This window comes from Zestomonas ipomoeae (genome assembly GCF_057128665.1).
This window is the reverse complement of record NZ_JBSKHQ010000029.1, coordinates 1-51,083: the sequence shown is the minus strand read 5'-3', so window position 1 is coordinate 51,083 and position 51,083 is coordinate 1. Positions and strand designations below refer to the sequence as shown.

Annotated in this window: 47 protein-coding genes and 3 pseudogenes; 21 read left to right on the top strand and 29 right to left on the bottom strand. The window is 62.8% G+C overall.

The genetic code is table 11. From position 1 onward, the window contains the following. Positions 1–79: 79 nt before the first annotated feature. The 3 genes and pseudogenes from ACWKV7_RS22635 to ACWKV7_RS22625 form a co-directional block, all read right to left on the bottom strand. Positions 80–241: pseudogene (locus ACWKV7_RS22635) on the bottom strand (NUDIX domain-containing protein); the annotation flags it as partial. Positions 242–278: 37 nt separating this feature from the next. Continuing rightward, positions 279–512 carry a hypothetical protein gene (locus ACWKV7_RS22630; RefSeq protein ID WP_483859963.1) on the bottom strand — a complete coding sequence of 78 codons (234 nt, stop codon included), beginning with the start codon at positions 510–512 and terminating at the stop codon, positions 279–281. Between the two features lie 76 nt (positions 513–588). Further along, entirely contained in the window at positions 589–870 is a 282-nt protein-coding gene (locus tag ACWKV7_RS22625) for a peptidylprolyl isomerase (RefSeq protein WP_483859962.1), read from the bottom strand. A 273-nt stretch (positions 871–1,143) separates the two neighbouring features. On the opposite strand from ACWKV7_RS22625, the gene ACWKV7_RS22620 reads away from it, so the two are divergent. From ACWKV7_RS22620 to ACWKV7_RS22605, 4 genes are all read left to right on the top strand, one after another. Then, a complete protein-coding gene (locus ACWKV7_RS22620) occupies positions 1,144–2,667 on the top strand; it encodes an ATPase domain-containing protein (RefSeq protein ID WP_483859961.1) in 1,524 nt (507 codons plus the stop codon). Then, the gene (locus tag ACWKV7_RS22615; protein ID WP_483859960.1) at positions 2,654–4,378 is read left to right on the top strand and encodes a response regulator; all 1,725 of its coding nucleotides are present in this window, start codon (positions 2,654–2,656) and stop codon (positions 4,376–4,378) included. The genes ACWKV7_RS22620 and ACWKV7_RS22615 overlap by 14 nt, the downstream gene beginning before the upstream one ends. A gap of 277 nt (positions 4,379–4,655) precedes the next feature. Then, the gene (locus ACWKV7_RS22610; RefSeq protein WP_483859959.1) at positions 4,656–5,216 is read left to right on the top strand and encodes a GNAT family N-acetyltransferase; all 561 of its coding nucleotides are present in this window, start codon (positions 4,656–4,658) and stop codon (positions 5,214–5,216) included. Beyond that, positions 5,213–5,569 carry a DUF7079 family protein gene (locus ACWKV7_RS22605; RefSeq protein ID WP_483859958.1) on the top strand — a complete coding sequence of 119 codons (357 nt, stop codon included), beginning with the start codon at positions 5,213–5,215 and terminating at the stop codon, positions 5,567–5,569. The genes ACWKV7_RS22610 and ACWKV7_RS22605 overlap by 4 nt, the downstream gene beginning before the upstream one ends. Positions 5,570–5,596: 27 nt before the next feature. On the opposite strand, the gene ACWKV7_RS22600 is transcribed toward ACWKV7_RS22605, so the two are convergent. The 6 genes from ACWKV7_RS22600 to ACWKV7_RS22575 all read right to left on the bottom strand — a co-directional run bounded on the left by ACWKV7_RS22600 (position 5,597) and on the right by ACWKV7_RS22575 (position 11,043). Then, on the bottom strand, positions 5,597–6,946 hold the full coding sequence (locus tag ACWKV7_RS22600) for a choice-of-anchor Q domain-containing protein (protein WP_483859957.1): 1,350 nt from the start codon (positions 6,944–6,946) through the stop codon (positions 5,597–5,599). A gap of 113 nt (positions 6,947–7,059) precedes the next feature. Next, positions 7,060–8,379: a choice-of-anchor Q domain-containing protein gene (locus tag ACWKV7_RS22595; RefSeq protein ID WP_483859956.1), complete on the bottom strand. Its 1,320-nt coding sequence runs from the start codon at positions 8,377–8,379 to the stop codon at positions 7,060–7,062. Between the two features lie 157 nt (positions 8,380–8,536). After that, positions 8,537–9,121: a hypothetical protein gene (locus ACWKV7_RS22590; RefSeq protein WP_483859955.1), complete on the bottom strand. Its 585-nt coding sequence runs from the start codon at positions 9,119–9,121 to the stop codon at positions 8,537–8,539. Between the two features lie 13 nt (positions 9,122–9,134). Continuing rightward, entirely contained in the window at positions 9,135–9,740 is a 606-nt protein-coding gene (locus ACWKV7_RS22585) for a hypothetical protein (protein WP_483859954.1), read from the bottom strand. Positions 9,741–9,917: 177 nt separating this feature from the next. Next, on the bottom strand, positions 9,918–10,505 hold the full coding sequence (locus ACWKV7_RS22580; protein ID WP_483859953.1) for an LURP-one-related family protein: 588 nt from the start codon (positions 10,503–10,505) through the stop codon (positions 9,918–9,920). Positions 10,506–10,641: 136 nt separating this feature from the next. Beyond that, positions 10,642–11,043 carry a hypothetical protein gene (locus tag ACWKV7_RS22575; protein WP_483859952.1) on the bottom strand — a complete coding sequence of 134 codons (402 nt, stop codon included), beginning with the start codon at positions 11,041–11,043 and terminating at the stop codon, positions 10,642–10,644. A gap of 120 nt (positions 11,044–11,163) precedes the next feature. On the opposite strand from ACWKV7_RS22575, the gene ACWKV7_RS22570 reads away from it, so the two are divergent. After that, a complete protein-coding gene (locus tag ACWKV7_RS22570; protein ID WP_483859951.1) occupies positions 11,164–12,012 on the top strand; it encodes a CAP domain-containing protein in 849 nt (282 codons plus the stop codon). Between the two features lie 26 nt (positions 12,013–12,038). Here ACWKV7_RS22570 and ACWKV7_RS22565 read toward each other — a convergent pair whose 3' ends face one another. After that, entirely contained in the window at positions 12,039–12,473 is a 435-nt protein-coding gene (locus ACWKV7_RS22565; protein WP_483859950.1) for a helix-turn-helix domain-containing protein, read from the bottom strand. A gap of 63 nt (positions 12,474–12,536) precedes the next feature. Between ACWKV7_RS22565 and ACWKV7_RS22560 the strand changes: the two genes are divergently transcribed. Continuing rightward, entirely contained in the window at positions 12,537–13,043 is a 507-nt protein-coding gene (locus tag ACWKV7_RS22560; protein ID WP_483859949.1) for a DUF2938 domain-containing protein, read from the top strand. On the opposite strand, the gene ACWKV7_RS22555 is transcribed toward ACWKV7_RS22560, so the two are convergent. Together ACWKV7_RS22555 and ACWKV7_RS22550 are read right to left on the bottom strand one after the other, a co-directional pair. Continuing rightward, positions 13,040–15,058, bottom strand: a complete 2,019-nt coding sequence (locus ACWKV7_RS22555; protein WP_483859948.1) for a peptidase U32 family protein — start codon at positions 15,056–15,058, stop codon at positions 13,040–13,042. The genes ACWKV7_RS22560 and ACWKV7_RS22555 overlap by 4 nt on opposite strands. A 396-nt stretch (positions 15,059–15,454) precedes the next feature. Continuing rightward, positions 15,455–16,798: a choice-of-anchor Q domain-containing protein gene (locus ACWKV7_RS22550; protein ID WP_483859947.1), complete on the bottom strand. Its 1,344-nt coding sequence runs from the start codon at positions 16,796–16,798 to the stop codon at positions 15,455–15,457. A 247-nt stretch (positions 16,799–17,045) separates the two neighbouring features. On the opposite strand from ACWKV7_RS22550, the gene ACWKV7_RS22545 reads away from it, so the two are divergent. Continuing rightward, positions 17,046–17,237, top strand: coding sequence for a CsbD family protein (locus ACWKV7_RS22545; RefSeq protein WP_483859946.1), 192 nt, complete (start codon positions 17,046–17,048; stop codon positions 17,235–17,237). A 306-nt stretch (positions 17,238–17,543) separates the two neighbouring features. Here the strand turns inward: ACWKV7_RS22545 and ACWKV7_RS22540 are convergent, their stop codons facing one another. After that, positions 17,544–17,792 (bottom strand): hypothetical protein, encoded by a 249-nt coding sequence (locus tag ACWKV7_RS22540; protein WP_483859945.1) that lies wholly within the window; start codon positions 17,790–17,792, stop codon positions 17,544–17,546. Positions 17,793–18,227: 435 nt separating this feature from the next. Here ACWKV7_RS22540 and ACWKV7_RS22535 point away from each other — a divergent pair, with 435 nt between their 5' ends. Beyond that, a complete protein-coding gene (locus ACWKV7_RS22535) occupies positions 18,228–18,641 on the top strand; it encodes a DUF4124 domain-containing protein (RefSeq protein WP_483859944.1) in 414 nt (137 codons plus the stop codon). A gap of 74 nt (positions 18,642–18,715) precedes the next feature. Here ACWKV7_RS22535 and ACWKV7_RS23785 read toward each other — a convergent pair whose 3' ends face one another. Further along, positions 18,716–20,353, bottom strand: a complete 1,638-nt coding sequence (locus tag ACWKV7_RS23785; protein ID WP_487249234.1) for a methyl-accepting chemotaxis protein — start codon at positions 20,351–20,353, stop codon at positions 18,716–18,718. Between the two features lie 431 nt (positions 20,354–20,784). On the opposite strand from ACWKV7_RS23785, the gene ACWKV7_RS22520 reads away from it, so the two are divergent. After that, the gene (locus ACWKV7_RS22520) at positions 20,785–21,528 is read left to right on the top strand and encodes a class I SAM-dependent DNA methyltransferase (protein ID WP_483859943.1); all 744 of its coding nucleotides are present in this window, start codon (positions 20,785–20,787) and stop codon (positions 21,526–21,528) included. Between the two features lie 319 nt (positions 21,529–21,847). Then, the gene (locus ACWKV7_RS22515) at positions 21,848–22,471 is read left to right on the top strand and encodes a hypothetical protein (RefSeq protein WP_483859942.1); all 624 of its coding nucleotides are present in this window, start codon (positions 21,848–21,850) and stop codon (positions 22,469–22,471) included. Between the two features lie 65 nt (positions 22,472–22,536). Here ACWKV7_RS22515 and ACWKV7_RS22510 read toward each other — a convergent pair whose 3' ends face one another. Further along, on the bottom strand, positions 22,537–23,238 hold the full coding sequence (locus ACWKV7_RS22510; protein ID WP_483859941.1) for an FMN-dependent NADH-azoreductase: 702 nt from the start codon (positions 23,236–23,238) through the stop codon (positions 22,537–22,539). A 118-nt stretch (positions 23,239–23,356) separates the two neighbouring features. On the opposite strand from ACWKV7_RS22510, the gene ACWKV7_RS22505 reads away from it, so the two are divergent. Then, positions 23,357–24,256, top strand: a complete 900-nt coding sequence (locus ACWKV7_RS22505) for a LysR substrate-binding domain-containing protein (RefSeq protein WP_483859940.1) — start codon at positions 23,357–23,359, stop codon at positions 24,254–24,256. Positions 24,257–24,462: 206 nt separating this feature from the next. Here the strand turns inward: ACWKV7_RS22505 and ACWKV7_RS22500 are convergent, their stop codons facing one another. From ACWKV7_RS22500 to ACWKV7_RS22490, 3 genes are all read right to left on the bottom strand, one after another. Continuing rightward, positions 24,463–25,149, bottom strand: a complete 687-nt coding sequence (locus ACWKV7_RS22500; RefSeq protein ID WP_483859939.1) for a GNAT family N-acetyltransferase — start codon at positions 25,147–25,149, stop codon at positions 24,463–24,465. Positions 25,150–25,427: 278 nt separating this feature from the next. Beyond that, a complete protein-coding gene (locus ACWKV7_RS22495) occupies positions 25,428–26,258 on the bottom strand; it encodes an enoyl-CoA hydratase/isomerase family protein (protein ID WP_483859938.1) in 831 nt (276 codons plus the stop codon). A 32-nt stretch (positions 26,259–26,290) separates the two neighbouring features. Continuing rightward, positions 26,291–27,052: an SDR family oxidoreductase gene (locus ACWKV7_RS22490; protein ID WP_483859937.1), complete on the bottom strand. Its 762-nt coding sequence runs from the start codon at positions 27,050–27,052 to the stop codon at positions 26,291–26,293. Positions 27,053–27,201: 149 nt separating this feature from the next. Here ACWKV7_RS22490 and ACWKV7_RS22485 point away from each other — a divergent pair, with 149 nt between their 5' ends. The 3 genes from ACWKV7_RS22485 to ACWKV7_RS22475 all read left to right on the top strand — a co-directional run bounded on the left by ACWKV7_RS22485 (position 27,202) and on the right by ACWKV7_RS22475 (position 31,702). Further along, positions 27,202–28,113 (top strand): LysR family transcriptional regulator, encoded by a 912-nt coding sequence (locus ACWKV7_RS22485; protein ID WP_483859936.1) that lies wholly within the window; start codon positions 27,202–27,204, stop codon positions 28,111–28,113. Between the two features lie 370 nt (positions 28,114–28,483). Next, on the top strand, positions 28,484–28,864 hold the full coding sequence (locus ACWKV7_RS22480) for a hypothetical protein (RefSeq protein ID WP_483859964.1): 381 nt from the start codon (positions 28,484–28,486) through the stop codon (positions 28,862–28,864). Positions 28,865–29,119: 255 nt separating this feature from the next. Next, a complete protein-coding gene (locus ACWKV7_RS22475) occupies positions 29,120–31,702 on the top strand; it encodes an EAL domain-containing protein (protein WP_483859935.1) in 2,583 nt (860 codons plus the stop codon). 201 nt (positions 31,703–31,903) lie between these two features. Here ACWKV7_RS22475 and ACWKV7_RS22470 read toward each other — a convergent pair whose 3' ends face one another. The 11 genes and pseudogenes from ACWKV7_RS22470 to ACWKV7_RS22420 all read right to left on the bottom strand — a co-directional run bounded on the left by ACWKV7_RS22470 (position 31,904) and on the right by ACWKV7_RS22420 (position 42,680). Beyond that, complete coding sequence (locus ACWKV7_RS22470) at positions 31,904–32,440, bottom strand: REP-associated tyrosine transposase (protein WP_483859934.1); 537 nt, start codon at positions 32,438–32,440, stop codon at positions 31,904–31,906. 90 nt (positions 32,441–32,530) lie between these two features. Continuing rightward, complete coding sequence (locus ACWKV7_RS22465) at positions 32,531–33,160, bottom strand: hypothetical protein (protein WP_483859933.1); 630 nt, start codon at positions 33,158–33,160, stop codon at positions 32,531–32,533. 61 nt (positions 33,161–33,221) lie between these two features. Further along, positions 33,222–33,698 (bottom strand): hypothetical protein, encoded by a 477-nt coding sequence (locus ACWKV7_RS22460; RefSeq protein WP_483859932.1) that lies wholly within the window; start codon positions 33,696–33,698, stop codon positions 33,222–33,224. A 76-nt stretch (positions 33,699–33,774) separates the two neighbouring features. Then, positions 33,775–34,467 (bottom strand): hypothetical protein, encoded by a 693-nt coding sequence (locus ACWKV7_RS22455; RefSeq protein ID WP_483859931.1) that lies wholly within the window; start codon positions 34,465–34,467, stop codon positions 33,775–33,777. 231 nt (positions 34,468–34,698) lie between these two features. After that, positions 34,699–34,833 (bottom strand): annotated as a pseudogene (locus tag ACWKV7_RS22450) (REP-associated tyrosine transposase); the annotation flags it as partial. A 52-nt stretch (positions 34,834–34,885) separates the two neighbouring features. Further along, the gene (locus ACWKV7_RS22445) at positions 34,886–35,647 is read right to left on the bottom strand and encodes a hypothetical protein (protein WP_483859930.1); all 762 of its coding nucleotides are present in this window, start codon (positions 35,645–35,647) and stop codon (positions 34,886–34,888) included. 305 nt (positions 35,648–35,952) lie between these two features. Further along, a complete protein-coding gene (locus ACWKV7_RS22440) occupies positions 35,953–36,345 on the bottom strand; it encodes a hypothetical protein (protein WP_483859929.1) in 393 nt (130 codons plus the stop codon). Between the two features lie 43 nt (positions 36,346–36,388). After that, positions 36,389–36,463: pseudogene (locus ACWKV7_RS22435) on the bottom strand (REP-associated tyrosine transposase); the annotation flags it as partial. A 169-nt stretch (positions 36,464–36,632) separates the two neighbouring features. Beyond that, a complete protein-coding gene (locus ACWKV7_RS22430) occupies positions 36,633–38,057 on the bottom strand; it encodes a hypothetical protein (protein ID WP_483859928.1) in 1,425 nt (474 codons plus the stop codon). 107 nt (positions 38,058–38,164) lie between these two features. After that, a complete protein-coding gene (locus ACWKV7_RS22425) occupies positions 38,165–39,415 on the bottom strand; it encodes a ribonucleotide-diphosphate reductase subunit beta (RefSeq protein WP_483859927.1) in 1,251 nt (416 codons plus the stop codon). Positions 39,416–39,776: 361 nt separating this feature from the next. Further along, positions 39,777–42,680, bottom strand: coding sequence for a ribonucleoside-diphosphate reductase subunit alpha (locus tag ACWKV7_RS22420; RefSeq protein ID WP_483859926.1), 2,904 nt, complete (start codon positions 42,678–42,680; stop codon positions 39,777–39,779). A 912-nt stretch (positions 42,681–43,592) separates the two neighbouring features. Here ACWKV7_RS22420 and ACWKV7_RS22415 point away from each other — a divergent pair. From ACWKV7_RS22415 to ACWKV7_RS22385, 7 genes are all read left to right on the top strand, one after another. Next, a complete protein-coding gene (locus tag ACWKV7_RS22415; RefSeq protein ID WP_483859925.1) occupies positions 43,593–44,309 on the top strand; it encodes a response regulator in 717 nt (238 codons plus the stop codon). A gap of 67 nt (positions 44,310–44,376) precedes the next feature. Continuing rightward, complete coding sequence (locus tag ACWKV7_RS22410) at positions 44,377–45,990, top strand: ATP-binding protein (RefSeq protein WP_483859924.1); 1,614 nt, start codon at positions 44,377–44,379, stop codon at positions 45,988–45,990. A 110-nt stretch (positions 45,991–46,100) separates the two neighbouring features. Further along, positions 46,101–46,667: a sigma-70 family RNA polymerase sigma factor gene (locus tag ACWKV7_RS22405; RefSeq protein WP_483859923.1), complete on the top strand. Its 567-nt coding sequence runs from the start codon at positions 46,101–46,103 to the stop codon at positions 46,665–46,667. Between the two features lie 46 nt (positions 46,668–46,713). Beyond that, positions 46,714–48,381, top strand: coding sequence for a multidrug ABC transporter permease/ATP-binding protein (locus ACWKV7_RS22400; RefSeq protein ID WP_483859922.1), 1,668 nt, complete (start codon positions 46,714–46,716; stop codon positions 48,379–48,381). A gap of 130 nt (positions 48,382–48,511) precedes the next feature. Next, positions 48,512–48,715 carry an MbtH family protein gene (locus ACWKV7_RS22395; RefSeq protein WP_483859921.1) on the top strand — a complete coding sequence of 68 codons (204 nt, stop codon included), beginning with the start codon at positions 48,512–48,514 and terminating at the stop codon, positions 48,713–48,715. After that, a complete protein-coding gene (locus tag ACWKV7_RS22390) occupies positions 48,715–49,440 on the top strand; it encodes a thioesterase II family protein (RefSeq protein WP_483859920.1) in 726 nt (241 codons plus the stop codon). The genes ACWKV7_RS22395 and ACWKV7_RS22390 overlap by 1 nt, the downstream gene beginning before the upstream one ends. 24 nt (positions 49,441–49,464) lie before the next feature. Further along, positions 49,465–51,083, top strand: a 1,619-nt coding sequence (locus tag ACWKV7_RS22385) for a condensation domain-containing protein (RefSeq protein ID WP_483859919.1), incomplete at its 3' end; no start/stop codon positions are given.

Sequence of the window (51,083 nt, the reverse complement as noted above, 5' to 3'; positions counted from 1 at the left end):
GGTTGCTGGTCTTGCCATGGTTCACCTCGTTAGAGTTTATCGCTTAACGGGGTGTCCACGATTGCTGGGCAAGATCATTCAATTCTTCCTGCAGTTCCCGTCGCAGCGCCGCCAGGGCGTCTTCGCCCGGTTCGGGCTTGCCGCCTGGCAGCATGAAGGCGTGGGTGCCGCGCTTGCGCACCAGCAGCAGGCGCCCAGCTGCGTCGAACAGGCAGGCGGCGGAAATGGTCAAGGTGATCATTGCGGGCTCCTGGGGACGAGCGGCGAGAGGGCCCGCGTCAGTTGGCGATGAGCATGCCGACGGTCATGAGCGTCATGCCCAGCAGATAAGGGGTGAGGATCTGCCAGTAGATCCCGTGGCGCCGGGCGATGAAGAAGGCGAATCCGGGAATGACCAGGGCCAGGAAGGCGATCTCTCCGGATTTCCTGAGCAGAAGAGCGAAGCTGTAGAGCTGCCCGAGAATGGCACAGGCCAATCCCGACATAAGGAAGACGACGGCGGTAATTTCCATGTTTCGTTGGGCGAGGTAGCGGGGATGGGCGAAGGTGGAGCGCTCCGAGGCGATGCCTGGGAGCGCTGGGCGGGTATCAGTCCTGGCGGCTGGTCACTTCCAGCAGGTGGTAGCCGAACTGGGTCTTGACCGGGCCTTGCACCACGTTGACCGGGGCGCTGAAGACCACGGTGTCGAATTCCTTGACCATCTGGCCCGGGCCGAAGGAGCCGAGGTTGCCGCCGTCGCGGCTGGAGGGGCAGGTGGAATGTTCCTTGGCGACCTGGGCGAAGTCGGCGCCGGCTTCGATGGCGGCTTTCAGTTCGTTGCACTTGGCTTCGCTGGCAACCAGGATGTGACGGGCAGTGGCTTTGGCCATGGGGTGTACTCCTTTCAATGAGGCTGCCGAGCCTACCCGAATCGCGGCGCGTTTCAAGCATTGGCGTCGCTTGTCGCCGGCACAGCCGGAACGGCCGGCGGCGGCATGAGTCTGATCTAACGGCTGCACGCTGGCAGCAGCCACTTTTCGGCAGTCGTTTCGCTCCAAAGCGGGCCTGCCTGAGCCCTTTCGAGCGCGTCGCGGTGTCGACCCGAGAGCGCCCAGCGATATTCCCATTGCCGGCGAAGAAAATCGCTCTTCAGGAGTAGGCAAATGCCCGAACCAACGTCCCTTCCCCCGGGCCTCATCGAGGAAGCCAATCGCATTTCGACGGGTAGCGAAGGCCTGGATGACATCCTCGGCGGTGGCCTGGACCCCAATCGCATGTACCTCTACGAGGGCAGTCCGGGCACTGGCAAGACCACCATTGCCCTGCAGTTCCTGCTCGAGGGGGTGCGCCAGGGCGAGCGGGTGCTGTACGTCACGCTCTCGGAGACCAAGCGCGAGTTGGAACTGGTCGCCCAGCGGCACGGCTGGAGGCTGGACAATATCGATGTGTTCGAGCTGGTGTCGCCCGAAGCGACGCTCGATCCGGACCTCGAACTGACCGTGCTGCACCCCGCCGAAATGGAGCTGAGCGAGACCACCAAGCAGGTGTTCGACCGGGTCAGTGAAACCAATCCCAGCCGCGTGGTGTTCGACAGCCTCTCGGAGATGCGCCTGCTGGCGCAGAGCCCGCTGCGCTATCGTCGGCAGGTCCTGGCGCTCAAGCATTTCTTTACCAGCCGGCAGTGCACGGTGATCCTGCTCGACGACCTCACCTCGCAGGTCGGCGACCTGCAGCTGCATTCGCTGTCCCACGGCGTGGTGCTGCTGGAACAGCTGGCCATCGACTATGGGGCCGAGCGCCGCCGCCTGCGGGTTATCAAGATGCGCGGCATTCAGTTTCGCGGCGGCTATCACGACTTCTCCATCCGCAAGGGTGGGCTGGCCATCTATCCCCGCCTGGTGGCCTCGGAGCACCACAGCGCGTTCGTCGGCGAACGGCTTTCCAGTGGCAGCCGGGAACTCGACCAGTTGCTGGGCGGCGGGCTGGAGCGTGGCACCAACGCACTGCTGATCGGTGGCGCGGGGGTCGGCAAGTCGTCCCTGGCGTTGTGCTACGCCATCGCCGCCTGCCAGCGCGGCGAGCGTGTTTCTGCGTTCATCTTCGACGAGGGCGTCGGTACGCTGAAGGCCCGGGCGCGGGCCCTTGGCCTGGACGTCGAGCCCTGGCTGGAGCGCGGTCTGCTGCGCCTGCAGCAGATCGACCCGGCCGAGCTGTCGCCCGGCGAGTTCGCCGCCGCGGTGCGCCGCAGCGTTGAGGTGGATGGTGCGCGCATGGTCATCATCGATAGCCTCAATGGCTATCTCAATGCCATGCCCGACGAGCGCTTCCTGATCCTGCAGATGCACGAGCTACTGAGCTACCTGGGCCAGAAGGGCGTGCTGAGCATTCTGGTGCTGGCGCAGCATGGGCTGGTCGGGCCTATGGAGTCACCCGTGGACATCAGCTACCTAAGCGACGCGGTGATCATGCTGCGCTATTTCGAGCACGCCGGTACCGTGCGCCGCGCGCTGTCGGTGGTGAAGAAGCGCAGCGGCCGGCACGAGCAGACCATTCGCGAATTTCGCCTGGGTGCGCGAGGGCTCACGGTCGGCGAACCGCTGAGGGATTTCAACGGCATCTTCAGCGGGACCCCGCAATACATCGGCGATGCCGCTCCACTCATGAAAGACGAGCATGACGATTTCTGAGACGGAAGGCCCGCAAGTCCTGGTTTTCGCGCCCATCGGGCGGGATGGCCCGGCCACGGCGGACCTGCTGCGGCGCAGCGGTTTGTCCGCCGCGGTCTGTGGCAGCCTGGACGAGCTGCTCGAGCGGGCACAGCAGGGCGCCGATGCGGTGTTCATCGCCGAGGAAGGCTTGTTCGGCGAAGGCATGAAGGCCGTCTCCCACTGGGTGGAAAGCCAGCCGGCCTGGTCGGACTTCCCCTTCGTGGTATTGACCAGTCGCCACCAGCAGCCCGCCGTGGCGCGTTGGCGGCAGCGGCTGGTGGATACCCTGCGCAATGTTTCTCTGCTGGAGCGGCCGGTGCAGGGCATCACCCTCACCAGTGCGGTGCAGGCAGCGGTACGCGGTCGCTTGCGCCAGTACCAGGTGCGTGCCCTGCTGGAGGCGCGCGAGCGCGCTTCCCAGGAACTCGAAGCGCTGGTGGTGGAGCGTACCGGAGAGCTGGAGCAAGCCAACCGCGAGTTGCGGCGGCAGATGGCCGAGCGCGCGGAAATCGAGGAAACCCTGCGGCAGACGCAGAAGATCGAGGCGGTGGGCCAGTTGACCGGGGGCATCGCCCATGATTTCAACAATCTGCTGATGGTCATCAGCGGCGGGCTGGACATGCTCGACCGCCGTACCGACCCGGCTCGTCGCCAGTTATTGGTGGATGGCATGCGCCAGGCAGCCCAGCGCGGCGCCGCCCTGACCCGGCAGTTGCTGGCGTTTTCGCGCCGCCAGCCGCTGGCCCCCGAGCCGGTCGACCTGGCGCATCGCATCGGCAAGATGCGTGAGCTGCTCGATCGCAGCCTGCGTGGCGATGTACACGTCGAGGTGCAGTTCGCCGCCGATCTATGGCCGGTCGAAGTGGATCCCGGCGAGCTCGAACTGGCGATTCTCAACCTGGCGGTCAACGCCCGCGATGCGATGCCCAAGGGCGGCTCGATCCTGCTGCATGCCACCAATGCGCCGAACGAACGGATCGCCGGACGCAACGGCGACTTCGTGAGGCTGGCGGTGATCGACTCCGGCACCGGCATTCCCGAGCACGTGCAGAGCCGCGTGTTCGAGCCGTTCTTCACCACCAAGGAAGTCGGTGAGGGCTCGGGGCTGGGGCTCGCTCAGGTCTATGGGTTCGCCCAGCAATCCGGCGGCAAGGTGTGGATCGACACGGTGCCGGGACAGGGCACCAGCGTGGTATTGCTTCTGCCGCGCTCGACCCGGCTGCCCGCCGCCCGCGGCCCGGCGAGCGACGTGCAGGCGGACCTTGCCAATGGCCAGAGCGCCGGCAACGTGCTGTTGGTGGACGATGATGAGGAGGTCGCCACCCTGGTGGCGGAAATGCTCAGCCAGCTGGGCTACGAGGTGACCCGCGCCTCCAGCGGTATCGCCGCCCTGGGCGCCCTGGCCAACGGGCGGCGGGTGGACCTGGTGTTCTCCGACATCATGATGCCGGGCGGCATGGATGGCGTGGAATTGGCGCGAAACATCCGCCAGCGCCAGCACCGCGTGCCGATCCTGCTCACCAGCGGCTACGCCGATGCCGCCCGTCAGGCAGCCGAGGCGGTGGGGGTGAAGGTGCTGCCCAAGCCCTATCGCCTCGAAGAACTCGACGCGGCGCTGAAGGGGGTGCTCGGCGAGTCTTCCTGCGCTGCGGTGAAGCCCCTCGTCGCCCGGGGTTCCGCCGGCTCGTAGTGCACTCGCTCGGGCAGCGCCGTGGCCAGGCAGGGCTTGCCGCTGGTCCGGACATCGCCCAAGCTCTCCGGCGCTGACCAGGGTGCAAGGAGCTTTCCGCAGTGCTGCACAAAACGATTCCCCTCTTATTGCTGAGCGTGGCCGCACAGGCAGCCACTGAGCCGGTGCCCAGTTGGCGCTTCGATGGCCAGCGCTTCCAGGCCGCGTCCCCCCGCCCGATGGGGCGCTGCTCCGGCGGCGGTCCGGGAGAGTGGCCGGTGTTATGGCGGGTGGCCGAATGAGCCGGTGCCCGCTCATTCGCCCGTTGGCGGGTGAGGACATTCCCGCGCTGCTGCAACTCGATGGCGCCTTCGCCGTGACCCAGGTGCTGCACCCGGTGCTTGCCGACGGGCAACTGACCTATCGTCTCGAAGCGGTCGAGCCGTACATCAAGACCTACGATGAAGAGGGGCGGGAGCAAGCGCTGCTCGACCATCTGGCCGACGATGACCTGGCGGGTTTCGTGGCCTGCGTCGGCGAGCGGCCGCAGGGCATGGTGCTGCTGGCACAGAACTGGAACGGCTTCGCCCTGGTCGATGACATCCTGGTCGATGACGGCAGTCGCGGCCAGGGTATCGGCCAGGCGCTGGTTTGCCAGGCCATCGACTGGGCCCGGCAGCGCCAGCTCGCTGGCGTGATGTTGGAAACCCAGAACAACAATGTCGCGGCTTGCCGGCTCTACGAGCGCTGTGGTTTTTCCCTCGGCGGCTTCGACCGCTGCTTGTACCAGGGACTGGGCCTGGATCGGCCGGAGATCGCCTTGTACTGGTACTTGCCGTTCGCTGGAGAAGGCTCGTGAAGGAAAACCTGCACGCCGCGCTATCCGAACTGTTCGTCGACAACGCGGTGGATTATGCGGCCATGGCCCGTGCCCTCGACGGTCAGCCGTTGTCCGTGGTGGAACGGGCGCTCTTCGAGGAGGTGGCGCCGGTGTGCCATGCCAACCTGCTGGCGCCCATTCCACCTGTCTGGGCCGGCTTCGACAGCCAATGGCTGGCCGAGGAAATCGAGCGCCGTCGGGCGGTGCGTGCCGGCAGCGCGCGGCGGCGTTTGCAGCACCGCCTGCTGGTGGCCTGGTTGCGCTGGGCGTTCCGCCGGGAGTGGGCCAGGCTCGTAGGCGAGCTGCAGGCGCGCGAGGGCCGGTCGGCCTGACCCGGCGCTCCCCTTGCCAGGCGGGGCTCAGGGTGCAGCCAGCTCGTATGCGCCCAGGTCGCATAGCGCCACGCCGTCGTCATCGCCGTCCTGCGGGCGGCGCCGCAGGCGCTGGTCCAGCCGGGGGCAGTTGCCGACGGCTGCGTCGATCGCCGGGCTACCCGGCAGCAACGGATGCACCGGCGACATGCCCGGCTCGATCTCCAGAGGCCCCAGCACCTCGGTGAAGGTGAGCGCATCGTCGATCGGCCTGTCTGCCTGGCAACTGTCGTGGTGCTGGCTGTGGCCGAGCAGCAGGCCGCTCGCCACCAGGGTGCCCTGGTCTTCGCAGTTGTAGGGTAGGCGCCAACCGGACTCCGGCTCGAAGTAGTTGCCGGCGACGATGCTGTTGCGCACCTCGGCCGAGGCATGGTTGAGCAGGCCACCGTTGTAGTTGTTGGCGAGGGTGACGTTTTCCAGCCACAGCCTGACCGGCTGGACGGTCGGCGGCGGGAAGTGCTCGGGCCAGCCCGGTTCGGGGCCGTTGACCAGCGCGACCCCGCGTTCGAAGGAGTAGCTCTCGCTGATCGTGCTGTTGGTCAGCCGCAGCGCGCCCAGGTTGAGGACTGTCGAACCGAATCCCCAGACCACGATCCGGTTGTCGACGAAGGCGCTGCGGGTGATGTCGGCGTAACCCTCGTTGTACAGGGCGCCCCCCCAGCCTTCCTCGGCACCCGCACTGGTGGCAGTGTTGCCGATGAACGTCGTGTTGCGCGCCAGCAAGCGGGCGTTGTCGGCGTTGTGCAGGGCCCCGCCGCGTGCCGCCGGCGAGCGGTTCGAGGCATAGGCGCCGTTGTTGTCGAGGTGTACCGACAGCAGGGCCAGTTCGCCCCGGTTGGCGATCGCTCCGCCCATGGCGATGACCTCGTCGGCCGCCTCGGCCGGTACCTGGACCTGGTTGTCGCGCAGGTCCACGCGATCCAGCACTGCCTTGCCCTGGTTGAGCAGGGCACCTCCCGCCGTCGGGCTGCGACCATTGATCAGGCTCAATTGCTCCAGCTGCAAGCGCCCGGAGGCTTCGACCCGGAACAGGCGGCTGCGCTGCTGGCCATCCAGCCGCGTCTGCTCGGGTCCGCTACCGACGATGCTGATCTCGCCGCGGATCGGCAATCCCTCGGCGAAAACGGCGGGGATCGCGTAAGTGCCTGGCGGCAGTTGAATGCGGTGGGCTCCCGGCTGTGCGTTGGCGAACCGCAGCGCCTCGCGCAGCGAGCAATCGCTATCGCACAGGCCATCGTCGCCGTCGCCGGTCTTGCTGACCTGCAGTTCGGCGGCCAGGGCGAGCGGAGCGACGCAGAGCAGGGTGACCAGGGGTAGGGGGGAAGGGAATCGAGGCATGGCGGCTGTCCTTGGCTGAGGGTCTCCATCGGACCTGGCGGCGGGGCCCCGGGTGCCTGCGAGCCGACGAGCTGCGCCAATGCCGGGAAGCTCCGGTTCCCGCCGGGCGGCTTTCATGGTTGCAGTTCGTAGGCGCCCAGGTCGCATAGCGCCACGCCGTCACCGTCGCCATCCTGCGGGCGGGGCTGGCGGCGTTGGTCCTGCTCGGGACAGGAACCGATGCCGGCGTCCAGTGCCGGGCTGTTCGGGCGCAGCGCGTGGGTGAAGCTACGTTCGTCGAAAGGCTGGACGAGGTGCGTCAGGGTCTGACTGTCCTCGATGTAGAGGTCGGCAGGGCAGGTGCCGGAGTCCGTGCCGAGCAGCAGGCCCGTCGCTTCGAAGCGGTAGCCGCTCCCGACGTTCCAGCAGGCGCCGGCATATTCGCCGTCTTCGTCCCAGTTGCCGGCCATGATGCTGTTGCGCACGCGCAGCCAGCCGCCGTTCTCCACGGCGGGGCCGAGGTTGTCGACGAGGGTCACCTGGCTCAGTTCCATGCGTGGCGTGCCGGCCGGGTTCGGCGCCTGGTTGAGCAATACCGGGGATAGCGAGACGTTGTCGCTGAAGGTGGAGTTGCTCACCTTGAGCACCCCCGCGCCCTCATTGAGGATGCCGCTGGCGCGGCCGGCCTCGGGCACCCAGTGGCCGAGGAAGGCGCTACGGGCGATGTCCGCCTGGCCCACGTTGTACAGCGCTCCGCCGAGCCCGGCATCTCCCCAGCTATAGGCGAGGTTGTCCTTGAGCCAGCTGTCGCGCATCAGCAGCCGACCCTGGTTGTACAGGGCGCCGCCGTAGGCCGATTGGTTGCGCCCCATGGCCTCGTTGCCGGCCAGCTTCGCGTAGTGCAGCACCAGCACGCCGAAATTGGCGATGGCGCCGCCGCCGCTCGGGTCATCGTCGTGCCTGGCGACTGCCCGGTTGCCGGAGAGGGTCACGCGCGTGAGCACGGCATCGCCGTGGTTCTCCAGCGCGCCGCCATAGCCGGGCGCCACGCCGCCGCTGAGGGTCAGGCGGTCGAGGATCAACCGGGCACCGGGTCGCACCTCGAGAAGGCGGTCGTTCAACCCTTCGCCATTGATGACGGTGCTATCCGTTTCCCGCCCGGTAATGGCCAGCACGTCGCGGATGTCCAGGTCGCCGCTCTGGTTGTCGTCTTCGTCGGTCTCGCCAGCGTTGGCCAGGGTCAGTCGGTAGGTGCCGTCCGGCAGGATGATGCGGTCGGCACCGGGGTGCATGTTGGCTGCCTGTACCGCATCGCGCAGCGAGCAGTGCGCATTGCAGAGGCCGTCGAATTCGTCCGCCTGGGTGGTGACCGTCAGCTCAATGGCCTGCGCCGGGACGCTCGACGCGCCCAGCAACGCGAGCATGACCAGGGGCCTGAGAGGGAAAGGGGGCATGGTGCATCTCCTTGTGCATGGCTGCAGGGGATGCGGAGACTGCGGAATTCCGCTGATTCGACAGGCTTAGAGCGAGGCGTTGGGAAAACATTCCCTGCCGAGGAGGGGCAGCCCGCCGGGCTGCCGAGGACGCCGGGCTGCCGGAATGACCGGGACGTCAGATCAGCTTCTGCTTAGCGGCTTCTTCCAGGTTGCTCTGGATCAGCTCGCTCAACAGCTTGTCGCCGGACTCGTTGAACGGCAGCGCGAAGATCAGGAACAGGTGCATCCAGGTGGTCAGCTTTTCCTGCTTCGCCACGCTGCCCAGCTTCTGGCCGGTGCCGTCGCGGAACACCATGTCCAGGGTGAAGGTGTTGTCGTAGGTGCCGGGAACGAGGAAGAGGGTGAAGCCGGTGACGAAGGCCAACCCGAGATTGCCCTGCTCATGGTTGCGCAGGGTGGCGGTCACATAGAGGTCCGCTTCTTCCTGGGTGGTGGTGACGCGAGAGAAACGACCGCTGTCGACGAACTCCTGGCGCAGCTTGCTCTCCAGCTGCGCGATGTTGGCGTTGTTCGCGCTCGGGTTGTCATTGAGCAGGTACTCGAACTGTACCTTCAGGTAGACGCTCGGCTTCTCGGCCTGCGGTTGGCTCTCTGCCAGCGGCCACTGTTGCACGGGCGACAACTGGTGATGCGAATAGGTCATGCAGCCTTGCAGGCTCAGGGAGGCGACGACGGCCAGCAGGGTGATCAGTTTTTTCATGGGATGTCCTTATTCAGTGGGTGATTTGACGGGTACCGTCCTGCAGCAGCTGTTCGACCAGTTGGGTCAGCTGGCGGGCGCCGAGGGAGGTGTTGAAGTAGTCGCTGTCCCAGAGGCCGGTGTTCTGGTTCAGCACCAGGGCCTTGCGCGACTGCGCCAGTTGTTTGCCGGAGCTGTCGAGAATGGTCAGTTCGCCAGCCAGGTCGTATTTGTCGACATAGATCGGGCCGTTCACCCAGATCCACATGGTCAACGTCAACAGGGCTCCGGGGATGTAGCCCGGATGGGCTGTGCGCTTACCCTTGAGCGAGGAAAAGGCGAAGCGCAGCTCCACGTCCTGCTCGTCCAGTTTCGCCGGGAAGCTGATCATGCGCTGGAAGTACTCGCCGCGCTCGACATGCTGGGCGATCTGGCTGGTCAGCTGGTTGCCGATGTTGCGGCGCTGGGTTTCATTGATGCGCTCATCGGTGATCTGCACGTCTTTGACCGTGGCGCCCCTGGGCAGGGTCTGGTCGGCTATCTGCGACGGCGGGCCGATGGGGCCGGTTGGCGTGAAGGAGATACAACCGGTGAGCGTCAGGCTCAGCAGGCCGGCGGCAAGGTACTGCAACATGTTCATCTGAACGTCCTTGAATGACTGCGGAAGCGCCTGTCGATAACCGGCGTTCGAGCCCATTCAAAAACGAACCCGCCGGCTACCCTGCGGCGCGGCGCGATTCTAGCGGCATATGGCCATTACCGGGAGGGGGAGCTGGGAGGTTGCGCTCCCATGCCGTTGCACGGGAGCGCCGAGGGGTTATTCCTTCAGCACCATGTCGATGCACATGACGGCGGCGAGGATCAGGATGCGCACATTGTCGTCCGCCGGAACCGCGTCCTTGATCTCCAGCATGTAGTTGTCCGCCGTGGTGAACAGCTCCTTGCCCAGGCCGGCCCACTTCTTCGAGACGCTGGCCAGCTCCTGCTCCCCGGACATGAAGCGGAAGTCCCAGCTGGTCCACTTGCCGCGCAGGGTACAGACCACAGCGTCGTTCGCATCCAGCACATCGAACTTGCCGCCGATGGAGAACAATTTCTGCGCGAAGGAGCCGACCACCTTGCCGGTTTCATCCAGCACCTGCACCTTGGACAGGAACAGCGAGAAACCGCGCTTGACCATCAGTACGGGTTGGCCGTCGGCGGTGCGAACCTGGACCTCGAACGGCGTCATGCGCTTGTAGTCGGTGAAGCGGAACAGCTTGGTCAGCAACCCGAGGTTCGGCTCGCGACACTCGAAGACTTTCTCATTGGTTTGCGGATTGAAAATGTCGTAGTTGTTGGCTGCCTTGAACATGCCGACTTGTTCTTTGACGAAGAACAGATTGCTGCGCAGTGAGGGATGCATGGAATTCCTTGGCGTGTGGAGCGCTGTGGGGCGTTCCGGTTATTGGCGCGGCGATTGTGCATGGCCGGAGACGGATGAGCGAGTGGCGGCTGCGTCCGGTTGTGATCGAATCGCCTGCTGCGCGTGTCGCGAGGGTTCAGGCGTCACGCAGCAGATCGTGGGCATCGAGCAGCCGATAGGCGATTTCCGGGTGCCGCTCCAGGCCTCGGCGAATCGCCGCCGGGATCGCCTGGCGGGTCTTGCGGCACAGGCCAGGCTGCTGCTCGATGCGAATGGCGATGCCGCGCATGCTGCGCACCTCGTTGTGGCCGGGGGCGATGTCCAGGCGAATGCCGAGTTGGTCGTACATACGCTGTTGCAGGCGTTCCAGGTCTTCCAGGCTGCTCAGGTTCTCCAGCCGTTCGAGCAGGCGCTTTTCTTCCTTGCGGGTAAGCAGCAGGATGCGCCGGTCGCCGCCGGGCTGTTCCAGCAACTGGTCGAGCCCGCAGTCGCAGAGGCCGGGCGGGCAGGATTGGCGGATGGTTGGGGAGGCAATCATGGCCAATGATCATAGCCAGCCGGCCGCGTACTTGCCCATTGAGGCACGACAAACGCGCGGCCTGGACGCAGCATCGCTCGAAATCGCGCATCATGGCGCATCCGCTCAAGGGAGGTTTGTATGTGCGTGCTTTCGTTTTCCCGTTTCGCTGCTGTGTTCCTGGGGCTGTTGTGCTCCGCCGTCGCCACTGCTGCCGAGGAGGCGGCGCTGATCGAAGCGATCAATACCTATCGCGGCGAGATACAGCGCTGTGGTGACCAGGCGTTCGACGCTCTGCCGCCGCTGGCGCCGGATGCGCGGCTGGTGCTGCCGGTCGAGAGCTCCGGTGACTTGCAGGAGGCCCTGGCCAGCAAGGCCTATCCGATGGTCAGTGTGCAGGCAATCACCCTGTCCGGGCCGCGCGACGCCCAGGCGGCCATGACCGCGCTGCGGGAAAGCTTCTGCCGCATCGTGCTCGATCCGCAGTTCGTCGATGTCGGCGTGAATCGGTCGGGTCGCGACTGGCGCATCGTATTGGCCCGGCCGCTGCTCGGTGGGCGCCTGGGCGACTGGCAGGCGGAAGGGCAGAAGCTGCTGGAACGCATCAACAGTGCCCGCGGCCAGGCTCGCCAATGCGGCGGCCAGCCCTTTGCCGCCGCGCCACCGTTGGCTTGGAACGCCGCGCTGGCCAGCGCCGCCGAGAGCCACAGCCGAGCCATGGCCAATGGCAACTTCTTCTCCCACAAGGGCCGCGACGGCTACACCCCGAGCGACCGGGCGGAACTGGCCGGCTATAGCGGCCGGCAGATCGGCGAGAACATCGCCGCGGCCATGGACACTCCGGAGCGCGTGGTCGACGGCTGGCTGGCCAGCCCCGGCCATTGCGCCAACCTGATGAACCCGCAGTTCAGCGAACTGGGCGCCGCCTATGCCGCCGACCCGAAGAGCAATGCGGGCATCTACTGGACGGCCCTGTTCGGCGCGCCCTGAGCACGCCAACCCAGGGGCAGGCATACCTAACCCGCGTGACGACCGTGCGGCTGGCCTCTCTCTCGGGTGGCGCTTTTTGCGGCCAGGCTCATCAGGCGCTGGAACCTGGGGCATCCGAGGTGGTTGTCTGCCGGGCAGTCGGCGGCGTGGCGCAGGCCGTCGCGCACTGCGGAAAGTCGCTTGATGGTGCGATCCAGTTGGTCGGCCTGGTCGCGCAGTCGCTGCCGGTCGATGACCGGCTGGGTGCCGGTTGCCAGCATGGCGGCGATGTCGTCGAGGGAAAAACCGGCCGCCCGGCCCAGTGCGATCAGCGACAGGCGCTCGATCACCGATTCGTTGAACACCCGCTTCAGCCCGTTGCGGCCGATGGCGCGGATCAGGCCCTTTTCCTCGTAATAGCGCAGCGTCGACGCGGGCAACCCGGACCCGCGCGAGACTTTGCCGATATCCAACTCCTTCATGCTTGACCTCAAGTCGACTTGAACTGGCAGGCTGATGAAACAGCGTTGCAGAGGAGTTCAAGCATGACAAGCGCGATAGTGTTGAACGCGGTACTGGTGGGTGTCGGTGCGACCCTGGTGATGGATCTCTGGGCGCTGCTGCGCCTGCGGGTATTCGGGGTCGCTTCGCTGGACTATGCCCTGCTCGGGCGTTGGCTCGGCCATATGCGCCACGGCCGCTTCCGCCATGCGGCGATCGGCAAGGCGGCGCCGGTGCGCGGCGAGCGGTTGCTCGGCTGGAGCTGCCACTACCTGATCGGCGTGGCGTTCTCCGGGGCGTTGCTGGCCGCAACGGGCAACCAATGGCTGTGCCGACCGACGCTGTTGCCGGCGCTAGCGGTGGGGTTATCGAGCGTCGCCGCGCCGTTGCTGCTGATGCAGCCGGCATTCGGCATGGGTCTGGCCGCTTCGCGCACGCCGCATCCATGGCGGCTCAGGGCGCGCACGCTGACCACCCACCTGGCGTTCGGCGTGGGCTTGTTCCTCGCGGGCTGGCTGCTGGCGCTGACAGGCGACCGTTGCGCGGGCTAGGCGCGTCCCGGCCGGTTGCGGATGGTCTTGAGCAGGTCTTCCGGGGTGATCTGGCCGACCACCTGGGTGGCTGCGCTGCCGGGTTGCGGCAGGCCGAGGATGTTGCCCTTGATCTTGCCGATCACGTGCATCTCGCACGGTTTGCAGTCGAACTTCAGGGTCAGTACCTCGTCGCCATGCACCAGTTGCATCGGCGCGACCTTGGTGCGCACGCCGGTGACGCCCTTGGCCTGCTTCGGACAAAGGTTGAAGGAGAAGCGCAGGCAGTGCTTGGTGATCATCACCGGCACCTCGCCGGTTTCCTCGTGGGCCTCGTAGGCCGCGTCGATCAGCTGCACGCCGTGGCGATGGTAGAAGTCGCGGGCCTTCTGGTTGTAGACGTTGTAGAGGAACGACAGGTGCGCCTCCGGGTATACCGGCGGCGGACTGGTCTCGGCCTTGCGGCCGCCACGCGGATGGGCTGCCACGCGAGCGGTGGTGAGTGCCTCGACGGCTTCGCGGCGTAGCGCCTTGAGCTGCGAGGCGGGGATGAAAAACGCCTGCGGTGCGTCCAGCTCGACGGCATCGGCGTGGTAGATCGTGGTGCCCAACTGGGTCAGCAGGTCGCGCAACTGCTCCAGCGCCTGTTCCGGCTTGTTCGCCGCGCCGAAGGGGCCATCCAGGCTTACCGTGGCGCTCACGCCTTCCTCGCTGGTGGCGGTCAGCACCAGGCGCGCTTCGCGCAGGGTGGCCTGCCAGCGCACGCCGATGCGGCGCTCGGCGGAGGTCTTCAGCAGCGCCTGTTGCCAGTCGTGATCCAGGTTGCGGCTGAGCGGGTGGTTCGGCCGCAGGCGGGAGAGGGCGGCGGGCATCTCGTTCGGCTCGACGCGGTAGCGCCAGCGTTTCTCGCCGTCTTCCTCGGCTCCTTCATAAAAGGTGTCTTTTAGTTCGGCAACGTTGGCGCGAAAGCCCACCACCTCGCGCTTGACCAGCACGTTTAGGCCGTCGCCGTTGGACAGCGGCGCCTGGGTCACGGCAATCAGGTCGCGCTTGTTGACCTTTTCCACGTGACCCACCGGCAGGCCGGTAAAGGTCGGCGAGTCGAAGGCGCCAATGTCGATCTTGCGGTCGGTGACGAAGTAGTCGGTGCTGCCGCGGTGGAAGGTCTTGTCCGGATCGGGCACGAAGAAGTGATCGGTGCGGCCGCTGGACGCCCTGGCCAGGTCCGGACGCTCGGCGAGAATGCCGTCCAGGCGCTGGCGGTAGTAGGCGGTGATGTTCTTCACGTAGCCCATGTCCTTGTAGCGCCCCTCGATCTTGAACGAGCGCACGCCGGCATCCACCAGAGCGCTGAGGTTGGCGCTCTGGTTGTTGTCTTTCATCGACAGCAGGTGTTTCTCGAAGGCCACCACACGGCCCTGGTCGTCCTTCAGCGTGTATGGCAGGCGGCAGGCCTGGGAGCAGTCGCCGCGGTTGGCGCTGCGGCCGGTCTGCGCGTGGGAGATGTTGCACTGGCCGGAGAAGGCCACGCACAGCGCGCCATGGATGAAGAACTCGATGGCCGCATCGGTGGCATCGGCGATGGCGCGGATTTCCTGCAGGTTCAGTTCGCGGGCCAGCACCAGTTGGGAGAAGCCGGCCTGGTCGAGGAATTTCGCCCGCTCCAGGGTGCGGATGTCGGTCTGGGTGCTGGCATGCAGCTCGATGGGTGGGATATCCAGCTCCATCACCCCCATGTCCTGCACGATCAGCGCGTCCACGCCGGCATCGTAGAGCTGGTGGATGAGTGCGCGCGCCGGCTCCAGCTCGTCGTCATGCAGGATGGTATTGATGGTGACGAACACCCGCGCATGGAAGCAGTGGGCGAACTCCACCAACTGGGCGATATCGCTCACCTCGTTGCAGGCGTTGTGCCGCGCGCCGAAGCTCGGCCCGCCGATGTAGACGGCATCGGCCCCGTGCAGGATGGCCTCGCGGGCGATATGCACATCGCGGGCAGGGCTGAGCAGTTCCAGATGGTGTTTGGGCAGAGACATGGCGGAGGCAACCGGCGTTGGAAAGGGGCGCATTGTAGCGGCCCGCAGCCGGGGAGGCATCCGTGGGCGGCCGGATGGCGCCGGTAGCGGCGACGAAGCGCTCCCACCGGCCCATTACCTGAGGTTTTACCTAGGGTCTGTTGACGTTTCGTCGCGAGCCGCGTTGCTGCGCCAAATGGCGCCAGGCTAGGCGCAGGACGTAGGGAATGGTCGTTCCCTTGCCAAGTCCTGCAACGACGGCTGGCGCCATTTGCCGCGCAACCCGCAGGGACGGGCCTGTTTTTGCGCGGCACGTCGTTACTCGACGGCTCATTTGGACGACCAAACTTCGCGTCTCGCGCCTAGTTCCGCGCAAAAACAGGCTCCGTCGCGGCCGTGACGAAACGCCAACAGACCCTAGGGCGCAGCCCGCTCATACGCGCCCAGGTCGCACACCGCCTCGCCGTCACCGTCGCCATCCAGCGGTCGGGGCTGGCGGCGCTGATCGTGCCCGGGGCAGGCGCCGACTCCCGTATCCAGTGCCGGGCTGTTCTCACGCACGACATGCACGTAGGTGCGGTCGTCGACGGTGGACAGTGGCTCGACCAGGCGTGTGAGGGTTTCGGCATCGTCGATGAACAGGTCGGCCGGGCAGTTGCCCCAGGTGTTGCCCAGCAGCAGGCCGCTGGCCTCGAACTGGAACTTGTCGCCGAAGTTCCAGCAGGCGGTCGAGTAGCCGAAGAGCTCGTCCAGCATGCCGGCGATCACGCTGTTGCGAATCCGCAGCCTGCCGCCGTTCGTGAGGCCAACGCCGACGCTATCGACGATGGTCACGTTGACCAGATCCATGCTGGGTATGCCTTCCGGGCTGGGTGCCTCGTTGAGGATCACCGTCGCCAGCGCGTGGTTGGCGCTGAACGTGGAGTTGGCCACCCGCATGTGGCCCCCCTTTTCATTGAGGATGACGCTGGCACCGCCGAATTCGGGCGTCCAGTTGCCGACGAAGGTGCTGCGGGCGATATCGGCCGTGCCGCTGTTGTACAGGGCTCCGGCAAAACCATATTCGGAGCCGCCATCGTTGTCTTCGAACAGGGAATCACGCACGAGCGATTGGCCCTCGTTGTACAGTGCGCCGCCATAGCATGGATCTCCGAGCAAGGGCGAATGGTGTCCTTGGGCCTTGTTGAGTGTGAGCCTGGATGAAAAGACACCCAGCGTGCCGAAGTTGGCGATGGCACCGCCGCGACAGATATCGCCGTTGTTTTTTGCTCTGGCCCGGTTATCGGTGAGGGTCACCCGCTTCAGAATGGCTTCGCCGTGGTTCTCCAGTGCTCCGCCGTAGAAGAATGCCGAGCCGCCGCTGATCGTTATTCCCTCCAGCGCAAACCGGGCGCCCGGCAGCACTTCGAAAATACGGTCGTTCGAGCCTTCGCTGCGAATCTCGGTAGTGTCCTCGCCTTGCCCGCGAATGAGCAGATCGTCGGTGATATCGAGGTCGCCCGTCTGGTTGTCGTCCTCGTCGGGCGAGGGACTGTCGGCGGGTGCCGCGCGGCTCAGGATGTAGGTGCCGCTCAACTGGATGCGATCCGGCCCGGGCTGTCCGTTTGCGGCCTGCACGGCGTCTCGCAGCGAGCAGTGGGCGTCGCATACGCCGTCGAACTCATCCTTATCGGTGGTAACCACGAACTCCGTGGCCAGCGCCGTGGCGCTGAACAGCATGAACGGCAGGGCTTTGCAGAACGATGAAGAGAAGGGGGACATGGGCGTCTCCTTGTGCGATGTCCTTGGTGGGGCGCGGAGACGACCGGATTCCGCGAAGGGCCAGGCTAGAGCGGTGGCTCCGGTCCGTGGCTAAGCCATAAGTGGCCCTTTTTCGCTATTGGTTCCCTCGGGCTCGGCCGCTCGAGTGCCTGCAAGCGCGGCGTCGGGATGAACGGTCAGAATTAAACCGAACCTCTGCCCGGCGGCAGCCTCGAAACCATTGCAACCACTGGAAAGGAGGTGCCCCATGGGCAGCACTGGAGACAAGATGAAAGGCCACGTCAACGAAACCATCGGCAAGGCCAAAGAAGGTATCGGCAAGGCCACCGACAACCAGCGCCTGGAAGGCGAAGGGGATGCCCAGCAGATCAAGGGCAAAGGCCAGCAGATCAAAGGCGATGCCAAGGATGCGATCAAGCGCGGCGTCGACAAGACCTGACTAGCAGCACTGCCGTCGAGCCGGGCACGTCGATAAGTGCCCGGCTTTTTTTGTGCGGTTTACCGCTCGGGCCAGGGAGCCTTGGTTTCGCCCGGGCCCCAGCGTTCCCGCCCATGGCTGCGTGCTATTTGCGCGGCTACCCAGACGTTTCCCCGACGGCGGGTCCATAGGGCGATGCCGAGGCTGCGGCGTTGCCTGCTCCTGGATACCGGCCTTCGCCGGTATGACGGGGTGGGTTGGAGTAGCTGGGGATGAACCAATGCCCGATCGCCTCGGTTCCCGCTGCGCCTCCACGGGCAACTGGGCTCAGTGGTTGGCCGCGAGGAACAATCCGGCGGCGAGGAAGGCAACGGCCATGATGATGAGCTGGTGGACCGCGTTGTCCCTGAACTTGTAAACGGTAGTGCCCTTCTTGGCGTACACGTCACCCGTCATCGCAATGAGCAGGGTGGCTGGCAGGAAGAACAACAGCGTGAGCATGATGAACCAGCGCCGCCTGAATACCGGCACGGAGTCATAGGAAATACGGGTTTTCTCGAATCGTTTGACGTCCATATCGTTGATGCTCTCGATTGTAAGTGGCGAGACGGGGTTCGCCGGAGGGCCACAAGGCTGGGCGATTCTACAAGCGTGACCTGCTCAGAGCAGTGCTTTGGTTCCTGTCCAGGCGTATGTCGTGCGGGATTCGGGGCAAGTGAGGTGCGTTTCCGCTCGGCGATCAAGAGGTCCGCTTCCCCAGTCCTGTTCCATGCTGGCACAATGCTTGGGCCGGGTCGTCGCTCCGGTCCTGCCTACTCGTATTCAAGGAAGAACGATGAATGACTCCAGTTTCAGTTCTCGCGGCCGGTTTGCGTCAGCAAGCGCGCGTTCGCCTGGATCGGCTTTTCCCCTCGAACCGCTGGCTCGTCGGAAGACGGTCCGCTCTCGATCTCGGTTCAATCAGTGTGCTGCAAGGTCCAACGCCCGGTTTCAGAGAGAGGAGACGGTCTGATGAGCCTGCTTAGACCGATAGCGCCTCTCTGGATCCTGGCCGGTATCTGGCTATGCCATGGCAACGTTCATGCCGAGATTTACAAATGGGTAGACGAGACTGGGAAGACCCATTACTCCGATAAGCGACCTGATGTCGCTACGGAAGCGGCCAAGGAAAACATCGATCAAGTCGAGGTGGGCAAAGTCAACATTGCCGACAACTACAACGTCAGGAGGCTCGCCGACGAAATGGCTGTCCATCGGCAAAAGGCAGAGCGGGAAGCCGTCTGGAGACAGCAGGAGCTTGAGCGGGAACGGTATCGCCGGATGCCTCCGCCCCCGCCACCGGAAGTAGTCGTTGACCGCGACCTGCAGGAGCGGCGTGTCCGCAATCGCCTGGCCCGCCAGCGAGGGGAGCCCGCTATCTATTGAGTGCGGATTAGCCGCAAACCATAGTCAAGCATCGGTGCCAGCGACCATCTATGCCATCCCTGGCTATCGCCGCCTTATAGCTTGAAGAAGCTGACCTTGTCGGTCAGCCGGTTGGCCAGGGTGGCCAGTTCCCGGCTGGACATAGCCACCTGCTCGGAGCCGGCGGAGGTTTCCAGGGTGGCGCTGTGGATGCGGTTGATGTTCTGGTTGACCTCTTCGGCCACCGAACTCTGCTCTTCCGATGCGCTGGCGATTTGCGCGTTCATGTCGTTGATGGCGGTGACTTCATTGCGGATCTTGTTCAGGGCGGCTTCCGCCTGGCCGGTCTGTTCCACGGTCTGCTGGGCCAGTTCGCGGCTGCTGCGCATCACGTCGGCAGCCTTGCCGGCCCCTTCCTGCAACTGGGCGATCATGCCGCGTATCTCACGGGTGGAGTCCTGGGTACGGGTGGCCAGGGAGCGAACCTCGTCGGCCACCACCGCGAAGCCCCGGCCGTGTTCGCCGGCCCGGGCCGCCTCGATCGCGGCGTTCAGGGCCAGCAGGTTGGTCTGCTCGGCGATGGAGGTGATGACCTCGATGATCTTCTCGATGCTCTCGCTGTCCCTGGACACCTGCTGCACGCTCTCGGCGGCGCTTTCCAGGGTACGCGCCAGACTGTGAATGGCACTGGCGGTGGCGCTGACCACCTGGTTGCCGGTGACCACCTCGATGTTGGCATTGCGGGTGGCGGACGCCGCGCTGGCCGCATAGTTGGCCACTTCGCTCACGGTGGCGGCCATCTGGTTGATGGCGGTGGCCATCTGTTCCGCCTCGCTGGATTGCAGGCGAATCTGCTGGTTGTTGCTGTCGGACGTGGTGAGCAGTTGGTCGGAGGCCTGGGTCAGCTCGCTAGCGGCGTTGCGCACCTGGACGATCGTATCGGCCAGGTGCCTGAGCATGCCTTGCAGGGCCCCCATCACGCTGTCCGGGTAGCGGGTCTCGATACGCTGGCCGAGTTCGCCCTGGGCCAGGCGCTGGATGGCTTCGGCCACCTGGTGGGGCTCGGCCCCCAGGGTGGATTTCAGCTTGTTGATGATCACCAGCGAGACGCCGACGCTCAGCAGCACCGCCGCTGCCGTCACCAGCAGGATCAGCAGGCGAAAGCCCCCGGCCGTCTCGCGTACCGCGTGGATGTTGTCACCGATATTGTCTTCCTCGTAATCGATGAAGGCGTTGATGCGCTTGAGCCACTCGCTGTAGGCGGGCGCTACCTGGGACAACAGCATGGCTTGCGAAGCCTGCCCCGGACCCTGGCGGCGCAGGTCGATGAGCTGTTCGGTCAGGGCCATGGCCGTGCGCTCGATGTCCTTGATGGCTTCCAGCAGGCGTTGCTCGTCGGCGTCTTCGGCTTGCCCACGAATCAATTGCTCCATGGTCCGCGCCGAGTCCTGATAGAACGCGTCCAGGCGGCGGATGTCGGCGAGGTGGACGTTCAGAGCCTGGTCGTTATCCACCAGCACTGCATCGCGAATGGCGATCGCCCGGTCGTGCACGCTGCCGCGAAAATTGATGGCCTGACGTTGCTTGAGGCTCTTGCCATCGCTGACCTCGGTCAGGGTGCGGTCGATGAAGCCGACGCGCTGCACACCGATCAAGGTGATGACCACCATCAGGGTCAGGATCATTCCGAAGCCCAGACCCAATCGCTGCGCGATGCTCATGTGTTCTTGCATGGTTCAACTCCTCTTGCCTGGCAGGCAGCTACTACGGGATGCATGAAGAGAGAGTTGTCGTGCGCTGCTCGCTACTCTCGCCGGATAAACTTATACACGATTCATTTTATGTACAAGTTATTCGAGGCGAGCGGTCATGTCGAATTGCCATATAGGCCGTATAACCATTGATTATGGCGTTTTAGCCACTTTATTGGCCGGTGTTGTACAGGTTTTTCCAGACTCAACAGGCCATGGCAGGCGCTTTGTACAGATTCTCTTGCCGGGCATGGGGCGGGCACTGGTTGTCGCCGGCAAGCTGCGAACATCCTCCTGCGTGCTCGGTCATGCGCCTATCGTGCCGCCAATGCCTCCGTCTGGCCTTTGGCCAGCTCCTTCTCCTGACGTTGGGATATGATGCGCGCCCCCAACCTCCGGCCAGATCGATCACCATGCCCGGCAATGCGCTCTACACCGACCTGTCCGGTTACTACGACCTGATGTGCGCCGATATCGACTATCAGGCGCAAAGCCACGGCATTCAACGCTTGCAGCGGCTTTTCGGCAATGGTGGCGCCCGCCATCTCGACCTGGCCTGTGGCACCGGCCCGCATGTGCGTCACTTCATCGATGCGGGGTACGAAAGCAGCGGGCTCGACATCAACCAGCCCATGCTGGATCGAGCAGCGCTTCGCTGCCCGGAGGCCCGGTTTTCCCTGCAGGACATGTGCGCCTTTACCGTGGCCGAGCCGCTGGACCTGATCACCTGCTTCCTCTACTCGATCCACTACAGCGCCGGCATCGAGCGGCTCGAGGCCTGCATCGCCAGCGTGCACGCCGCGCTCGACGCCAGGGGCGTGTTCTGTTTCAACGCGGTCGACAAGGACAGGATCGACAGCTCACTCTCCGTAACTCACAGCGCCCGGCACGCGGACGGCTTGTTCACCTTCAGCTCCGGCTGGAACTACAGCGGCGAAGGCGATCGGCAGTCGTTGAAACTTCGCATCGAGAAAACCAACTCCAGCGAAACCCAGGTGTGGCGCGACGAACATGCCATGGTCGCGGTGGGGTTCGAAGCGTTGCAGGCGCTCTTGCGGCCTTGCTTCGAGGTGCACGTACTCGAACACGACTACGAGAAAATCCTGCCGTGGAACACCACCTCCGGAAACGCCATCTTCGTCTGCGTGAAGAGCTGATGCACCGTGGCTTGGTGGTCCCGTTGCCGTCCGGCGCCTGCGCGATTCGTTAGGTTTCCCGCCGAGCGCCGCCACCGCCATTCGTTTCCCGCGGGCCGCCCCGGCTCTCCGGGCAAACAGCGATCCCCGATGCGCGGCCGATGACATTCCCACAGCGCGGACGGGTGGCAGCGGGTCGAGTCCACGAATCGCCCATTGAAAGCGTACGGCAGCGCTTGTTGCGTCTATGGTCAGTAGGGCGAAGGCAACGGCGTATCGATTGCAGGGAGGGTCGATCTCCCACTGCCTCAAGATGGATAGGCCCCTGGAGGACGCTGCGATGGCATGGGCAAGGCAAAAGAGATTCAACAACGTGGGGCAGGGAGGCAACGCCGCGGGCGTGTGCGAGGCCGCCGTCTGTCTCTGGTTAAGACGCATCCAAGCGCGAGTCGGCAAGTTCAACTGTGGCAGTAGCGCCGGCGACTACCTGCCGACGACGGCCGAAGCGGACAGGCTCTACAACCAGTTCGAGGACGGCACCTACCTCTACCGCTTCATCTCCTACTTGTCGCAGCAGGTCTTTGCGGGGGTTGCGGCCAACAACAGAAATGGCGACCTCAACAACGCGGACAGCTTCGGCGTGGTCTGCTCGCACTATTCGGGAAGCCAGGCCGGGGCCACCGAGCATTTCTGGTCGAATCTCATCGACACCGGCATGGTGCGCGGCGACGTGCTGTTTCTCAATCTGACGCATACCGCCGGAGGCGAGGGGCATGCGGTCGGCGTCTATAAGGGGAGCGACTATATCTGGGTCTTCGATCCCAACTCCGGCCTCTATCGAGGCAACGTCCAGGACGGCTGCTGCTGCAGCGCCGATACGCACCTTGCGGCGCAGTACCTGGCCAATCTGACCACGGGGTATTGGGACAATCTGGTCTACTACGGCATCCATATGCGGGCGTAGGTCACGCAAGGGTCGCTGGGCAGGCCGCGCCTCGCGCGGTCGGAACCGCGCGGCGCAGGCCCTCATCAGGCCGGTTCAGGCGTGCGCTCTGCGTGCAGCGCCCGTTGCAGCTCCGCCACCAGGGCATCGACCTTGTTCATGCCTTGGGCCACCGACTGGGCAAGCAGCTCACCGCCCACTTCCTGGCCTTCGATCGCCACTTGGTGCACGCGGGTAATGCCGATGAAGCCGAGGGCGGTTATCAGGTTCGGCTCCAGATGATTCATATGGGCCAGCTCGCCACCCATGTCGAAACCGACCCCGCCCCTGGCCGTGAGGACGACGGCATGCCGTGGCCGGTCGGCCAGCATCGGCACATACGGATCGAGCGGCTTGCTTGCGTCGAAGGCCACGGTTCTGCCGGTGCGTACGATCTGGTCGATCCACGCCTTGAGCGCGGCCGGCATGCCGAAGTTGTAGAGCGGTGTGCCGATCACCAGCACATCCGCCGCCACCAACTCATCGACCAGTCGGTCGCTCTCCGCCAGCGTTTCCCACATCCAGGGCTCGCGCTGCTCCTCCGGGGTAAAGGCGGAGGCGATCCAGTCATGGCTGATGAAAGAGGGCGGGTTCTGGCCGATGTCGCGGTAGGTGAGGGTGTCCTGCGCACGACGGGCCAGCCATCGGCTGACGAAGCGGTGGCTGAGGTTGCGGCTGTGGGAGCCGTGGAGATCCTTACCGGCAAGGCCGGGGCGGGCGCTGGCGTCGAGGTGCAGAATATGGGGCATGGTGCCTCTCCTGTCGAAGTTGAACTCATCTGTAATTCGCAGCAGACTCAGGCTAAGTTCAGTCGCCAAGCGCGACAAACGACGATTATTTTCCCTTACGAATGAGAGAAACTCAGCCATGGCACAGCGCTGGCTCCCTTCGCTTTCTGCCCTGCGGGCCTTCGAGGCCGCCGCTCGCCACGAGAGCGCCAAGCAAGCCGCAGAAGAACTGTCGGTGACCGCGACGGCGATCAGTCACCAGATTCGGGCGCTGGAGGAGTCGCTGGGCGTTGCGCTGTTCCTGCGCAAGCCGCGCCAGCTCGAACTGACCGCCCAGGGGCGCGAGCTGCAGCAGGTGTTGGAAACCGCGTTCGACAGCATCAGCGCAACGGCGACCCGCCTGAGCGCGCTGCCCTGTCGCCAGGCCATCACCCTCAGCACCACGCCGGCGGTGGCGGTGCGCTGGCTGCTGTCCTGGGTCTGCCTGCTGCGCGACGCCCATCCGGATATCGACCTGCGCATCCATGCCTCCCATGAGCCGGTCGCACTGGATGGCGTCACCGCGGATATCGCCATTCGCTACGGCGATGGCCGCTGGCCGGGGCTGGTGGCGGAGAAGCTGTTCGACAACACCTTCATCCCCGCTTGCAGCCCGCTGCTCGGCTTGCAGCACGCGGCCGACCTGCCGAGGCATTCGCTGATCCACTTCCGCAACCAGGCCGTTGTTTCGGCGCCCATCGACTGGGCGACGTGGCAAAAAAAGGCCAAGGTCCCGGGCCTGGATGTCAGCGCCGGGCTGGTCTTCTCCGACGAAACCCACGCCGTCTCTGCCGCCATCGGGGCGCAGGGCGTGGCGCTGATGAGCCGCCAGCTGATCGAGGACGAACTGAAGGAAGGGCGCCTGGTACAGCCCTTCGGCCCGGAGCTGGAAGGCAAGCCCTTCTTTCTGGTGTACCCGGAAAACCGCAGGAACGACCCAACCATCCGCGCCATACGGGACTGGGTCATGGCCGTGCCGGGCGGGCTATGCACGCTATAGCCGCGTAGGGTGGATGACGCTTTTCCCATCCCCCATTGCGGCTATCCAATGCACCGGGTGGTTGGATGATTGGCCGTGGTGGACAAGCTTCGCGTTGTCCATCTACGCCGGCACCATCCGGTAGGGTGGATGACGCTTTTTTCATCCACCATGGGGACCATGCGGAGTGTGAATGACGCTCCTTTCATCCACCAAGGCCCATTCCCTCAATGCAGACGCCGACGTTCCCGAACCAGCATGTCGGCCTGGTGGGCCAGTTGGTCGAGCAGGCGGTCGCGCTTTTTCTCCGCGTCGCTCATCGCCTTGGAGCCGTGCTGCTTGAGCAGGTAGGCATGAATCTGCCGGACTTCCTTGGACTGGAAGATCGGCGCCAGGTCCTGCACCGCCACCCAACCATCCGAGGCGTGGTCGCGGATGTTCATCAGCACCTGCGGCCCGCGCGCGGCCAACACCTGAAAACCCATGGCCTCGAAGGTCGGCACCTTGCCCGCGACGCAGGCCAATGCAGCGTGCGGATGGAGCATGCGCATCTGCTGCAGCATGGCGCGGGCCATGCCGTGGCGTCGATGGCTGGCCTTGACGGCGGTATAGAGCAGGGTGCAGGCGTCGGGATCGTCCGCGCTGGGCAGGTAGAGCGCAAAGCCCAGCACCTGGGACGGGTCCTGGTCATCCAGGGCGAGAATCAGCCGGGCGCTGCTGTCCGCCTCGCTGCCCATAGCCTGTAGGTACAGATGCACCTCGAAACCGATGACGTACTGGTACAACTGGTAGAGCGGGTTGCTCGGCGTCCGCGGCGCGGGACTGAGGTCGCTGAAGTAATCGACCACCATCTGCAGCACCTGGCTTTTCAGGGACTCGGGCGGTGGCGTGTTGAGGTGAGTAAGGGTGAACATCGAAGACTTTGCTCCGGGGCGGAGTGCCCGCGTGGGAATCGGCGATGGCGGCATTGTAACGTTGGCCGGCTGAGCGTTCTTGCCCGTGCGCGCAGGCATCCCAGGTCGGCTTGATACGCGCGAGCGTTTTTCGCCGCTGATTCGGGGCTCGGTCATGCGGCGGACAAGCTTCGCGTCGCCCACCCTACGCATTAATCCACCGGCTCGGCCGCGCAGAGTGGATGAGGCTGTGCTCATCCACCGTTAGGGAGGCCCGGATACCCGGTCTACGCGCTGGGCTAGATAGGGTGGGGATATCTCACCAACAGCTTGCCCAGCTCCAGTTCCATGGTGCCTTGGCCTTGGCCGCCCTGGGCGAGCATCCATTTCACGCGCTCAAGGGTTTCTGGCCCATGCATGTCGGCAACGAAGCGCTGCGACTCATCCGCGAGGGTCTCTTCATCGAGCCTGCTGCCGCGCTCCACCACCGCTTTGACATTGGCGATGCCGTTGGCCGGGAATCCGGCGATGCGCCGGGCCAACGCAGTGCAAAAGCTGCTGAGCTGTTCGCTTGGCAGTGCACGATTGATCCAGCCATAGCGCTCTGCCGTAGCGGCATCGAAATCCTCGCCGCCCAGGCACACTTCCAAGGCCCGGCCCTTGCCCAGCAGTTGTGTCAGGCGCACTGTGCCACCGGCTCCCGGTAGCAGCCCCACGCCAATCTCCGGTTGGCCCAGCACGGCGGTTTCGCGCGCGGCGAAGCGCATGTCCAGTGCCAGCAGAAATTCGCTTCCCGCGCCGCGGGCGCGGCCGTTCAACTCGCCGATGGTGACCTGGGGCAGACGGCTGAAGCGGGTGAAGAGCGTGCTGAGCAGGCTGGTCGTACCGGGAGGCAGGGCGATGGGCGGCGCGTCGAGTTGGCTGCCCAGGTCATAGTGAGCCAGGAAGAAATCCGGATTGTCGCTGCGAAAGATGACGACCCTGGTCTGTGTGTCGGCCTCCAGCTTTTGCGCCAGACGGAGCAGGTCGATCACCATGGTGCGGTCGACCAGATTGATCGGCGGGTGATCGAAACGCACCACGGCGACTCCCTCATGATCGTCGCGGGTAAAGCTCTGGTATTCGCTCATCGTTCTTTCTCTCAATGGCTGAAGTGCATGGCTTACTGCGCGGTGAGGCCGCCATCGACCGGTAGGGCGACGCCAGTGGTGAAGCCCGCCGAATCGCCGGATAGATAAAGCACGGCGGCGGCGATTTCCTCGACGGCGCCGATCCGCCCGATGGGGTGCGCGGCCACTACCAGGGCCACATGCTTGGGGTCGTCCGCGCTGGCGCGCCGGTACATTTCGGTATCGATCACCGCCGGACAGACGGCGTTCACGCGAATATTCTGGCGGGCGTATTCAAATGCAGCCGACTTGGTCAGCCCGATCACCGCATGCTTGGAGGCCGAATAGATGCTCTGCTTGGGCGCCCCGATCAAGCCGGCAACCGAGGCGGTGTTGACGATCGAGCCGCCGCCTTGGGCAAGCATCGCGGCTAGCTGGTATTTCATGCATAGCCACACGCCTTTTACATTCACCCCCATGATGGCGTCGAAACAATCTTCGTTGCCGTCGGCCAACTTGCACTTCTCGATCTCGATCCCGGCATTGTTGAAGGCGCAATCCAGCCGGCCATAGGTCGCAACGGTTTCTTCAATCAAGCGGCGCACCTCGGCCGCGCAGGACACATCGCAGCGGATAAACGCTGCCTCGCCGCCGGCCGCCGCGATCGACGCTACGGTCGCTTGACCGGCTTGGCTGTCGATATCGGACACCACCACCTTGTATCCACTATTGGCGAAGGCCAGAGCGGTGGCGCGACCGATGCCATTTGCCGCGCCCGTTACCAAGGCGACTCGGCCTGGGCTTTTCTCGTTCATGTCACTGCCTCGTTTTGAGCCCTGTCTGGATGCAAGCCACTCGTTGCGATGCACGCGCGCTGGCGGGCATATCGTCAAGCTAGGAGCGGGCATGGATGTCGCCATGCTAGGTGCCTGCCTATAATTAGAAAAATGATGGTTCTTCATTGATGGACATGAACGAAAATAATTACTCTTCCCCCATAGCACGCCTGGATCTGAACCTGTTCCGGGTCTTCGCCGTGATCTATCGCGAACGCAATCTCACCCGCGCTGCCGAGCAGCTATGCGTCAGCCAGTCGGCCGTCAGCCATGCGCTGGCCCGCATGCGCCAGCAGCTCGATGACCCGCTGTTCATCCGCGAAGCCCAGGGGGTTGTACCCACGCCGCTGGCCATACGGATCTGGCCGGACGTTCAAGAAGGGTTGGGGTTTCTGCAACGAGCCGCAGCCCACAGCCATAGCTTCGAACCCATGCGTGACATCGCCGCGGTGACCCTGGCGATGCTCGAGGTGATCGAGCCTGGGGTTTTGCCGAGGTTGGTCAAGGCGCTGCATGGTGCAGTGCCGGGCATTCGCGTCACCAGTGCGCGGATCAAACGTTCAACGCTGAAGGCAGACCTGGCGACTGGGCGTCTCGACTGCGCGATTGATGTGGCGCAGGCTACCGATGACGAGCTGATGCACAGCTTCCTCAGTCGTGACGAGTTTGTCGTGGTCAGCCGCTCAAGCACCGCCATCGACCGCGATGCGTACTTCGCTGCGCAGCACGTCACGGTATCGTCGCGGCGCATGGGCTACGGGGTCGTAGACTTCGAACTGGCGCGACAAGGCAGCAAACGGCAGATTGCTGCGCGGTGCCAGCACTACGAGTCGGCCTGTCGTCTGGTGGCCGGCAGCGACCTGCTGCTGACCATGCCCCACAGCCTGGCGATGTCCAGCAACGCCTACCTGGGCAACCATATCCACCCCTTGCCGGTGAGCGTGCCGGGTGTGGAGTTGCACCTGTTCTGGCACCGAAACCGTGAGGCGGACCCGGCCAACACCTGGCTGCGGCACACCCTTATCAGCGCCATGCAGTAGCGGCGGGCCTTGTTGATCGTTGCCACGCTCCGCGTGCGAACGCCTCTAGCGACGCTCCGGGAATCCATCGGACAGGATTTCCGCCGGGGCAGGGTCGATGGGCAACCGCAGCCATCCCATCTCGCGCAGTTCGGCAAGCGGCTCGTGATGAGGTGGCGGCCTTGGCCATGAGTTCCTCCTTGAACTCGGCGCGCAGAGCGTGGGAGCGATCAAAAACGGCAACAGGCCCTAATCGCTCCTGTGTTCGGCTGTCTTGAACAGGGTGGGCAAGGTTCGCGTGGCGACCAGCGGCAGCCCCGGAGCGAACACGCAAGCTGTGGCTTGGGATAGGTTACGGGTACCAATCCCAAGAACCACAGGAGTGATCGGCATGATCGGTAAGCTCGTTTCCACCGGGTTTCGTGTGGCCACCTTGCCCGCGCGGCTGACCTTTCGCAGCGTTCGTGCGTTGGCCATGACGCCTGCCGAAGCCAGCCGCCTGGTGGCGGGCATGCGCGACGCCTCGGACCAGGCGGTGCGGGAGATTCAGCAGATGCTGGCCAGTGTCGATGCCGAGATGGGCCTCAAGGCCGCGCATCTGAGCCGTGACGAAAAGCGCGCGGCCGCCGAACTGGCCCTGTACGCCGCCGAACAGCACCTGAGCATGGCGGCGATCAATATCCTGCGGGCCGTCTGGCTGACGTTGAGCGCTGCCGAGCCGTTGCCGCCCGCTGAGCCTGACGGGCGGCTCGAACGCCAGACCAAGGGCTGAGCCGTCGCGCCGAACCCGAGGCGCGGATGCCTTGATCGTCGAGGCGGCCGGAGGCTACGCGCCATTTTCCCTGCAGGGCGCTGTTTCCACCCGATCGCTCATTCCAAAGCCTTCGCTCTCAGGCGAGGGCGCTGCTGACCAGGCTGCGCCAGCACGCCTCAGCCACTCTGTGGCTACACTGCCAGTGATAAGAAAAGTGCCGTTAACGGCTACAAACGGAGGCACCATTCCGTGCACCTGTACCGGGTAGTCCGCATGCTGGTTGTAGTCCTGCTGGCCTGTCTGAGCCTAAATGCCTGGCCAAAACCGGAGCCGGTCGAGATTACCCCAGCGTCCAAGATCCAGGCCCACTTCGAGTTCTGGGAGGACGTCACGGGCGAAGCCTCGATTGAGCAGGTGGCAACCCTGCCAGACGAACGCTGGTCGCTGGTGCCCGAGGGCCGCGCCACATTCGGCCTGACCCAATCGGCCTACTGGCTTCGATTTGCGGTCAAGAACCAAACCCCGACGTACCAGAACCTGATTGCCGAACTGGCTTACTCACAACTGGACGATGTGGTTTTCCACGTATTCGAGGAAGGCGTTGAAGTCAAAACGCTCAAGACGGGTGACAGCCAGGCGTTCTACCCACGCGATGTGGATCATCCGAGCATGTTGTTGCGCCTGTCGCTGGCCCCCGATCAGGTGAAGACCCTATTTGCCCGCGTAGCGACGAACGGGACCATGGTTGTTCCCCTGATGATCTGGCGCGAGCAAGCGTTTTTCGAATCCGCCGCCTACGAGCTGAAACTGCACTTTTTCTACTACGGCAGCATCTGCGTCATCATTCTGATCAATCTCGCCGTGTTCCTCAGCTTGCGCGAAAAACTGTACCTCTACTACGCGCTCGCCCTGGTGGGCTACCTGCTGTTTTTTGCCTCGATCAAAGGGTTCAGTTTTCAACACCTGTACCCAAGCATGCCGCAGCTGCATGCCAAGATTCTGCTGGTCTCGATACCGGCTCTGGCACTGTTTTCACTGCTGTTCTGCCGGGAATTCCTGGACACCCGCATCAGCACGCCAAGGCTGGATAAGCTGCTGATCGGCATGATGGTTTTTGAGTCGCTGTTTCTCCTCTCGGCACCTTTTCTGGACTATTTCCGGGGTATTCAGCTGGCCTCATTTTCAGCCCTGTTCTTCTTCTCACTGCTGCTGGCTGCTGGCCCGATCGCCTGGGCCGCCGGCGTGCGGGCCGGGGTATTCTTTACCCTGGCCTGGACGCCCCTGACGATTGGCGTCATGGCCACGGCCGGTAGAGCGCTTGGCGTCTTCCCTGAAAACTTCTTCACGGAAAACGCGATGCAGATGGGCTCAGGCATCGAAGCCTTTATCCTGACCCTGGCGCTGGCAGACCGTCTCTATCGGGAGCGTGAAGACAAGATCATCGCCCAGGCGGCCAGCTTGCAGGAGGCGCAATCCAGAAATATCGCCCAGAAACAGCTCACCGAGGCACTGACCCATGACCCGGTGACCGGTCTGCCTAACCGCAACCGCTTTGAGTTGATGGTGGATCAACAACTGCAAGAACACCCCGAGCGCCACTACATGGTGGGCTTGGCCCGTATTTCCCGCCTGGATGACATCAACCGCACCCTGGGCTTGGCCAGAAGCGAATGGGTGATGAAATGCGTGGCGCGGCAGATGACAGAGTTGGCCGCCGGCTTGCCCTTCATCCAGGTCACGCTCGACGACCAAGGCCGCGAAGAACGTGTGTACCACCTTTCAGGCGACTGCTTCTGCCTGCTGGTGGACATGGAAAAGGCCGAAAACAACTTTGCAGCGCTCAACCGCGCGCTCAGACGACTGGCCGAACCCTTGCAACTGGACCACCTGGCAATCGAGCTACAACCGCGTTTCGGCGCCGCCGCTTACCCCCAGCATGGCCAATCGGCTGCCGAGCTGATTCGTAACGCCCATGTCGGCATGGAAATCTCGCCTCGCAGCGGCAATGAAACCGGCATCTACTCACGCAAGTACGATATCTACAGCGAGAGCCGCCTGACGCTCATGGCCGACCTGCGCAATGCTCTGCAGCAGGGGCGGTTGCTGCTCCATTACCAACCCAAACAGGACATTGCATCCGCACGGATCGAAGGCATAGAAGCCCTGGTGCGTTGGCATCACGCCGAGCGTGGCTGGGTAAATCCAGCCGATTTCATCCCCCTTGCAGAAGAAGCGGGCGTTATCACCCAGCTCACCCACTGGGTCATCCAACAGGCCACTCAAGACCTGGCAGAGCTGCGCCAGACAAACCCGGCGTTAACCGTCGCGATCAACCTGTCGGCACGCGATCTGGAGTCTGCCGACCTCAAGGACGTCTTGGACAAGGCTCGCCAGCGGCATCAACTGCAAGCCAGCGCGATCACCCTGGAAATCACCGAAACTGCGGCAATGCGCGACCCTGAAAACAGCCTGCAGGCGCTCAATGGCTTGGCCACGCTGGGATACAAAATCTCCATCGACGATTTTGGCAGCGGCTACTCCTCCCTCTCCTATCTGAAGCAACTCCCCGCCTCGGAACTCAAGCTGGATCGTTCACTGATTCACGACATCTGCACCCGCGAAAACGCGGATGTCATCGTCACGACAACCATCCAGATGGCCCACAGCCTCGGCTATCGCGTGGTCGGTGAGGGAATCGAAAACAGCGAAACAGCCAACCGCCTGAAAACAGAACGCTGCGACTTAATACAAGGCTTTTGGCTGTGCAGGCCCAAACCGATCGAAGAGCTTAAGCAGTGGCTTGTCGAATTCGATGGAGAACGATGGATAGCTCAGTACGGATCAGGGAAACGATGAAATAGACGTCCTGATTGATCGTTCCCACGCTCCGCGTGGGAATGCAGCCGGTGACGCTCCGCGTCACGAATCCCGGCGGTCCACCTTGATCACCCCCTCCACCCCGGCATAATTCCGCGCGCTCGAATAGCGCCAGTGCTCCGCCGGCTCCACTGATCATTCCCACGCTCCGCGTGGGAATGCAGCCGGTGACGCTCCGCGTCACGATTCCCAGCGATCCACCTCGATCAACCCCTCCACCCCGGCATAACTCCGCGCACTCGAATAGCGCCAGTGCTCCGCCCGGTCCACATAACCCCGCTTCACCGGATTGAGGTGGATGTAGTCGAGCTTCTGCCTCATCACCACCTCGCTGCAAACCAACTCGGCATGGCAGCCCTCCTGCCAGAGCTGATAAACCCGGTCGACCTTGTGAGCACGCTTGGCAAAACGCAGCCGCTGCAATACCCGCTCGGCGCCTGTGCTTTCCAGATGGTCGATGATCCGCCGCGCCGTATAGGACTTGAACGCGCTGACTCGCTTGCCCAACTCCGGCGCCTGGGCCACGAAGTGCAAGTGGTTCTCCAGCACCACATAGCCATACAGGCGCAGCCCCTGATTTGCCCGCTGGTAGCGCCAGCAATCGAGCAGGATGTCCACCAGGGCAGGGCGGGTGAACAGCGGCAGCCATTCCATCACCGTGCAGGTAAGGAAGTGAGGCAGGTCCGATTCGGTAATGACGTAGCGGCTACGACCCATTGAAGCTCCTCCTTGAACTCGGCGAAGGGGACGCGGAGCGTCCCGGGCGGCATTCCCATACGAAGCGTGGGAACGATCAATGGGCTATTGCTATTGCGGCTCGGCCAGAAAGGGGGCAACGCTACCGAACGGATAGCTGCGCATTCCAACTTGGATTCGTGGCGCACTGGCCGGCACGCTGCTGCCAACAACCATGACGTTATCAATCAGGACCAACTCTCCTGGGTTGCGGTTGTCTGCCGCGACGATCAGGTAATACGTGCCGTCGCGATCGACCTGGCCAGCCAGATCCTGATCTATGACGCCTACGACGCCGCGTATTTGGCCAAAGCCTTGACCAACCACCTTTGATTCGTCGTTCAGCAAGATCAAATAAGGAGCCAGCACGTACTTGCTAAAACCGAGGCAGCCATTCACACACCAGGAATTCACCTTGATCAGAAAGGGCTTGCCGGCTTTGAGGTCTACCGAAAATACCCGGTAGTTCGATGGAACCCCATTGATCAATAAACGAGGCTCCTGTGCTGTAATTTTCCACTGCTTAGGGCGCCAGCCAGGCGCAATCTGCATGGGCTGAACGGAGGCGTTGCGAAGCGCCTCGGCGGGTGTTTTGGCCAGCGGTGTGGTGGCATTGATGACTTGCTCTTGATACAGACGCTGTGGGTTGGCGCTACAGGCTGTAAGGCCAAGGCAAAGGCTCAATATAAAAATGACACGCATGACTCTTTCTCCGGAGAGAGTGAAACTGTCTCTTTTTGTAGTGGGTCCGGGCTGATCACCGTCAATAATACAAGTCTTCTGCTGCATGCTTTCTCTGCCGCGTTAGCGCAAAAAGAGATAAGCCCAGCAGCAAGAGGATTGCAGTTGTACAACCCGCAAAGATTCTGGCATCTGTGCCGCTGGCTTCGTAAGTGGCTTGCGTCATTTTTATTGATGGTGACAAGGTGGAATAGATGACAGGGATCGTGTCATTGGTCGAGTACGAGGTGGGGTCTTGCTGCTTGTTTTGAGTGTAGCTTTCCGTGAACGATATCCCATCAGCGTTATAGCTATAAGTGATTATGTTTAGATCAGGATTTGGCGTGTTCTGTATTTTGGTGATGTTTGCGTGTGTCTGCTGATTGCCGAGCATCATGAAGACGGAGGTGGCACCATGGTTGCTCAGGAGGGCGAGAATGGCGAGGGGGATGATCGCTATCAGCGAGAGTGTCGATAGCGTAGTGAGAAAGTCTCTTTTTTCTTCCCGTGGGTAGTGCATTTTTTAGAAGGCTCTCTGTGTGTAGTCTTGGCTGAGAGGATAAATCCGCTCCATAATTTCAGGTGCGGGTTATTGGTCATTGTCTCAATAGGTGTCGTTTTGCGTAGTGACACTGGTTAAGAGATAATGCTTTCTCGTAAAGTTGCCGCCTTTGTTCGCGACCATTGCCCATGCTGGTTCGTGTTGCTTGAAGAATATAGATTTCTGCGAGAAAGTCGTCCATTGAGCCCCACTGATATTGCATGCCCTTCGGTGGATTCTTCCTGCATTGGAGATAAACAGAGGGTTGAGGGTAGGCGTTTTCATATTGGGTCATCTGAGCAATTGCTTGCTCTAAGAGTTTTTCGTAGTGAGGGTTCGGCTCATAACCGATACATCTAGCGGCGAGGTGCACGGCGGCCGGTGCAAATGCTTGCTCTGCGCTATTGTTGAGTAGTTGGCACGCTTCTTCTTCATGATTTGGGAAAGCATCGTACATCAAGGCGAGGCGATATTGTGCCTTTGCCGAACCGAGTTGGCTTGCTTCGTCGAGTTTCTGCACGGCGGGTGCAATAGCCCGCCCGTAGCGGTCGGACAATAGCAGAAGATTAGTCTGATCCTTATCGCCTATGGCTGCCTCGATCTGACGCATAATCGGTTCCGCCTGCTGAAGAGTCTCAACGGCTTGGGCGTAAAGCGCCTCGGATTTTTCCTGCTCTGAAGTGTTTGCTGAAGCGTATGATATAGCCGTAAAAATAAATGCTATAAGAAGCGCTCGCTGCATCGCCATATATGTGGTTCCGGAAAGTATAGTTTTGATAAAGTGCGGGGGCTGCAAATAATTACGTCCTTTTTTTACAAGTAAGCCGGGGCGGCGTTTGGCCTTGGTAAGGTGGCCGAGCCATGGTGGATAAGCTTCGCGTTATCCACCCTACGGATCCACAATTTGGTGCCGGACGGTAAGACTGCGTAGGGTGGATGACGCTTTTCTCATCCACCGTCGTGTGGTTATCCGGGCTACTTGCTGGTAGCGCCAGCAGTCGAGCAGGATGCCCACCAGGGCAGGGCGGGTGAACAGCGGCAGCCACTCCATCACCGTGCAGGTCAGGAAGTGAGGCTGGTCCGCTTCGGTGATGACGTAGCGGCTACGACCCATTGAAGTTCCTCCATGAACTCGGCGAAGGGGACGCGGAGCGTCCCAGGCGCTCCTACGCGATTTGTGGAGTTTTTGCTGACTGGTCTTTGCAGCGCTCAAGCTCGATAAAGGAAAATTTAATTTCGTGAATTGAGTATTTGATGGATTTAAATATTGCCTCGGTAGCTCGTTTGTAGCTTGTTGTTATCCAGAGAGAAAGTATTGTTACGATGATTGCTGTGGTTAGAAAATTCATATTTTCTTGAAGGATTTTTTGTATGTCCAAGTCATTGGATTTCACTGTTAGGCTGTTCATCTGTGTGAGGAGGAAAATTGCGAAGGCCCAGCAAGTTCCGATGAGTATCCTAAAGCTCTTTACGCGCTCTGTTGTGCGGTTTTCGATGATTTCTAGATTTTCCTCGATAAGGTCGACTTTTTCCTTGCTATCCATCCCTTTGCTGGTGATTATCTTTGAAATTCCAATGACTTCGCTTGTTTTTAGGTCGCTAAATGTATATGTACTTGGGGCTGCAAACATGACAAGTAATATGGGGGTGTACATCAGAAAAAGTGTTGAAACTTGAATATTTTCTGTGGGTAGGCCGCTGTTCCTGAGGACATAACTCCCGATTAGCATAAAGGCCAATGCCATAAATGCCCACTTCGAAAATGGCCTAAAAACGTCGGTGGCCCCTAGGAAAAGAAGTTTTATAGGTGCAAAGAGCTGTCTGTGTATCCAGCGTATAGTGCGGTTTTTTATGCTTGTTCTGAGGATGTAATCTTCGGTGTCCTCAACGATCTCTTTGGTTATTTCATATAGCGTTTTGCCGTGCATGGCGTTTTCCTTCCTGGGCTTGTTGGCGAAAACTGGAGTTCTTCCCCACTTTTCTTTCGGGCTATCGTTGCTACGAACCCGCATTTGCTGATTTGGCGTAGGGTGGATGACGATTTTTTATCCACCGTTTGGGCTGCCGATATCTAGGCTACTTGCTGTTGAGTAGGGCATGGAACGTCTTGGGCGGGGTTCCCATGCAGAGCGTGGGAACGATCAAATAACTCTATCCCCTTTTTCACACTTTCACATTATTATTCCTGCGTCGAGGTGTCCGTGTGGAAACGATTGGTAAATTCTCCTCATTGTTAAAGGCCGCTCTGACTCTTAGAGTGGAGTTTTCCATCGACGAATGAAATCACCATGTAAACATATGATTCGGTTCCCCATGTATAAGTCTTGACGCGTCCCGCTAGGGCGCTTTCCGTGCCGGGAGTTTTGACTATGTCTAGCACTTCCTGATAGGTCATTCCGTTATTTATAGCTTGGAATTGCTCCATGGAAATGTTGGGCTTATTTTTTCTAATGCTATCGGGGTCGATATTTAGTCCGCCATAGTTGACTGTATTTCCATCGCCTTTTATGTTGGGGCTATTGGCGCCGCTTGTTACCTGTTCGCCATTGCTAGTGAATAAACTTATGCATGCTGCACTTGCACCAATAATAGTCGCGAAAAGTGCCGCGATTTTAAGATGTTTCATTTACACTCCTTGGCTAGATACTCAGGAAAGTGGTAGTTGGTGCTAAGGATTCCATCACCGTGCAGGTAAGGAAGTTAGGTTGGTCCGGCTCGGTGATGACGTAGCGGCTACGACCCATTGAAGTTCCTCCATGAACTCGGCGAATGGGACGCGGAGCATCCCGGGCGGCATTGCCACGCGGAGCGTGGGAACGATCAACATAAATCAGTCTCTTTACGGTCAATTCCGCGCCCCGGACGGTAAGACTGCATAGGGTGGATGACGCTTTTCTCATCCACCGTTCGTGCTTAATCTATGAGTTCATCAAATTTTCTCTTAAGCAGCGGAAAACTATATGGGTGTGAAGAGTCTCTTTCTTTTATAAGTTCAATGATTTCCTCGTCAGATAGAGTGATTATAAAGCCTCGTTGGTCATTAGCCGTGTCTTTGCATCTGAGTTTTAATAGGTCTGGGTTTTTACATTTTCTGTAAACGATAATTCCAAATTTGCCGCGAGATGGGCTGAATCTTCCGGATAGCTGGTCTATCTCTGGGTTGCTCAAATCATCATCGTAGTTCTTGCATTCAATAAAGACTTTGCCGGCTGGGTAATGCTGTGCCAGCCATGAAAAGAAGCCGTTTTTAGCGCTATTAGTGTATTCGATATCAACTCGCTTCCTTCCGCTGTGTATAGGTTTCTCTCTTTTAGGGTGGCTAAGGCAAGGATAGAATAGCGCTGTAAGAGTTCTTTCTATTAGGTTTTCATAGTCGTGGGCTGCGTTGCGGCCTGCTAGTATTGCTAAAAATTCTATTTGTACTTGGTTCCAGTCTAAGTTTGGCGTTTTTGTTATTTCTGCAATGTCTGCGTGGTCAAGTGCAGGAGTTGGGGTCTGAGCTTTGTCTTTTTTGTAGTTTTCGAAAGCGTTTCTGTGGTTTAAGCTATGTGTTTCAATGGCTTTTTTATTGTCCCCATATTTTTTTCGAAGATCCTTCTTCGTGACTCTTGGTGATCCATCCTTCAAATAGTGCACAAGAGTCGTAGCTCGGCTGAGCTCGTCGCGCTGCATGTCTTCTAGTAGGTAATGCCTGTAGTATTCGGAGGAACTGTATGAAATGTTGTATCTGCAGATTATTTTTGGAACAAGAATGACTTTGCCATCTCTTGTCATGGGGAGTTGTGTGAAATATTGCGTCCACTTTTCGCCATCCCATACTGGCCCTGATTTTATACTTGGAGTTAAGGGGATGTTGTGGAGGTTGCACATTTCCTGTGTGTATTCTATTAGAGGGCCGCGAATAATATTACAGATGGCGTCGGAGATCATATCGCTGCCTATGCCATCAATTACCAGGCAGGTATCTTCAAGGTCTTGTAGTAAGCCGCTTTTCGACGCTTTGCTTTGTGATATTGCTAGTCCGAGCTTGTGAGCGCTGTGTGCTCCAAATCCATGTCCTCTGGCTTTTCCTTTTGATAGTCCGAGATGGAACTCGTTACTTTCTGATAGTCGTGATATTAGGTTTACGGCGTCGTTTAGATTGCCATTTGATATTTCTTTAAGAACCGTATCGAAAAAGGTTTGCATCAGAGATTGGGCGATGTGGCCGAACTCTGAATCCAGCTGTTTAAGTCCGGTTGGGTCTATAAAGGCCGCTATGTCTGTATCAAGAGGGATATCTAGAAAGTCTAGGTATGGTTGTTCGAGATTGAGTTGAAAGAACTGTGAAAACCTCATAGTGCTCTCCATAAAAAGCCCCGCACTAGGCGGGGCTTTTTATTCAAGTTTCAACCCCAACATCCATGGCAGGTGTAGGGCCAATCTACTATGATATCAACGGGCCATCAATCCCAACTCAAAGCCCCACCCGTCTGATACTCAATAACCCGCGTCTCGAAGAAGTTCTTCTCCTTCTTCAGGTCCATGATTTCGCTCATCCACGGGAAGGGGTTGGTAGTACCTGGGTACTCTTCCTTCAGGCCGATCTGGGTCAGGCGGCGGTTGGCGATGAATTTGAGGTAGTCCTCCATCATCGCGGCGTTCATGCCGAGTACGCCGCGGGGCATGGTGTCGCGGGCGTATTCGATTTCCAGTTGGGTGCCCTGGAGGATCATCTGGGTCGCTTCGTCTTTCATGGCGGCGTCCCACAGGTGCGGGTTTTCGATCTTGATCTGGTTGATCACGTCGATGCCGAAGTTCAGGTGCATGGACTCGTCGCGCAGGATGTATTGGAACTGCTCGGCGGTGCCGGTCATCTTGTTGCGGCGGCCCATGGAGAGGATCTGGGTGAAGCCGCAGTAGAAGAAGATGCCTTCCAGTACGCAGTAGTAGGCGATGAGGTTTCGCAGGAATTCCTTGTCGGTCTCGACGGTGCCGGTCTGGAAGGTCGGGTCGGAGATCGAGCGGGTGTACTTGAGGCCCCAGGAGGCCTTTTTCGCGACGCTGGGGATCTCGTGGTACATGTTGAAGATTTCGCCTTCGTCCATGCCCAGGGATTCGATGCAGTACTGGTAGGCGTGGGTGTGGATCGCTTCTTCGAAGGCCTGGCGCAGGATGTACTGGCGGCACTCGGGGTTGGTGATCAGGCGGTAGACGGCCAGTACCAGGTTGTTGGCGACCAGGCTGTCGGCGGTGGAGAAGAAGCCGAGGTTGCGCTTGACGATGCGGCGTTCGTCTTCGGTGAGGCCGTCCTTGCTCTTCCACAGGGCAATGTCGGCGTTCATGTTCACTTCCTGGGGCATCCAGTGGTTGGCGCAGCCATCCAGGTATTTCTGCCAGGCCCAGTCGTACTTGAAGGGCACGAGCTGGTTGAGGTCGGCGCGGGCGTTGATCATGCGCTTCTCGTCGACGCGCACGCGGGCCGATTCGCCTTCCAGTTCGTTGAGGCCTTCCTGGATGTCCAGTTCGTTCAGTGCGGCCTTGGCGCGGGCCACGGCGGCGGAGTCGTTGGCGTCCACGGCGCGGGCTTCGTGGGCGGCGGCATCACCGACGCTATCGAGCTTTTCGATGCTCAGTTCGGCGTTGGCCTGGGCGGTGGCGGGCTTGGTGGCGGTAGCGCCTTCTTCGGGTTTGTCGAATTCGTCCCAGCTCAGCATGACGGCTTCTCCTGAGTGAGGACCGGGCAGGGCCGGTCTGAAAATGTGAATGCTTTTGGGTGGTGCACGCAAAAGCGGAATTCTTATTGGGGAGGGATTTTTGTCCGGCTGGAGGACGTCCCCTCACCCTAGCCCTCTCCCAGGGGGAGAGGGGATGCCGCGCTGGGGCGCGGCGGTATTACGGTGTATGGCTTGGGTCTGGAGCTGGAGTTCGGCTCGGTTCCCTCACCCTAGCCCTCTCCCAGGGGGAGAGGGGACACCGCGCTGGGGCGCGGCGGACAGCTTGGAGGCCGGAGCTGGTGTTCGGCTCGGCCCCTCACCCTGACCCTCTCCCGGAGGGAGAGGGGATGGCGCGCAGCTCTTATTGGCAGGCCTCGCAGTCCGGGTTGTCGATGCTGCAGGCCAGCGGCACCGGGGCCGGCTTCGGCTCGGCGGCTGGGGCCGGGGTGGCTTGCAGCCCTTCGGTGTTGCCACCGCTGGACACGGCGTTGAGCTTGCCGGTGTTGATGGTGGACTTCTCGGTGCTGGTGGCGGCCAGGGCACGGAGGTAGTAGGTGGTTTTCAGGCCACGGTACCAGGCCATGCGGTAGGTCACGTCGAGCTTCTTGCCCGAGGCGCCGGCGATGTAGAGGTTCAGCGACTGGGCCTGGTCGATCCACTTCTGGCGGCGGCTGGCGGCGTCGACGATCCACTTGGTTTCCACTTCGAAGGCGGTGGCGTACAGGTCCTTGAGGTCCTGCGGGATGCGCTCGATCTGCTGCACGGAGCCGTCGTAGTACTTGAGGTCGTTGACCATGACCGGGTCCCACAGGCCGCGGGCCTTGAGGTCGCGCACCAGGTAGGGGTTGATCACGGTGAACTCGCCGGAGAGGTTCGACTTCACGTACAGGTTCTGGTAGGTCGGCTCGATGGACTGCGACACGCCAGTGATGTTGGCGATGGTCGCGGTCGGTGCGATGGCCATGATGTTGGAGTTGCGGATGCCTTTCTGCACGCGCTCGCGCACCGGCGCCCAGTTGAGGGACTCGGTGAGGTCGACGTCGATGTACTTCTGGCCGCGCTGCTCGATGAGGATCTGCTGGGAGTCCAGCGGCAGGATGCCCTTGCTCCACAGCGAGCCCTGGAAGGTTTCGTAGGCGCCGCGCTCGTCGGCCAGGTCGCAGGAGGCCTGGATGGCGTAGTAGCTGATGGCTTCCATGGACTTGTCGGCGAACTCGATGGCGGCATCGGAGCCGTAGGGAATGTGCTGCAGGTACAGCGCATCCTGGAAGCCCATGATGCCCAGGCCGACCGGGCGGTGCTTGAAGTTGGAGTTGCGTGCCTGCGGGACCGAGTAGTAGTTGATGTCGATGACGTTATCGAGCATGCGTACCGCGGTCTTGACGGTCTTCTCCAGCTTGGCGAGGTCCAGCTTGCCGTCCACGATGTGGTTGACCAGGTTCACCGAACCCAGGTTGCACACGGCGATCTCGTCCTTGTTGGTGTTCAGGGTGATCTCGGTGCAGAGGTTGGAGCTGTGCACCACGCCCACGTGCTGCTGCGGGCTGCGCAGGTTGCACGGGTCCTTGAAGGTCAGCCACGGGTGGCCGGTCTCGAACAGCATGGAGAGCATCTTGCGCCACAGGTCCTTGGCGGCGATGGTCTTGTGCAGCTTGATCTTGCCGTAGCCGGCCATGGCTTCGTAGTACTCGTAGCGCTCTTCGAAGGCCTTGCCGGTGAGGTCGTGCAGGTCGGGCACGTCGGACGGGCTGAACAGGGTCCATTGGCCGTCGTCGAACACGCGCTTCATGAACAGGTCGGGAATCCAGTTCGCGGTGTTCATGTCATGGGTGCGGCGGCGGTCGTCACCGGTGTTCTTGCGCAGCTCGATGAATTCCTCGATGTCCATGTGCCAGGTTTCCAGGTAGGCACAGACCGCGCCCTTGCGCTTGCCGCCCTGGTTGACCGCCACGGCGGTGTCGTTGACCACCTTGAGGAAGGGCACGACGCCTTGGGATTTGCCGTTGGTGCCCTTGATGTAGGAGCCCAGGGCGCGCACCGGGGTCCAGTCGTTGCCCAGGCCGCCGGCGAATTTGGACAGCATGGCGTTGTCGTGGATGGCGCTGTAGATGCCCGAGAGGTCGTCCGGCACGGTGGTCAGGTAGCAGGAGGACAGCTGCGGGCGCAGGGTGCCGGCGTTGAACAGCGTCGGGGTGGACGACATGTAGTCGAACGAGGAGAGCAGGTTGTAGAACTCGATGGCGCGCTCTTCGCGGTTCTTCGGCTCTTCGATGGCCAGGCCCATGGCCACGCGCATGAAGAAGATCTGCGGCAGCTCGAAACGCACGCCGTCCTTGTGGATGAAGTAGCGGTCGTAGAGGGTCTGCAGGCCGAGGTAGGTGAACTGCTGGTCGCGCTCGTGGTTGATCGCGGCACCCAGCTTGGCCAGGTCGTAGTCCTTGAGCTTGCTGTCGATCAGCTCGAACTCGGAGCCCTTCTCGACATAGACCGGCAGGGCCTTGGCGTAGAGGTCGGCCATTTCGTGGTGGGTGGCCGATTCGGCGACGCCGAGGAAGCCCAGGGCTTCGGCGCGCAGGGTGTCCATCAGCAGGCGGGCGGTGACGTAGGAGTAGTTCGGCTCGCGCTCCACCAGGGTGCGGGCGGTCATCACCAGGGCGGTGTTGACGTCCTTCTCGTTGACGCCGTCGTAGAGGTTCTTCAGGGTCTCGCGCTCGATCAGCGCGCCATCGACCTCGGCCAGGCCTTCGCAGGCTTCGGTGATGATGGTGTTCAGGCGGCCCATGTCCAGCGGCTGCAGGCTGCCGTCGGCCTTGGTGATGCGAATGCTCGGGTGCGGCTGGGCGATTTCGTTGTCGGCGGTGGAGCGCTTGCGCTCCTGGGCGCGGGCTTCGCGGTAGATCACGTAGTCGCGGGCGACTTTCTGCTCGCCGGCGCGCATCAGGGCCAGTTCGACCTGGTCCTGGATTTCTTCGATGTGGATGGTGCCGCCGGACGGCATGCGGCGCTTGAAGGTGGCGGTGACCTGCTCGGTCAGCCGGCGCACGGTATCGTGGATGCGCGACGAGGCGGCGGCGGTGCCGCCCTCCACTGCGAGGAACGCCTTGGTGATGGCGACGGTGATCTTGTCATCGGTATAGGGGACGACGGTGCCGTTGCGCTTGATCACGCGCAGCTGGCCCGGTGCGGTGGCGGCCAGATCCTGAGTGGAATCGGTGGCCTGCGGCGCAACGGCCTGCGGGTTCTCGCGAGTGGTGTCGGTGTGCATGGGGGACTCCATGTTTCTATAGATATTTTGTTGGGGCACTTACCGTGCCGACCTTCGTTTTCATTGCTAACGCTCCATGCGGGCACTCCGGCCATGCATGAAACACCTCGATTGAAGCGAAAGAGCGGACTTCGAGTGCCTCCCTGGCTGGTTGGTCGTGACGGCGTTTTGCCACAACCACAACCCCTAGTGTCTGGCCCTTGACAGCGCCATACGTTTTCTGAGCCGTTGCGATAAGGCGCATCCAGCTCAGCGACGGCCGAAAAACGCGCCGGGGGTTGAAAATCTATTGCACGTGATATGCCAAAAGGCCCTTGCAAGAGGGCCTTTCGTTTGATCTCAGCGTAGAGCGTTTTCTTGGCTTTACCACCACATATAGGGGTAAATCGCGTTGGCGATACAAGATAGTGTTTGAAGCGGGAGATGGCAAGGCGGCCGGCCTGTGGATAAACCTGTGGGTTACCTTTGCGTAACTGCCTGCAGACGGCGCCACTCCAAGCTCCGTCGAGAGGCGACCATTCGTCGTGGTTTTTTATTTTTGGGCCAATTTCAAATGGTTGGCTCGAACACTACATATAGTGGTTGACGACGGTGGTGCGGCATGGCTGTGCTGCCTCGCCCACGGCCAGGTCCACGGGCCTGGGTTCCGGCGCTGCGGCTGGAGGCAACGAGAGGGCGGGGCGCTGCTTCGCGCTGGTCCGCCAGTCCGTCGAGATACCGGCGAACGCAGTGAGCCACGTGCGATTGGTGCGAAGCGATTCGTCGCAAGCAACAGGGCCTGGAAGTCGGTACCTGGCCTTCGTTGGCGCCGGCTTTCGCTTCGCTCACTGCCGGGCCGTGTCTGCGGGCAGCCCTTTGGCCTCGGTCGTTGCTACAATGCCGGCCGCTTTCATTGGTCCGCTAGGAGACACCGTGGAGCAAGAAGTCTGGCAAATCCTCATCGTCGAAGACGACCAGCGTCTGGCCGAGCTGACGCGGGAGTATCTGGAAAGCAACGGCTTGAAGGTGGCCATCGAGGCCGACGGTGCGCGGGCCGCCGAGCGCATCGTGCGCGAGCAGCCGGACCTGGTGGTGCTCGACCTGATGCTGCCCGGCGAGGATGGCCTGTCCATCTGTCGCAAGGTGCGCGGCCGCTACGATGGACCGATCCTGATGCTCACCGCGCGCACCGACGACATGGACCAGGTGCTCGGCCTGGAAATGGGGGCCGACGACTACGTGTGCAAGCCGGTGCGTCCACGCGTGCTGCTGGCCCGCATCCGTGCGCTGCTGCGCCGCAGCGACGGTGCCGCGACCGAAGTGGCCGGCGATTCCCCGCGGCGCCTGGAGTTCGGCCCGCTGGTGATCGACAACGCCATGCGCGAGGCCTGGCTCAAGGGCGAGAGCATCGAACTGACCAGCGCCGAGTTCGACCTGCTCTGGCTGCTGGCCGCCAATGCCGGGCGCATCCTTTCCCGCGAGGAAATCTTCAACGCCCTGCGCGGCATCGAGTACGACGGTCAGGACCGTTCCATCGACGTGCGCATCTCGCGCATCCGGCCGAAGATCGGCGACGACCCGATGCATCCCCGCTTGATCAAGACGGTGCGCAGCAAGGGCTACCTGTTCGTGCGCGAGACGGCCGAGTAATCAGCGCCGTGACTCCGGTGCTTGCCGCGCGGCCTGGCGACTCCACTATGCCTCGGCGGAGCCGACGATGAATTCGATCTTCCTGCGCATCTACGGCGGCATGCTCGCCGTGCTGGTCCTGGTGGCGGTGCTGGGCGTGGCGGCGCTGCACCTGGTCAACCAGGTGCGCTCGGACCAGTACCGCGAACGCCTGGCCAGCGGCACCTTCCGCCTGATGGGCGACAACTTGCAGCCGATGGTGGATGTCGAGCGGCGCCGGGCGCTGGTGCAGTGGAGTCGCCTGCTGGGCATTCCGCTGGAAATCCATGCGCTGGAGGGCGAGAAGCTCGACGGCGGCGCGCGCAAGCGTCTGCTGCGTGGCCAGGTCCTGGTGGAGCAGACCGGCCCTCACTCGGCGCGGGTCTACAGCCTGGTCAGTGCCGAGGAGCAGTCGGTGCTGACTGGCGAGGTGCAGCAGATCAGCGAGCAGTTGGCCCGGGCCACCGTCTATCTCCTGAGTGACGAGCTGGTGCGCTTTCCCGAAGCGGAGCAGCCCGAGCGCCTGGCCGACCTGAAGCGCGACAAGCGCTTCGGGTTCGAGCTGCGCCTGGTGACCCTGGACGAGGCCGACCTGGATGGCGACCAGCGGCGCCGGGTCGATGAGGGCGACACGGTGATGGCGCTGGGCAAGGGCGGCGATTCGATCCGCGTGTTCGCTGGCATCGTCGGTACCGACTGGGTGCTGGAAATCGGCCCGATGTACCAGATGAATCCCTATCCGCCCGAGCTGCTGGTGCTGATCGGTCTGCTCGGCCTGTCCCTGATCGGCCTGGTGGTCTACCTGCTGGTGCGGCAGCTTGAGCAACGCCTGCGCGGGCTGGAGGCGGCAGCCACCGGTATCGCCCTGGGCAGTCTGGAGGCGCGGGTGCCGGCCGGCGGTGCCGATTCGGTGGGGCGCCTGGCGGCGGCGTTCAACGAGATGGCCGAGCACCTGCAGCAACTGCTCTCGGTGCAGCGCGAGATGGTGCGTGCGGTGTCCCACGAGCTGCGCACGCCCGTGGCGCGGCTGCGCTTCGGCCTGGAAATGATCGAAGCTGCCGAGACGCCGGAGGCGCGGCGCAAGTACCTGGATGGCATGGACAGCGATATCCAGGACCTCGACCGCCTGGTGGACGAGATGCTGGTCTATGCGCGCCTGGAGCAGGGCGCACCGGCGCTGAACTTCCAGGAGGTCGACCTGGATGCGCTGGTCGACCAGGTGATCGCCGAGCTGGCGCCGCTGCGTGCCAGCGTGCGCGTGGAGCGCGGGCGCATGCAGGCGGCGCCGGCGGATGGCAGCACCCTGGTGGAGGCGGAGCCGCGCTACCTGCACCGCGCCTTGCAGAACCTGGTGACCAACGCCATGCGCCACGCCGAAACGCGGGTGCGCATCACCTACCGCATCGGCCACATGCGCTGTCGGCTGGATGTGGAGGATGACGGCCCGGGCGTGCCGGAAAGCGCCTGGGAGCGCATCTTCACGCCGTTCCTGCGGCTCGACGACAGCCGTACCCGTGCCTCCGGCGGCCACGGGCTGGGGTTGTCCATCGTGCGCCGCATCATCTACTGGCACAGCGGGCGCGCCTTGGTCGGCGATAGCGAAAGCCTGGGCGGTGCCCGTTTCAGCCTGGTATGGCCGCGCCAGCAGGGCGATAAGGCATAGCGCCATCATCAAACCCTTGCGCTAGAGCGGGTGCCTGACGTTTTAAAGGGTTGTATTGATAATTATTATCATTAATATGTGCATCCTGACATCCGCCAGGAAGGCCGACCATGGGCGCTTTTCATCGCCACTGCAGTGTTCCCCCTTTCTCCCCAAGTGCGCCGCGCGAGGCGTTGCACGCTGAACTCGAAGGGCTCTATGACAGCCATCGCGTTGCGCTGGTGCAGTCGGCCTGCGCCATGCTCGGCTGCCCGGCGCGGGCCGAGGACGTGGTGCAGGATGCCTTTCTCAAGCTCTGGGAAAGCGGCGAGCAACGGGTCATCGACGATGCGTTGAAATACCTGTTCCGCACCGTGCGCAACCTGTGCATCGACCGCCTGCGCCGGTTGGCCCTCGAAGGCCGTCACCAGGTGGAGGATGCCCAGCTCGACGAGCTGCCCGCGCCGACGCCGTCGCCGGAGCGCAGCGCGCTGGGCCGGCTGGACTGGCAGCGCATGATCGAGGCCCTCGGCGAGCTGCCACCGCGCACCCGCGAGGCGTTCACCATGAGTCAGCTGGAGGGCTACAGCCAGCGTGAGGTGGCCAGCCACCTGAGCGCGTCGCCCACGCTCGTGCACTTCATGGTGCGCGACGCCCTGGGCCATTGCCGCTCGCAGCTGGGCGAGCTGCCGACTTGATCCCTGTCCGGCGAAGCCCGGCTTCGCCCTTGAACGGAAACCGAACATGAAGTTGTTGCGCCTGTTGTTCCTCGACCACCGCCTGTCCCTGATCGGCGTGCTGCTGCTCAGCCTCTGCAGCGCCTTGCTGAGCATCGGGGTGATCGCCTTCATCAACCTGCGGCTGATTGCCGTCGACGGCCTGCTGGTCGATGCGCTGGCGCAGTTCGCCGGGTTGCTGCTGCTGTTGCTGCTCTGTGCCGGTGCAGCCCAGGTGTCGCTGCACCGGCTGGGGCATCGCTTCGTCTATCGCCTGCGTCGCAGCGTGGTGAAGCGCGTGCTGGATACCGACATCCAGCGCCTGGAGCAGATCGGCGGACCGCGCATCCTCGCCAGCCTGTCCAGCGATATCCGCAATATCACCATCGCCTTCGTGCATCTGCCGGAGATGGTCTACGGCCTGGTGCTGAGTCTCGCGGCCTTCGCCTACCTGGCCTGGCTGTCGCCGCCGCTGTTCGCCGTGACCCTGGCTTGGCTGGGCTTCACCCTGGCGGTAGGCTGGGTGTTCGTCGGTCGGGTCAATCATCACATCCGCCTGCTGCGCGAAGCCGAGGACCGGCTCTACCAGGACTACCAGGCGGTGATCGACGGGCGCAAGGAGCTGGCGCTGAACCGCGACCGCGCGCGGCGGCTGTACGAGGAAGAGTTCGATGCCAACGCGGAGGCCTACCGTGCCCACGTCACCCGCGCCGACATCTACAACGGCCTGGCCGGCAACTGGGCCAACATCATGGTGCTCGGCACCATCGGCCTGGTTTTCTATTTCGCCAACGGCCAGGGTTGGGCCAGCTCGGCGGTGGCGGCGACCTTCGCCCTGACCGTGCTGTTCCTGCGCACGCCGATGGTGGCGGCGGTCGGCTCGCTGCCGAGCATGCTGGCGGCGCGGGTTGCCCTGGACACGCTCGATGCGCTGGACCTGGCGCCCCTGCGCGACGCCTTCGAGCGGCCGCCGGCGCTGGCCGGCGATTGGCGAAGGCTGGAGTTGCGCGGCGTGGTCTATCGCTATCCGGGCGAGGGCGACGAGGCCGGCTTCGACGTTGGCCCGCTGGACTTGACCCTGGCGCGCGGCGAGCTGTTGTTCCTGGTCGGCGGCAACGGCAGCGGCAAGTCGACCCTGGCGCGGCTGCTCACTGGCCTGTACCGGCCGGTGGCGGGGCAGGTGCTGCTCGATGGACGCCTGATCGGCGAGGGCGACTGGCCGGCCTATCGGCGCCTGTTCTCCAGCGTGTTCACCGATTTCCACCTGTTCGCCCGGCTGCTCGGCGTGGACGGCGCGGAGGTCGAGCCGGCCGCGACCGATCACTGGCTGCAGCGCCTGCACCTGGCCCATAAGGTGCGCCACGGCGACGGCCGTCTGCGCGACACGCGCTATTCCCAGGGCCAACGTAAGCGCCTGGCATTGCTGCTGGCGATGCTCGAAGGACGCGACATCCTGGTACTCGACGAGTGGGCGGCGGACCAGGACCCGGTGTTCCGCCGGCTGTTCTACCGCGAACTGCTGCCGCAACTGAAGGCGGCCGGCAAGACGGTGCTGGCCATCACCCACGACGACCATTACTTCGACCAGGCCGACCGCCTGCTGAAGATGGACGGCGGCCAGTTGCTGGAATTGATCGGCGACGACCGCCACCGCGCCAGCCAGGATGCGGTACGGGAGATCGCCAACCCGATGTAGCGCAGCCGGACCGAAGGATCGCCTGTGTGGGCGAGGGCGTTCTACGCCTCGGGCTAAGGGTTAAATGAAAATTATTTACATCGCCAAGCGTCTTTAGTGGCGAGTCATCCGCGTAACGAGAGGAATCGACATGAGCCTGGACAGTCCGGACACCCAGTTCCTGGTGGTGGTCAACGACGAAGAGCAATACGCCATCTGGCCGGAGTACCGCCCGGTGCCCGCCGGCTGGCGTGATGCCGGGGTGCGCGGCGATCGGCAGACCTGCCTGGCGCACATCGCCGAGGTCTGGACCGACATGCGCCCGCGCAGCCTGCGCGAGGCCATGGAGGCCTGATGCAGCTGTTCTGCCTGGCCCACGCCGGCGCCAGCGCCATGCCCTATGCGCGCTGGCGGCCGCTGCTGCCGCGCTGGCTGGAGGTCTGCCCGCTGGAGCTGCCGGGGCGCGGAGCGCGCGGCGACGAGCCACTGCAGCGCGACTTCGAGCGGGCCATCGACGATCTGCTGGCCGCCTGGCGTGCCGAGTGCCAGGGGCCCTATCTGCTCTGGGGGCATAGCCTTGGCGGCCTGCTGGCCTTCGAGCTGGCGCACCGGCTCCATGCCGAGCGCCGCCGACCGCCGTTGGCGTTGTTCGTGTCCGCCTCGCGCGCGCCCAGCCGGCGGGCCCTGGCGCCGCGCCTGGCGGCCAGCAGCGAAGGCGAGCTGATCGCAGCGCTGGATGGCCTCTGCGAACTGCCACGCGAGGTGCTGGGTGACCCGGCGTTTCGCCAGGAGTGCCTGCCGGTGCTGCGGGCCGACTTCGCCCTGGCGGAGAGCTACCGCTACCGGCGTCGTGGACCCTTGCCGTGCGAACTGCACGTGCTCGGCGCCCGGCAGGACAGCCTCGACGAAGAGGAGCTGCGCCCCTGGCGCCGCGAGACCCGCGCCGATTTCCATCTGCACTGGCTGGAGGGTGACCATTTCTATCTGCGCCCCCAGGAAACCGACGTGCTGCAACTGATTGAACTGCATGCCTTACGGCTGTGGCGCGCCGACGCGCTGCCCACGCCCCTGGGTGCCTGACCGATTGTCCCGGAGGTGTCACCGATGAACGCCCACTCCACCCCCCTGGCCGCCGCCGCACTGAACTGGACGCCGCTGTCCTATGCCCAGCAGCGCCTGTGGTTCTTCAGCCGGCTGGCGCCGCAGAGCAGTGCCTACAACCTCGGCGGGTTGCTCTGGCTGGATGGGGCGCTGGATCGGGACGCGCTGGTCGCCGCGCTGGACCAGGTGCTGGTCCGCCACGACACCCTGCGCACGGTGTTCGCCGAGCGCGACGGCGTGCCCATGCAGGCACAGCTGCCCTGCTGCGCGATGCCGCTGGAGGAGGCGGACCTGTCCCGGTTGCCGGCGCAGGAGTTGGAGCAGGAGGTGCGGCGGCGCGGCCGGGCGTTCGTCGAGCGGCCCTATGACCTGGGCAGCGGGCCGCAGATGCGCGCCGCGCTCTATCGGCTGGGTGCCCAGCGCTATGCGCTGCTGATCGGCATGCACCACATCGTTTCCGATGCCTGGTCGGTGCGGGTGCTGATCGAGGAACTGGCCGAGAGTTACCGGGCGCACCAGCAGGGCCGCGAGCCCGTGCTCGGTACGCTGGCGCAGTCCTACAGCGACTATGCGGCGAGCCAGCGCGACTGGGCGGCTAGCGAGCAAGGGCGACGCCAGCTGGAGTTCTGGACTCGCACCCTGGGCAGCGAACAACCCTCGCCGAACCTCGCGGACGATTTCCCGCGCCAGCCCAGGGCCGACCGCGACGCGGCCTATCGCACCCTGCAGCTGGAGGAGGACCTGGTGGCGCGCCTGCGGGCGCTGGGCGGTTCCGCCGGCTGTACCTTGTTCGGCGTGCTGCTGGCGGCATTGCAACTGCAACTGGCGCGGATCTCCGCCCAACGCGAAGTGCGCATCGGCGTACCGGTGGCTGGGCGCGGCAAGGGCCGCGAGCGGCTGATCGGTTTCTTCGTCAATACCCTGGTGCTGGCCGGGCAGCCGCAGGCCCGGTTCAGCGTGCGCGAATGGCTGGTGCAGACCAAGGCCAGCCTGGGCCCGGCCCTGGCTCACCAGGGCACGCCGCTGGAGCAACTGGTGGAGGCCCTGGCGCCGAGCCGCAGCCTGGGCCAGCAGCCGCTGTTCCAGGTGGCCTTCAACTACCGTCACCAGCACCCGCTGCCGCTCGACTGGCTGCCGGGGTGCACGGTGCGCCTGGACGAGTTGCCGGCCAGTCGTATTCCCTTCGATCTGGCGCTGGACGCGGTGCGCGATGACGGCGATCGGCTGAGCATCACCTTCGCCTACGCCGCCGACCTGTTCGCCGAGCGCAGCATCGAGCGCTTGATGCAAGGCTTCCGGCAACTGCTGCGGGCCTTCGTCGAGCAGCCTGACGCGCCGCTGGCGACCTTGCGCCTGCTCACCGACACCGAGCGCGGCCAGCTGGAGCAGTGGAACCACCCCCGCGAACAGCACGACGACTCGCGCCTGTTCCCCGCGCTGTTCGCCGAACAGGCGGCCCTTCGCCCGGATGCCATCGCTCTGGTGCATGGCGCCGAGCGGCTGAGCTACGCCGAGCTTGAGGCCCGCGCCAATCAGTTGGCCCACCTGCTGATCGCCCAGGGCGTGAAGGCCGAAAGCCGGGTCGGGGTATCCCTGGAGCGCGGCACCGGCATGCTGGTGGC

Excerpts from the sequence above, each read along its gene's own strand:
- ACWKV7_RS22405 (WP_483859923.1), top strand. The coding sequence starts at position 46,101 with ATGGGCGCTTTTCATCGCCACTGCAGTGTTCCCCCTTTCTCCCCAAGT.
- ACWKV7_RS23785 (WP_487249234.1), bottom strand. The coding sequence starts at position 20,353 with ATGCAAGAACACATGAGCATCGCGCAGCGATTGGGTCTGGGCTTCGGA.
- ACWKV7_RS22555 (WP_483859948.1), bottom strand. The coding sequence starts at position 15,058 with ATGTCTCTGCCCAAACACCATCTGGAACTGCTCAGCCCTGCCCGCGAT.
- ACWKV7_RS22590 (WP_483859955.1), bottom strand. The coding sequence starts at position 9,121 with ATGAAAAAACTGATCACCCTGCTGGCCGTCGTCGCCTCCCTGAGCCTG.
- ACWKV7_RS22425 (WP_483859927.1), bottom strand. The coding sequence starts at position 39,415 with ATGCTGAGCTGGGACGAATTCGACAAACCCGAAGAAGGCGCTACCGCC.
- ACWKV7_RS22390 (WP_483859920.1), top strand. The coding sequence starts at position 48,715 with ATGCAGCTGTTCTGCCTGGCCCACGCCGGCGCCAGCGCCATGCCCTAT.
- ACWKV7_RS22580 (WP_483859953.1), bottom strand. The coding sequence starts at position 10,505 with ATGCATCCCTCACTGCGCAGCAATCTGTTCTTCGTCAAAGAACAAGTC.
- ACWKV7_RS22465 (WP_483859933.1), bottom strand. The coding sequence starts at position 33,160 with ATGCGTGTCATTTTTATATTGAGCCTTTGCCTTGGCCTTACAGCCTGT.
- ACWKV7_RS22595 (WP_483859956.1), bottom strand. The coding sequence starts at position 8,379 with ATGCCCCCTTTCCCTCTCAGGCCCCTGGTCATGCTCGCGTTGCTGGGC.
- ACWKV7_RS22540 (WP_483859945.1), bottom strand. The coding sequence starts at position 17,792 with ATGGACGTCAAACGATTCGAGAAAACCCGTATTTCCTATGACTCCGTG.
- ACWKV7_RS22430 (WP_483859928.1), bottom strand. The coding sequence starts at position 38,057 with ATGAGGTTTTCACAGTTCTTTCAACTCAATCTCGAACAACCATACCTA.
- ACWKV7_RS22585 (WP_483859954.1), bottom strand. The coding sequence starts at position 9,740 with ATGAACATGTTGCAGTACCTTGCCGCCGGCCTGCTGAGCCTGACGCTC.
- ACWKV7_RS22455 (WP_483859931.1), bottom strand. The coding sequence starts at position 34,467 with ATGGCGATGCAGCGAGCGCTTCTTATAGCATTTATTTTTACGGCTATA.
- ACWKV7_RS22620 (WP_483859961.1), top strand. The coding sequence starts at position 1,144 with ATGCCCGAACCAACGTCCCTTCCCCCGGGCCTCATCGAGGAAGCCAAT.
- ACWKV7_RS22510 (WP_483859941.1), bottom strand. The coding sequence starts at position 23,238 with ATGCCCCATATTCTGCACCTCGACGCCAGCGCCCGCCCCGGCCTTGCC.
- ACWKV7_RS22445 (WP_483859930.1), bottom strand. The coding sequence starts at position 35,647 with ATGCACGGCAAAACGCTATATGAAATAACCAAAGAGATCGTTGAGGAC.
- ACWKV7_RS22550 (WP_483859947.1), bottom strand. The coding sequence starts at position 16,798 with ATGTCCCCCTTCTCTTCATCGTTCTGCAAAGCCCTGCCGTTCATGCTG.
- ACWKV7_RS22625 (WP_483859962.1), bottom strand. The coding sequence starts at position 870 with ATGGCCAAAGCCACTGCCCGTCACATCCTGGTTGCCAGCGAAGCCAAG.
- ACWKV7_RS22460 (WP_483859932.1), bottom strand. The coding sequence starts at position 33,698 with ATGCACTACCCACGGGAAGAAAAAAGAGACTTTCTCACTACGCTATCG.
- ACWKV7_RS22485 (WP_483859936.1), top strand. The coding sequence starts at position 27,202 with ATGGACATGAACGAAAATAATTACTCTTCCCCCATAGCACGCCTGGAT.
- ACWKV7_RS22505 (WP_483859940.1), top strand. The coding sequence starts at position 23,357 with ATGGCACAGCGCTGGCTCCCTTCGCTTTCTGCCCTGCGGGCCTTCGAG.
- ACWKV7_RS22565 (WP_483859950.1), bottom strand. The coding sequence starts at position 12,473 with ATGAAGGAGTTGGATATCGGCAAAGTCTCGCGCGGGTCCGGGTTGCCC.
- ACWKV7_RS22410 (WP_483859924.1), top strand. The coding sequence starts at position 44,377 with ATGAATTCGATCTTCCTGCGCATCTACGGCGGCATGCTCGCCGTGCTG.
- ACWKV7_RS22495 (WP_483859938.1), bottom strand. The coding sequence starts at position 26,258 with ATGAGCGAATACCAGAGCTTTACCCGCGACGATCATGAGGGAGTCGCC.
- ACWKV7_RS22615 (WP_483859960.1), top strand. The coding sequence starts at position 2,654 with ATGACGATTTCTGAGACGGAAGGCCCGCAAGTCCTGGTTTTCGCGCCC.
- ACWKV7_RS22610 (WP_483859959.1), top strand. The coding sequence starts at position 4,656 with ATGAGCCGGTGCCCGCTCATTCGCCCGTTGGCGGGTGAGGACATTCCC.
- ACWKV7_RS22470 (WP_483859934.1), bottom strand. The coding sequence starts at position 32,440 with ATGGGTCGTAGCCGCTACGTCATTACCGAATCGGACCTGCCTCACTTC.
- ACWKV7_RS22600 (WP_483859957.1), bottom strand. The coding sequence starts at position 6,946 with ATGCCTCGATTCCCTTCCCCCCTACCCCTGGTCACCCTGCTCTGCGTC.
- ACWKV7_RS22440 (WP_483859929.1), bottom strand. The coding sequence starts at position 36,345 with ATGAAACATCTTAAAATCGCGGCACTTTTCGCGACTATTATTGGTGCA.
- ACWKV7_RS22395 (WP_483859921.1), top strand. The coding sequence starts at position 48,512 with ATGAGCCTGGACAGTCCGGACACCCAGTTCCTGGTGGTGGTCAACGAC.
- ACWKV7_RS22570 (WP_483859951.1), top strand. The coding sequence starts at position 11,164 with ATGTGCGTGCTTTCGTTTTCCCGTTTCGCTGCTGTGTTCCTGGGGCTG.
- ACWKV7_RS22490 (WP_483859937.1), bottom strand. The coding sequence starts at position 27,052 with ATGAACGAGAAAAGCCCAGGCCGAGTCGCCTTGGTAACGGGCGCGGCA.
- ACWKV7_RS22475 (WP_483859935.1), top strand. The coding sequence starts at position 29,120 with ATGCTGGTTGTAGTCCTGCTGGCCTGTCTGAGCCTAAATGCCTGGCCA.
- ACWKV7_RS22500 (WP_483859939.1), bottom strand. The coding sequence starts at position 25,149 with ATGTTCACCCTTACTCACCTCAACACGCCACCGCCCGAGTCCCTGAAA.
- ACWKV7_RS22560 (WP_483859949.1), top strand. The coding sequence starts at position 12,537 with ATGACAAGCGCGATAGTGTTGAACGCGGTACTGGTGGGTGTCGGTGCG.
- ACWKV7_RS22480 (WP_483859964.1), top strand. The coding sequence starts at position 28,484 with ATGATCGGTAAGCTCGTTTCCACCGGGTTTCGTGTGGCCACCTTGCCC.
- ACWKV7_RS22575 (WP_483859952.1), bottom strand. The coding sequence starts at position 11,043 with ATGATTGCCTCCCCAACCATCCGCCAATCCTGCCCGCCCGGCCTCTGC.
- ACWKV7_RS22400 (WP_483859922.1), top strand. The coding sequence starts at position 46,714 with ATGAAGTTGTTGCGCCTGTTGTTCCTCGACCACCGCCTGTCCCTGATC.
- ACWKV7_RS22545 (WP_483859946.1), top strand. The coding sequence starts at position 17,046 with ATGGGCAGCACTGGAGACAAGATGAAAGGCCACGTCAACGAAACCATC.
- ACWKV7_RS22420 (WP_483859926.1), bottom strand. The coding sequence starts at position 42,680 with ATGCACACCGACACCACTCGCGAGAACCCGCAGGCCGTTGCGCCGCAG.
- ACWKV7_RS22535 (WP_483859944.1), top strand. The coding sequence starts at position 18,228 with ATGAGCCTGCTTAGACCGATAGCGCCTCTCTGGATCCTGGCCGGTATC.
- ACWKV7_RS22515 (WP_483859942.1), top strand. The coding sequence starts at position 21,848 with ATGGCATGGGCAAGGCAAAAGAGATTCAACAACGTGGGGCAGGGAGGC.
- ACWKV7_RS22630 (WP_483859963.1), bottom strand. The coding sequence starts at position 512 with ATGGAAATTACCGCCGTCGTCTTCCTTATGTCGGGATTGGCCTGTGCC.
- ACWKV7_RS22520 (WP_483859943.1), top strand. The coding sequence starts at position 20,785 with ATGCCCGGCAATGCGCTCTACACCGACCTGTCCGGTTACTACGACCTG.